This window comes from Candidatus Omnitrophota bacterium, assembly GCA_028699255.1.
In the GTDB taxonomy this organism is placed as follows: domain Bacteria; phylum Omnitrophota; class Gorgyraeia; order 2-01-FULL-45-10; family 2-01-FULL-45-10; genus FEN-1322.
Genome location: JAQVUX010000001.1, coordinates 224948 through 281540, shown reverse-complemented (window position 1 = coordinate 281540; position 56593 = coordinate 224948). Strand labels below are relative to the sequence as shown.

Annotated in this window: 67 protein-coding genes and 2 tRNA genes (1 of these 69 only partly in view); all 69 read left to right on the top strand. The window is 48.5% G+C overall.

The window, feature by feature from the left end; all coding sequences use genetic code 11:
• Positions 1-764 carry the 3' portion of a hypothetical protein gene (locus tag PHS46_01545; protein MDD3905198.1) on the top strand. Its footprint begins 181 nt before the window's first position, so the window shows 764 of its 945 coding nt (coding positions 182-945); the start codon falls outside the window, past its left edge; it ends in the stop codon at positions 762-764.
• The gene (locus PHS46_01540) at positions 751-1749 is read left to right on the top strand and encodes a VWA domain-containing protein (protein ID MDD3905197.1); all 999 of its coding nucleotides are present in this window, start codon (positions 751-753) and stop codon (positions 1747-1749) included. The genes PHS46_01545 and PHS46_01540 overlap by 14 nt, the downstream gene beginning before the upstream one ends.
• Before the next feature lie 3 nt (positions 1750-1752).
• On the top strand, positions 1753-2763 hold the full coding sequence (locus tag PHS46_01535) for a VWA domain-containing protein (GenBank protein ID MDD3905196.1): 1011 nt from the start codon (positions 1753-1755) through the stop codon (positions 2761-2763).
• On the top strand, positions 2760-4082 hold the full coding sequence (locus PHS46_01530) for a tetratricopeptide repeat protein (GenBank protein MDD3905195.1): 1323 nt from the start codon (positions 2760-2762) through the stop codon (positions 4080-4082). The genes PHS46_01535 and PHS46_01530 overlap by 4 nt, the downstream gene beginning before the upstream one ends.
• A complete protein-coding gene (locus tag PHS46_01525; protein MDD3905194.1) occupies positions 4076-5950 on the top strand; it encodes a BatD family protein in 1875 nt (624 codons plus the stop codon). Before PHS46_01530 ends, PHS46_01525 begins: the two co-directional genes overlap by 7 nt.
• Positions 5947-6717 carry a tetratricopeptide repeat protein gene (locus PHS46_01520; GenBank protein MDD3905193.1) on the top strand — a complete coding sequence of 257 codons (771 nt, stop codon included), beginning with the start codon at positions 5947-5949 and terminating at the stop codon, positions 6715-6717. Before PHS46_01525 ends, PHS46_01520 begins: the two co-directional genes overlap by 4 nt.
• Before the next feature lie 217 nt (positions 6718-6934).
• Positions 6935-7010, top strand: a tRNA-Thr gene (locus tag PHS46_01515).
• A gap of 30 nt (positions 7011-7040) precedes the next feature.
• Positions 7041-8237, top strand: coding sequence for an elongation factor Tu (gene tuf, locus PHS46_01510; GenBank protein MDD3905192.1), 1197 nt, complete (start codon positions 7041-7043; stop codon positions 8235-8237).
• A 5-nt stretch (positions 8238-8242) separates the two neighbouring features.
• A complete protein-coding gene (rpmG, locus tag PHS46_01505; protein MDD3905191.1) occupies positions 8243-8395 on the top strand; it encodes a 50S ribosomal protein L33 in 153 nt (50 codons plus the stop codon).
• Positions 8396-8456: 61 nt separating this feature from the next.
• Positions 8457-8533, top strand: a tRNA-Trp gene (locus PHS46_01500).
• A 67-nt stretch (positions 8534-8600) separates the two neighbouring features.
• Positions 8601-8792, top strand: a complete 192-nt coding sequence (gene secE / locus PHS46_01495; GenBank protein MDD3905190.1) for a preprotein translocase subunit SecE — start codon at positions 8601-8603, stop codon at positions 8790-8792.
• Between the two features lie 14 nt (positions 8793-8806).
• Entirely contained in the window at positions 8807-9337 is a 531-nt protein-coding gene (nusG, locus tag PHS46_01490) for a transcription termination/antitermination protein NusG (protein MDD3905189.1), read from the top strand.
• A 4-nt stretch (positions 9338-9341) separates the two neighbouring features.
• On the top strand, positions 9342-9767 hold the full coding sequence (gene rplK / locus PHS46_01485; GenBank protein MDD3905188.1) for a 50S ribosomal protein L11: 426 nt from the start codon (positions 9342-9344) through the stop codon (positions 9765-9767).
• Complete coding sequence (rplA, locus tag PHS46_01480) at positions 9767-10480, top strand: 50S ribosomal protein L1 (protein MDD3905187.1); 714 nt, start codon at positions 9767-9769, stop codon at positions 10478-10480. The genes rplK and rplA overlap by 1 nt, the downstream gene beginning before the upstream one ends.
• 7 nt (positions 10481-10487) lie before the next feature.
• Entirely contained in the window at positions 10488-11060 is a 573-nt protein-coding gene (gene rplJ / locus PHS46_01475) for a 50S ribosomal protein L10 (protein ID MDD3905186.1), read from the top strand.
• Between the two features lie 68 nt (positions 11061-11128).
• A complete protein-coding gene (rplL, locus tag PHS46_01470; GenBank protein MDD3905185.1) occupies positions 11129-11500 on the top strand; it encodes a 50S ribosomal protein L7/L12 in 372 nt (123 codons plus the stop codon).
• Between the two features lie 21 nt (positions 11501-11521).
• Entirely contained in the window at positions 11522-15235 is a 3714-nt protein-coding gene (rpoB, locus tag PHS46_01465) for a DNA-directed RNA polymerase subunit beta (GenBank protein ID MDD3905184.1), read from the top strand.
• Positions 15232-19269: a DNA-directed RNA polymerase subunit beta' gene (gene rpoC / locus PHS46_01460; GenBank protein MDD3905183.1), complete on the top strand. Its 4038-nt coding sequence runs from the start codon at positions 15232-15234 to the stop codon at positions 19267-19269. The genes rpoB and rpoC overlap by 4 nt, the downstream gene beginning before the upstream one ends.
• A 3-nt stretch (positions 19270-19272) precedes the next feature.
• Complete coding sequence (rpsL, locus tag PHS46_01455; GenBank protein ID MDD3905182.1) at positions 19273-19662, top strand: 30S ribosomal protein S12; 390 nt, start codon at positions 19273-19275, stop codon at positions 19660-19662.
• Positions 19659-20126 (top strand): 30S ribosomal protein S7, encoded by a 468-nt coding sequence (gene rpsG, locus PHS46_01450; GenBank protein ID MDD3905181.1) that lies wholly within the window; start codon positions 19659-19661, stop codon positions 20124-20126. The genes rpsL and rpsG overlap by 4 nt, the downstream gene beginning before the upstream one ends.
• 33 nt (positions 20127-20159) lie before the next feature.
• Complete coding sequence (gene fusA, locus PHS46_01445) at positions 20160-22259, top strand: elongation factor G (GenBank protein ID MDD3905180.1); 2100 nt, start codon at positions 20160-20162, stop codon at positions 22257-22259.
• A 19-nt stretch (positions 22260-22278) separates the two neighbouring features.
• Entirely contained in the window at positions 22279-23475 is a 1197-nt protein-coding gene (gene tuf / locus PHS46_01440) for an elongation factor Tu (protein ID MDD3905179.1), read from the top strand.
• Positions 23476-23480: 5 nt separating this feature from the next.
• The gene (gene rpsJ, locus PHS46_01435; protein ID MDD3905178.1) at positions 23481-23795 is read left to right on the top strand and encodes a 30S ribosomal protein S10; all 315 of its coding nucleotides are present in this window, start codon (positions 23481-23483) and stop codon (positions 23793-23795) included.
• Positions 23796-23825: 30 nt separating this feature from the next.
• Positions 23826-24524 (top strand): 50S ribosomal protein L3, encoded by a 699-nt coding sequence (gene rplC / locus PHS46_01430; protein ID MDD3905177.1) that lies wholly within the window; start codon positions 23826-23828, stop codon positions 24522-24524.
• A gap of 19 nt (positions 24525-24543) precedes the next feature.
• A complete protein-coding gene (rplD, locus tag PHS46_01425) occupies positions 24544-25272 on the top strand; it encodes a 50S ribosomal protein L4 (protein ID MDD3905176.1) in 729 nt (242 codons plus the stop codon).
• A gap of 1 nt (position 25273) precedes the next feature.
• Positions 25274-25552 (top strand): 50S ribosomal protein L23, encoded by a 279-nt coding sequence (gene rplW / locus PHS46_01420; GenBank protein MDD3905175.1) that lies wholly within the window; start codon positions 25274-25276, stop codon positions 25550-25552.
• Between the two features lie 12 nt (positions 25553-25564).
• Positions 25565-26383 carry a 50S ribosomal protein L2 gene (rplB, locus tag PHS46_01415; protein MDD3905174.1) on the top strand — a complete coding sequence of 273 codons (819 nt, stop codon included), beginning with the start codon at positions 25565-25567 and terminating at the stop codon, positions 26381-26383.
• A 3-nt stretch (positions 26384-26386) separates the two neighbouring features.
• The gene (gene rpsS / locus PHS46_01410; protein ID MDD3905173.1) at positions 26387-26671 is read left to right on the top strand and encodes a 30S ribosomal protein S19; all 285 of its coding nucleotides are present in this window, start codon (positions 26387-26389) and stop codon (positions 26669-26671) included.
• 19 nt (positions 26672-26690) lie between these two features.
• Entirely contained in the window at positions 26691-27158 is a 468-nt protein-coding gene (gene rplV, locus PHS46_01405) for a 50S ribosomal protein L22 (GenBank protein ID MDD3905172.1), read from the top strand.
• Position 27159: 1 nt separating this feature from the next.
• Entirely contained in the window at positions 27160-27825 is a 666-nt protein-coding gene (gene rpsC, locus PHS46_01400) for a 30S ribosomal protein S3 (protein ID MDD3905171.1), read from the top strand.
• A complete protein-coding gene (gene rplP / locus PHS46_01395; protein MDD3905170.1) occupies positions 27825-28241 on the top strand; it encodes a 50S ribosomal protein L16 in 417 nt (138 codons plus the stop codon). Before rpsC ends, rplP begins: the two co-directional genes overlap by 1 nt.
• A complete protein-coding gene (gene rpmC, locus PHS46_01390) occupies positions 28241-28438 on the top strand; it encodes a 50S ribosomal protein L29 (protein ID MDD3905169.1) in 198 nt (65 codons plus the stop codon). The genes rplP and rpmC overlap by 1 nt, the downstream gene beginning before the upstream one ends.
• Complete coding sequence (gene rpsQ / locus PHS46_01385) at positions 28428-28751, top strand: 30S ribosomal protein S17 (GenBank protein ID MDD3905168.1); 324 nt, start codon at positions 28428-28430, stop codon at positions 28749-28751. The genes rpmC and rpsQ overlap by 11 nt, the downstream gene beginning before the upstream one ends.
• A 15-nt stretch (positions 28752-28766) precedes the next feature.
• Complete coding sequence (gene rplN, locus PHS46_01380) at positions 28767-29135, top strand: 50S ribosomal protein L14 (GenBank protein ID MDD3905167.1); 369 nt, start codon at positions 28767-28769, stop codon at positions 29133-29135.
• A complete protein-coding gene (gene rplX, locus PHS46_01375; GenBank protein MDD3905166.1) occupies positions 29129-29443 on the top strand; it encodes a 50S ribosomal protein L24 in 315 nt (104 codons plus the stop codon). Before rplN ends, rplX begins: the two co-directional genes overlap by 7 nt.
• Positions 29444-29446: 3 nt before the next feature.
• Complete coding sequence (gene rplE, locus PHS46_01370; GenBank protein ID MDD3905165.1) at positions 29447-29995, top strand: 50S ribosomal protein L5; 549 nt, start codon at positions 29447-29449, stop codon at positions 29993-29995.
• A 19-nt stretch (positions 29996-30014) separates the two neighbouring features.
• Positions 30015-30200 (top strand): type Z 30S ribosomal protein S14, encoded by a 186-nt coding sequence (locus PHS46_01365; protein ID MDD3905164.1) that lies wholly within the window; start codon positions 30015-30017, stop codon positions 30198-30200.
• Between the two features lie 47 nt (positions 30201-30247).
• Positions 30248-30646, top strand: a complete 399-nt coding sequence (gene rpsH, locus PHS46_01360; GenBank protein ID MDD3905163.1) for a 30S ribosomal protein S8 — start codon at positions 30248-30250, stop codon at positions 30644-30646.
• An 18-nt stretch (positions 30647-30664) separates the two neighbouring features.
• Entirely contained in the window at positions 30665-31222 is a 558-nt protein-coding gene (gene rplF, locus PHS46_01355) for a 50S ribosomal protein L6 (GenBank protein MDD3905162.1), read from the top strand.
• Between the two features lie 3 nt (positions 31223-31225).
• Positions 31226-31597, top strand: a complete 372-nt coding sequence (gene rplR, locus PHS46_01350) for a 50S ribosomal protein L18 (protein ID MDD3905161.1) — start codon at positions 31226-31228, stop codon at positions 31595-31597.
• A 63-nt stretch (positions 31598-31660) separates the two neighbouring features.
• Entirely contained in the window at positions 31661-32299 is a 639-nt protein-coding gene (rpsE, locus tag PHS46_01345) for a 30S ribosomal protein S5 (GenBank protein ID MDD3905160.1), read from the top strand.
• A gap of 4 nt (positions 32300-32303) precedes the next feature.
• The gene (gene rplO / locus PHS46_01340) at positions 32304-32747 is read left to right on the top strand and encodes a 50S ribosomal protein L15 (protein ID MDD3905159.1); all 444 of its coding nucleotides are present in this window, start codon (positions 32304-32306) and stop codon (positions 32745-32747) included.
• A gap of 12 nt (positions 32748-32759) precedes the next feature.
• On the top strand, positions 32760-34109 hold the full coding sequence (secY, locus tag PHS46_01335; GenBank protein MDD3905158.1) for a preprotein translocase subunit SecY: 1350 nt from the start codon (positions 32760-32762) through the stop codon (positions 34107-34109).
• 18 nt (positions 34110-34127) lie between these two features.
• Positions 34128-34784, top strand: coding sequence for an adenylate kinase (locus PHS46_01330; protein ID MDD3905157.1), 657 nt, complete (start codon positions 34128-34130; stop codon positions 34782-34784).
• A complete protein-coding gene (gene map / locus PHS46_01325; GenBank protein ID MDD3905156.1) occupies positions 34781-35524 on the top strand; it encodes a type I methionyl aminopeptidase in 744 nt (247 codons plus the stop codon). The genes PHS46_01330 and map overlap by 4 nt, the downstream gene beginning before the upstream one ends.
• A 3-nt stretch (positions 35525-35527) precedes the next feature.
• Positions 35528-35749 (top strand): translation initiation factor IF-1, encoded by a 222-nt coding sequence (infA, locus tag PHS46_01320; protein MDD3905155.1) that lies wholly within the window; start codon positions 35528-35530, stop codon positions 35747-35749.
• A 2-nt stretch (positions 35750-35751) separates the two neighbouring features.
• Entirely contained in the window at positions 35752-35865 is a 114-nt protein-coding gene (gene rpmJ / locus PHS46_01315; protein MDD3905154.1) for a 50S ribosomal protein L36, read from the top strand.
• Positions 35866-35879: 14 nt separating this feature from the next.
• Positions 35880-36293, top strand: a complete 414-nt coding sequence (rpsM, locus tag PHS46_01310; protein MDD3905153.1) for a 30S ribosomal protein S13 — start codon at positions 35880-35882, stop codon at positions 36291-36293.
• Positions 36271-36669, top strand: coding sequence for a 30S ribosomal protein S11 (gene rpsK / locus PHS46_01305; protein MDD3905152.1), 399 nt, complete (start codon positions 36271-36273; stop codon positions 36667-36669). Before rpsM ends, rpsK begins: the two co-directional genes overlap by 23 nt.
• Positions 36669-37295, top strand: coding sequence for a 30S ribosomal protein S4 (gene rpsD / locus PHS46_01300; protein MDD3905151.1), 627 nt, complete (start codon positions 36669-36671; stop codon positions 37293-37295). The genes rpsK and rpsD overlap by 1 nt, the downstream gene beginning before the upstream one ends.
• A 35-nt stretch (positions 37296-37330) precedes the next feature.
• Positions 37331-38332 carry a DNA-directed RNA polymerase subunit alpha gene (locus tag PHS46_01295; protein ID MDD3905150.1) on the top strand — a complete coding sequence of 334 codons (1002 nt, stop codon included), beginning with the start codon at positions 37331-37333 and terminating at the stop codon, positions 38330-38332.
• A gap of 1 nt (position 38333) precedes the next feature.
• Positions 38334-38966 (top strand): 50S ribosomal protein L17, encoded by a 633-nt coding sequence (rplQ, locus tag PHS46_01290; GenBank protein MDD3905149.1) that lies wholly within the window; start codon positions 38334-38336, stop codon positions 38964-38966.
• 172 nt (positions 38967-39138) lie between these two features.
• Positions 39139-40305 carry a pyridoxal phosphate-dependent aminotransferase gene (locus PHS46_01285; protein MDD3905148.1) on the top strand — a complete coding sequence of 389 codons (1167 nt, stop codon included), beginning with the start codon at positions 39139-39141 and terminating at the stop codon, positions 40303-40305.
• Entirely contained in the window at positions 40298-41560 is a 1263-nt protein-coding gene (locus PHS46_01280; protein ID MDD3905147.1) for a 3-isopropylmalate dehydratase large subunit, read from the top strand. The genes PHS46_01285 and PHS46_01280 overlap by 8 nt, the downstream gene beginning before the upstream one ends.
• A gap of 84 nt (positions 41561-41644) precedes the next feature.
• The gene (locus tag PHS46_01275) at positions 41645-42151 is read left to right on the top strand and encodes a 3-isopropylmalate dehydratase small subunit (GenBank protein ID MDD3905146.1); all 507 of its coding nucleotides are present in this window, start codon (positions 41645-41647) and stop codon (positions 42149-42151) included.
• Positions 42138-43226 carry an isocitrate/isopropylmalate dehydrogenase family protein gene (locus PHS46_01270; protein MDD3905145.1) on the top strand — a complete coding sequence of 363 codons (1089 nt, stop codon included), beginning with the start codon at positions 42138-42140 and terminating at the stop codon, positions 43224-43226. Before PHS46_01275 ends, PHS46_01270 begins: the two co-directional genes overlap by 14 nt.
• Positions 43223-44152 (top strand): malate dehydrogenase, encoded by a 930-nt coding sequence (gene mdh / locus PHS46_01265; GenBank protein ID MDD3905144.1) that lies wholly within the window; start codon positions 43223-43225, stop codon positions 44150-44152. Before PHS46_01270 ends, mdh begins: the two co-directional genes overlap by 4 nt.
• Positions 44149-45516 (top strand): dihydrolipoyl dehydrogenase, encoded by a 1368-nt coding sequence (lpdA, locus tag PHS46_01260; GenBank protein MDD3905143.1) that lies wholly within the window; start codon positions 44149-44151, stop codon positions 45514-45516. The genes mdh and lpdA overlap by 4 nt, the downstream gene beginning before the upstream one ends.
• 9 nt (positions 45517-45525) lie before the next feature.
• A complete protein-coding gene (gene lipB, locus PHS46_01255; protein ID MDD3905142.1) occupies positions 45526-46170 on the top strand; it encodes a lipoyl(octanoyl) transferase LipB in 645 nt (214 codons plus the stop codon).
• Positions 46170-47036 (top strand): lipoyl synthase, encoded by an 867-nt coding sequence (lipA, locus tag PHS46_01250; protein ID MDD3905141.1) that lies wholly within the window; start codon positions 46170-46172, stop codon positions 47034-47036. Before lipB ends, lipA begins: the two co-directional genes overlap by 1 nt.
• Positions 47037-47050: 14 nt before the next feature.
• Positions 47051-47281: a lipoyl domain-containing protein gene (locus PHS46_01245; GenBank protein MDD3905140.1), complete on the top strand. Its 231-nt coding sequence runs from the start codon at positions 47051-47053 to the stop codon at positions 47279-47281.
• A 2-nt stretch (positions 47282-47283) separates the two neighbouring features.
• Positions 47284-48390, top strand: a complete 1107-nt coding sequence (locus tag PHS46_01240) for a glycosyltransferase (GenBank protein MDD3905139.1) — start codon at positions 47284-47286, stop codon at positions 48388-48390.
• A 1-nt stretch (position 48391) separates the two neighbouring features.
• Positions 48392-49258, top strand: a complete 867-nt coding sequence (locus PHS46_01235; GenBank protein MDD3905138.1) for a lysophospholipid acyltransferase family protein — start codon at positions 48392-48394, stop codon at positions 49256-49258.
• A complete protein-coding gene (locus PHS46_01230) occupies positions 49251-49910 on the top strand; it encodes a glycosyltransferase family 2 protein (protein ID MDD3905137.1) in 660 nt (219 codons plus the stop codon). Before PHS46_01235 ends, PHS46_01230 begins: the two co-directional genes overlap by 8 nt.
• Positions 49911-49931: 21 nt before the next feature.
• On the top strand, positions 49932-50534 hold the full coding sequence (locus tag PHS46_01225) for a DedA family protein (GenBank protein ID MDD3905136.1): 603 nt from the start codon (positions 49932-49934) through the stop codon (positions 50532-50534).
• 8 nt (positions 50535-50542) lie between these two features.
• Positions 50543-51058: a cob(I)yrinic acid a,c-diamide adenosyltransferase gene (locus PHS46_01220; GenBank protein ID MDD3905135.1), complete on the top strand. Its 516-nt coding sequence runs from the start codon at positions 50543-50545 to the stop codon at positions 51056-51058.
• A gap of 247 nt (positions 51059-51305) precedes the next feature.
• The gene (locus tag PHS46_01215; GenBank protein MDD3905134.1) at positions 51306-51980 is read left to right on the top strand and encodes a hypothetical protein; all 675 of its coding nucleotides are present in this window, start codon (positions 51306-51308) and stop codon (positions 51978-51980) included.
• An 88-nt stretch (positions 51981-52068) separates the two neighbouring features.
• Positions 52069-52845, top strand: coding sequence for a hypothetical protein (locus PHS46_01210; protein MDD3905133.1), 777 nt, complete (start codon positions 52069-52071; stop codon positions 52843-52845).
• A gap of 15 nt (positions 52846-52860) precedes the next feature.
• A partial coding sequence (locus PHS46_01205; GenBank protein ID MDD3905132.1) for an FG-GAP-like repeat-containing protein occupies positions 52861-56593 on the top strand: 3733 nt, incomplete at its 3' end.

Genomic DNA, 56593 nt, shown 5'->3' with positions numbered 1-56593 from the left:
GAATCGAGATAAGTTTTCCGGAGCTAAATGATGAAAAGGTCGGGGGCTTCGAGATAAAAGATTCCGGCCATGAAGTCAAAAAAGCGCCGCTTAGCGACGCGTTCATGATGAAACGGTGGTATTATCTTGCCTCCTTCTCGGTGGGAAAACGCCAGATTCCGCAGATAGAATTTAAGTATAAAAATACCAAGAGCGGCTCCGGAGAATGGAAGAGCGCTCATACGCGCGCCCTGAATATTACGGTTAAAAGTTCACTACCGGAAGGAAAACTGCCGGCGGATATAAAAGATGTGAAAAGGCCGCTTTCTTATTTTGAGATCAACTGGTTTATCGTCGGCGGACTGATTTTTATCATCATGGCTTTCGCCGGCGCGATTTTTTACAAACTCAGACCGAAACCGGCGCCGGCCAGACTGCCGCACGAATTGGCTCTCGAAGAGCTTGAGGCGATACGGCGGAGCTTTCTTAAGAGTTCGGACGTGAAAGAATACTACGCCGGGATATCCGATTGCATCAGGCGTTACATAGAGCGCTCCTTTAACTTAAGGGCGCCGGAGATGACTACGGAAGAGTTCCTGGTGTCTCTCGGCGGATCGCGCGCGCTATCGCCAGATCAGAAGGAACTGCTCAAAGGGTTTCTGAACGCCTGCGATCTGGTAAAGTTCGCGAAGTACGCGCCGCAGAAAGGTGAGATGGAATCTGTGTATCAGGCCGCGAAAAAGTTTATAGAAGAAACCAGGAGGGCGGCGGATGTTCATATTTAGGTACCCATCCGTACTATTCCTTATAATCCTGGTTCCCGTGCTCCTTGTATTTTTATTGCGAAGAAGGGGTGAGCCCGCATTCTCGTTCCCGGCGCGCGAACTGGTTGAGGGAATAAAACCGACATTGCGCGCGCGCATGAGCAAGTCTCCCGCATTCCTGCGCGCGGCGGCGCTTTTCTTTATCATCCTGGCGTTTGCCAGGCCGCAGTCGGTTCTCGAAGGCACGAAGACGGTGTCCGAGGGCGTGGACATTGTACTTGCGCTGGACACGTCGACGAGTATGCTGGCCGAGGATTTTACGCTTAAAGGCCGGCGCGTAAACCGGTTCGATGTGGTCAGGGACGTCGTCAAGGAATTCATACAGAAGCGCAAGGATGACCGTATCGGCATGGTGGCGTTCGCGGCGCGCGCGTACACGGTATGTCCGCTCACTACGGATTATGGTTGGCTCAACGAAAATCTCGACCGGGTCACAGTCGGCATGATCGAGGATGGTACTGCCGTTGGCTCCGCCCTGGCGAGCTCATGTAACCGCCTGCGTACATCCAAAACGAAGTCGAAAATAATAATACTTCTTACGGATGGCGTCAATAACGCAGGAACTATCTCGCCCGTGATGGCCGCGGAGGCGGCCAAGGCGCTCGGCATAAAGGTTTATACGATCTGTGTCGGCAGAAAAGGTTTGTCGCCGTATCCGTTCCACGATGCTTACGGCAGGAAGGTCTATCAGAATATACCGATCGAGATCGACGAGGAAGTCTTAAAACGCATCGCGGGCATCACCGGCGGCAAATACTATCTTGCCAGCGACGCGGAGACCCTTAGGAAGATATATGACGATATAAATAAACTTGAGAAATCCGTCATAGAACATTTTGGTTATAAGGAATATAGCGAGCTCTTTTATATCTTCCTGATACCTGCGGTTATTTTGCTTCTTCTGGAAGTATTGTTGGCGAACACGATATTTATGAGGGTGCCATAACCTATGCATTACGCAAATCCTAAATATATCACTATCCTCTTTGCGGCCGCTTTGGTTATGTCGCTTTTCTCTTTGTGGGCGGCCAGGCGCAGGAAGCGGCTTATGAACAGGTTTGTCGAAAAGGCCCTATCCGGTTCGATCGCGCCTACTGCCAGCGTAAAGCGCAAGATTATCAAGTCGGCCCTGCTTATCATAGCGGCGCTTTTAATGTTATTCGCGCTCGCGCGCCCGCAATGGGGTTTCGAGTGGAAAGAAGTCAAGATGAAGGGGCTTGATATACTGATAGCTGTCGATGTGTCGAAGAGTATGCTATCTCCCGACGTAAAGCCGAACAGGCTTGAGCGCACGAAATTCGCTATAAAGGACCTGGTGAAAAAGCTTAACGGCGACAGGGTGGGCCTCGTCGCGTTTGCGGGCACCGCATTTTTACAATGCCCGCTCACGATCGACTACAACGGATTTTTGCTGACGCTTGACGATCTGAGCGTTGTAACTATTCCGCGAGGCGGTACTTCGATATCCGGCGCTATACGCGAAGCGATAAATGTTTTTAAAGGTCAGGACAAGAAATACAAAACTCTCGTACTTATTACCGACGGAGATGATCTTGAGGGCGACCCCCTGAAGGCCGCCGCCGAAGCGTCCGGGCAGGGCATAAAAATATACTGTGTTGGCGTCGGGACATTTGAAGGTTCGCTCATCCCGGCGACCGGCGAGCGCGCTTCCGGCAGATGGGTCGCGGATAGCTCCGGCAATGTCGTAAGCTCAAAACTGAATGAGGAGCTTCTGAAGAAGATAGCGATCTCGACGGGCGGCAGTTACGTGCGGGCGACGCAGTCCGATTTTGGGCTTGTTCTGCTGTACGACAAAAGCATATCGCGGCTGGAGAAAAAGGATATTGAAGGCAAGGCGAGCAAACAGTACCAGGAACGATTTGGTTATTTCCTGGCCCTGGCGGTACTGCTCCTTATGATCGAACCGTTTATTCCTGAAAAGAAGAGGCAGTCCAGGTGAAGAAAATATCCCTGATAACCATTTTTTTATTGCTCGCATCGGTAAATAATTCTGCGGCCGCATCCATCAAGGATGATGTCAAAAAAGGAAATCTGTTATATAATAGCAATCGTTATGCCGAAGCGGCTAAGGTTTATGAAGCGGCCGCGGCCAAGGATCCCGCGGCGGGGATATCGTCGTATAATCTCGGGCTGGCGAAATACAGACTTAATAGTTACGGCGCGTCGGTCGAGAAGTTCAACAGCGCCATAGCGTCGGGGAAACGCGGGATAATTCCCGCCTCCGATTACAACATCGGCAATGTTTATTACCGGCAGGGCGCCGTCGCGGAAAAAGCGGATGATGTTAAAAAAGCGAAAGAGTCATACGAAACAGCGCTGAAGTTTTATCGGCGATCTATAGATCTCGATCCTGCTGATAAAGATGCGAAGTTCAATTATGAGTTTGTAGATAAGAAATTAAACGACCTGGCGGAGAAATACCAATTTAAGAAGAACGAAAAAAAGGATGAGAAGAAGGACGAAAATAAGGACAAGGATAAAAAGGACCAGAAGGATCAACAGCAAAAGAACCAGAAAGATAAACAGAATCAGCAGGGGCAAGGCCAGGGGCAGGATAAGGATAAACGAGAGAAGGATCAACAACAGAAAGATAAGCAGGACCAAAAGGACCAACAACAGAAAGATCAGCAAGACCAACAAGACCAGAAGCAGGATCAGCAACAGGATCGGCAACAAGCTAAGCAAGATGAAGAAAAGAAGCAGGGCGAGGATCAGCAACAACAATCCCAGCAACAGGGCAAATCTCAGGAGAAGAAGGACGGAGAACAGGGCGCGGCAGAGAAGAGTGAGGAAGGGAAAAAGGAAGATCGGAACAAGGGTAGCGAAGAGAAGGGCCAACAGCAGAAGGAAGAAGATAAGAAGCAGGGGGAGACCAAGCAAAAAGAAGGAAAGCAGGAAGAGACAAAGAAAGGCGAAGGTAAGGAAGAAGAGAAGCCGCAGGGTGGAGAAGAAAAGAAGGAGCAGGGGGAAGAGCCTAAAGAGGCTGATCAGAAAAAGAATGAAGAACCCCAGGGGGCCGACCAGAAGGAAGAGCGGCAACCTCAACCCGCAGACGGCGCAGAGGAAGACAAAGCAAAAGCCGAGCAGGCGGGTCTACAGGCTTACCAGGCTCCGCAATCCGAGGGTCAGGGCGTAGAGATGTCCGAGCAGGAAGCGAAGATGATGCTCGAGGGGTATAAAGGCGAAGAGGCTACAGGCATGGTCGTGCGGATGAGAAAAAAGAACGTCGATCTCCCCGAGCCCGCCAGGGATTGGTAAAAAACGAGTTTGAAAAAAATAATGAGATGAAGAATTTCAGGATTATTACACTGATTTTTATACTGACATTTGCGATTTGCGGGGCTGTGTCTGCCGGCGACGTGAAGTTCGAGGTGTCTCTCGACCGAGAGAGGGTGGCTCTCGGCGATACGGCTCAGCTCGGCCTCTCTTTCCGTGGGACGCAATCTATGCCGGCGCCGGATATCGGTAACATCGACGGGCTCGAGGTGCGATATATGGGCCCGTCTACCATGATGACGGTGATTAATGGCCAGGTTTCGAGTTCGGTGACGCATATGTATCTGGTACAGCCTCTACGTGTCGGAAAGTTTCCCCTCGGGCCATTCGCTTTTAAATACAAGAACGACAATTACACATCCAACAGTATAGTGCTTACCGTTACGGAGGACAGGCCGATACAGCGCAGTCGGCCACAACCTGCGGCGACGGAACCGATGCCTTCTGAAAAAGCAAACCTTGAGGACCGGATATATGTTACTCTGAATCTTGAAAAACCCACCGCCTATGTTAACGAACTGATACCTGTTATTGTGAAGCTATATGTGAACCGGCTGAACGTAAGCGATATACAACTGCCGGCTTTTTCGCAGGAGGGTTTTTCTAAAGTAGAATTCAAGGAGCCCAGGCAGTACAGGGAGAGCATCGGCGGTCTTACATTCGATGTCCTGGAGTTCAAGACCAATCTGTACGCTACGCGTCCCGGCGATTATAAAGTCGGTCCCGCGCGGATTAAATGCAATCTTGTTGTGCGCAAGAGGGGCACGGGCGCGTCTATGCGCGACGATATGTTTGGCGCGGATCCCGCGCTTAAAGATTCGTTCTTCGACGATTTTTTTGCCCAATATTCAAAAGAACCTATGGAATTAAAATCGGATGAGGTCCGCCTGATAATATCTGCTCTTCCGAAGGAAGGTATGCCCAAAGATTTTTCCGGCGCGGTCGGTGATTATCAATTCATATATGACGCGTCACCGTCCAAAGTGAAGACCGCCGATCCCGTTACCGTACGTATGGTGATAAACGGCACCGGCAATTTTAATACAGTTCTCCCGCCTAAGATCGAGAATACCGAAGGGTTCAAAGCGTACGAGCCGGAAGTGAGGACGCAGGAAAATTCAAAAACTTTTACGCAGGTGCTGATACCGGAGACGGAAAAGGTTACCCAGTTGTCAAAGGCATCATTCAGTTATTTTGACCCGATCGCTAAAGAATACAAAACGATAACGCACGGCCCGATACCTCTACAAGTCGAGAAAGCGAAAGAGGAGTTGCCGTCCAAGGTAGTTGGCCCCGCGCCTTCCCCCATGAAAGCGGAAGATTCGTTGCCGGCCGGCGATATCGTATATATTAAGGATACGCCCGGTAGATGGATACCGCGGCAGAGCCAGGTGTATCGCACTGCGGCCTTTCATTTAGGTTTTATAATCCCCGCGATAACGCTATTCGCTATATATATAGTAGTAGGCAGAATGAACCGGATAAAACATGATTCTGTTTATGCTTCGCGCCTGGCCGCTTTAAAGATCGCCAAGTTCGGGATGCGGCCGCTTAAGGCCAGGGCCAGGACGGGTGATTCCAGAGTATTTTATGAGGAGCTTTTTAAGACGATGCAGGGCTATCTCGGCAACCGTTTGCACATGCCGCCGGCAGGACTCACGGTCGATATGGTGAGCCATCGCCTCATCGCGCATGGCGTCGAGACGGCCGTGATTACCAAAGTGCGGAATCTGTTCACGGTATGCGATGAATCCAGGTTCGCTTTTCTGCGGTTTCCGAAGGAGAAGATGCAGGATGATTATAAGGAATTGGAAGACATCATAAAGTATCTGGAGCGGGTTCGATTATGAGAAAGATAATATTTGCGACGGTAGCAGTGTTTTTAATAATAGTTTCTGCGGTTTCCGCGGAAGAGAAAGCTCTGGATCCGAATAAACTATTCTATTCCGCGAACAGTCTTTATGAAAAACGCGACTATGAAAAATCCCTGGAAGAATATTCCCGGATCCTTGATATGGGTAAGACTAGCGGACCGCTGTATTACAATATGGGTAACTGCTATTTTAAGATGGGGAAATTAGGCTACGCTATACTCTTCTATGAAAAGGCGCGGCGCGTCATGCCTCAGGACGGCGATCTGAAGGCGAATCTCGATTACGCCGTATCGCTTATCGGCGGCTCGACGGTGGATACCCCGCGTAAAAATCCTGTCGTGAGTATTATAAAAGCGCCATTCAAAGATTTTAGCCTGAATGCTATTGCGGTATCCGTTGTGTTCCTGTACTTCGTATTCGCCATCCTTCTGGCTATCGGTATCGTAACGCCCGTAGCGGCGAAGAAGATCCGGGCCATGTACCCTGTCGCATTGAGCCTGCTGATAATCAGCATCGGCGCGTTCGCGATACGTTATTACGATGAAGAGATATTGCGCCGCGGCATAGTGGTGAACAAAGGCGTTGAGGCGAAGTACGAGCCGATAGACAAGTCGACCATTTTTTACAGACTGCAGGAAGGCGATGAGGTATCCGTCATAAAAACGCGAGACGGATGGAGGCAGATTAGGCGCATAGATGGCAGAGTAGGATGGGTACCTAAGACTACTATTGAGGAGATATAAAAAAATATTAAAAAAAATCTTGACATATTCCGCAATTCTGTTATAATCCCTTAACTAATTTATTTTCGATAAAACATATAGAACAAGATCATCGACGAGTTTTATATTAACGACAACTCTGATACGAGATTTTTTTGTCTTTTTAGTTTTTGTTTAACACGTCAATTGTGTAAAACAGCGTGTATGACAGCCGCTAACGCTAAAAACGGCTAAAGCGGCTGCAGTAGCTCAGTCGGTAGAGCACATCCTTGGTAAGGATGAGGTCATCGGTTCAATCCCGATCTGCAGCTCCATAAAGAATAGTATAAAAAGCGGAGGAAGTTATGGCAAAGGAAAATTTTGTAAGGAGCAAGCCGCACGTCAATATAGGCACCATCGGCCACATCGACCACGGCAAGACTACTCTTACGGCGGCTATACTTGCTACTCTCGCGAAGAAGGGCAAGGCCACGGTTAAAAGCTACGCCGATATCGCCAAAGGCGGTACCGTCCGTGACGAAACCAAGACCGTAACGATAGCGGTCGCGCACGTCGAATACGAAACAGAGAAGCGCCATTACGCGCACATCGACTGCCCGGGCCACGCCGACTACATTAAGAACATGATCACAGGCGCCGCCCAGATGGACGGAGCTATCCTCGTAGTATCCGCTGTAGACGGCCCGATGCCTCAGACAAGAGAGCACATCCTCTTGGCCCGTCAGGTCAACGTTCCTTCAATAGTGGTATTTCTCAATAAAGTAGACTTAGTAGAAGACAAAGAACTCGTAGACTTAGTCGAACTCGAAGTAAGAGAGCTTCTGACCAAGTATAACTTCCCCGGGGACAAGACCCCTGTAATAAGAGGAAGCGCCCTTAAGGCTATGACCCAGGCCGATAACGCGGATGCGGTAAAGCCTATCATGGATCTTATGGAAGCGTGCGATACATTCATCCCCGAACCTAAACGCGACATCGATAAGCCGTTCCTTATGCCCATAGAAGACGTATTCTCCATCACAGGCCGCGGCACAGTAGGAACAGGCAGGGTCGAACGCGGTATCATAAAGGTAGGCGAGGAGATAGAGATAGTAGGTATAAAGCCGACCAAGAAGAGCGTTGTAACAGGCGTCGAGATGTTCAGAAAGCTCCTCGATTCAGGACAGGCCGGCGACAACATAGGCGTTCTCTTAAGGGGCATTGAAAAGACCGATCTTGAGCGCGGCCAGGTACTCGCCAAGCCCGGTTCGATCACGCCTCACACGAAGTTCAAAGCAGAAGTGTATATATTAAGTAAAGAAGAAGGCGGCCGTCATACGCCGTTCTTTAATGGATACAGACCGCAGTTCTACTTCAGAACTACCGACGTTACCGGCGTAGTTACCCTCCCGAAAGATGTTGAGATGGTAATGCCCGGCGACAACGTCCAGTTCGAAGTAGTGCTCATAACCCCGATAGCCATGGAAAAGGAACTGCGCTTCGCCATACGCGAAGGCGGCCACACAGTAGGCGCCGGGGTTGTAACCGAAGTGATAGAGTAGAGAAAATGGCACAGGAGATAATTCTCTTAGAGTGTTCGCAGTGCAAGAACAGAGATTATTCATCTACGAAGAATAAGAAGAAGAATCCGGATAAACTCGAGTTGAAAAAGTTTTGCAGGACTTGCCGGAAGCACACGTTGCATAAGGAGATTAAGTAAGAGTAACGCCTCCCTTAATCCCGCAAGGCAAACGCCAGGAGATTGGTTTGGTTGAAAGCCGAGGCCAGTAGCTCCAATTGGTAGAGCGGCGGTCTCCAAAACCGCGTGTTGGGGGTTCGAGTCCCTCCTGGCCTGCCAATTTATTTCGCCCGTCAATTGTAAAAAATTGTGGTAGGGCCGGTAAATTTAAACGAATGGTAAAACTATGGCAAATAAAGTCGCATCGTTTTTTAACGACATAAAGCTTGAGATGCTGAAAGTTTCCTGGCCAAACAGGCAGGAACTTATAGGTTCGACGGTTATCGTTATCGTATCGCTGGCCATCTTGTCGTTGTTTATAGGTATATGCGATCTATTCCTGTCCAAGCTGGTCAATATAATAATGACAAGGATCTAACTACAAGACGCGATATGGCTAATCATTGGTACGTAATACATACTCAGACAGGATACGAAGACAGGGTCAGGACCATTTTGGAGGCGAAGGTTAAGGCCGGCCTTGCTAAAGAAAAAATAAGCCAGATACTGGTGCCGATCGAGCAGGTTTCGGAGATAAAGGCCGGCAAGAAGAGGATATCCCAGCGCAAGTTTTTCCCCGGATATATTCTCATCGAGATGGAGCTTACCGACGAAACATGGTACATGATCAAAAGCATCCCCGGCGTTACAGGGTTTGTAGGCGCGGGCGCGCGGCCGCTTCCTTTAAGGGAAGACGAGATTGACGCTATTTTAAAGCAGGCCAAAGAAGCAAAAGAAAAACCGACTCCGAAAGTTACTTTTGAAAAGGGTGAGGCAGTCAGGGTGAACGATGGCCCGTTTACGAATTTCAACGGCACGATAGAAGATACGAATGTGGCTAAAGGCAAAATCAAGGTGATGATATCGATATTCGGCAGAGCAACGCCGGTCGAATTGGAAACCTGGCAGGTAGAGAAGGTATAAAAATATGGCAAAGAAGGTAAAGGCGGTTATAAAGTTGTATTGTCCGGCCGGCGCGGCAAACCCCGCACCTCCGGTAGGGCCTGCGCTCGGTCAGCACGGTCTTAACATAATGGAGTTCTGCAAACAATTTAACGCAAAGAGCCAGGGGCAGGATGGCATGACGTTGCCGGTAGTTATCACGGCTTACGAGGACAGGACGTTTACTTTTATTATCAAAACACCACCGTGCTCCATTCTTTTAAAGAAGGCCGCCGGCGTAGCAAAAGCGAGCGGCGTTCCCAATAAAGAAAAGGTTGGTAAGGTAACAATAGATCAGGTAAAAGATATCGCCAAGATGAAACTTAAAGACTTGAACACTACCGATATCGATAAAGCAGTTAATATCGTAAAGGGTACCGCAAGGAGCATGGGTATCGAGGTGACGGAATAATGGCAACCGAAAAACTTACAAAGAGAGCAAAGGCAGTACAGCCGATGGTCGATAAGAACAAGACCTATGGACTTAAAGAGGCTATTGCTATTTTAAAAAAGGCGCCCAAACTGAAATTTGATGAAACAGTCGACATCGCGGTTAAATTGAATGTCGATCCGAAGCAGAGCCAGAGCGCGTCGATCCGCGGTACGGTAAGCTTGCCTCATGGTACCGGTAAGACGGTGAAAGTCGTGGTTTTTTGTAAGGGTGAGGAAGAGAAGAAAGCGAAGGCGGCCGACGCCGATTATGTCGGGGCTGAAGATCTTATTGCGAAGGTGCAGGGTGGGTGGGCCGATTTCGATGTAGCTATAGCAACGCCTGACATGATGAGAGACCTGGCAAAGCTTGGTAAGGTTTTGGGGCCAAGAGGACTCATGCCGAATCCGAAATCCGGCACGGTGACTAACGATACAGCCAGGGCAATCAAGGAAGTAAAAGCCGGGAAGATAGAATTTAAGATGGATAAGCAGGCGGGAATACATGCCCCGCTTGGCAAACTTTCGTTTACCGAAAGCGCATTATACGAAAATGCTGTGGCTTTGATAGACGCGATAATGACTACGACGCCTCAGGGCGGGAGTCCTACCGCAGGGCATGTCAAGACATTGTTTATCTCAACGACGATGGGCCCCGGGATAAAACTCGATATCGCGCAATTCAGGAAGGACTAATACTAATATGGTAACGCTCGAAAAATTCGGCAAGATGTGCAAAGAAAAGATGCTGGCGGAATTACTTCTGCGGTTCACCAACCATCCGAATTTTGTGATAACAAGTTTCATGGGAACTTCCACCGGCCAACTCGAGCAGTTGCGGCGCGGTTTAAAGAAGTCCAATGGAAATTATTTCGTCGTAAAGAATTCGATATTAAAAATTATTTTCAGCAAACTTAAACTTGAAGAGGATATCGCTAAGATAGAAGGCGGTATGGGCATATCATTGTGCGGAGAAGATGTAGTGGCCGCCTGCAATATGCTTGTAAACTTTTCCAAGACGAATGACAAGTTCAAGATAAAAGGAGCCGTTATTGACGGGAGGCGCCTGTCGTCCGAAGAGATAAAGACGTTAGCCGCCCTGCCGCCCAGGCCTGTTCTTATCGCGAAGGTTGTCGGAGGCATCAAGTCGCCGATAACGGGATTTGTAATCACGATGGGTGGTATTTTACGAAAATTTGTTTGTGTGGTGGACGCAATAAAAGTGAGTAAAGAAAATATGCAAGTCCCGGCATCGGCGCCTGAGACGAAGGCATAAAAATCAAAGTCAAAGAAGGAGAGGGAATAATGGAAACGAAAGAAGCGAAAGTAGAACTGACTGAAAAAATGAAAAGCGTGATGGATACCATCGAGAAGATGACCGTCATGGAGCTCGCGGACCTGGTAAAGGCTCTCGAGGATAAATTTGGCGTAGTTGCGGCCTCGGCCGTAGCGGCCCCGGCGGCGGGTGCGGCGGCAGGTGCGGCGGCGGCCCCAGCCGAAGAGAAGTCTGTATTCACGGTAGTTCTGGCAAGCGCAGGAGCCAACAAGATCCAGGTCATTAAAGAGTTGAGGACTATCACGAGCCTTGGCCTTAAAGAGGCAAAAGACTTAGTTGACGGCGCTCCAAAAACGGTCAAAGAAGGCGCGACGAAGGAAGAAGCCGACAAGATAAAGAAACAGCTTGAGGCGGCCGGCGCGAAGATAGAGCTGAAATAATCAACTAACCGCGAAAGAGATATGATAAAAAGAAAAAGCTACGCAAAGCTGGAAGAGTGCTATAAGCTTCCCAATATGCTCGAGATCCAACTCGATTCGTACTTTGATTTTTTGCAGATGGACGTTCCAAAGTCCAAACGTAAGAAGGAGGGGTTGGAGTCCGCGTTCAGAGAGGTATTCCCGATAGAGACTGCGGATGGCGAGTATAAGCTCGACTATCTGAGTTATACTATCGGTAAGCCGAAATATATCATACCTGAATGTAAGAAGCGTGGTATGAGTTTTGCGGGCGCGTTGCGGATAATGATGAGGCTGAAATCTAAAAAAGAGACCAAGGAGCAGGAAGTCTATTTAGGCGATATCCCGCTTATGACGGATACCGGCACGTTTATAGTTAATGGCGATGAGCGCGTAGTTGTAAGCCAGCTTCACCGATCCCCCGGCATATCTTTCGAATCCGAGCCACACCCGTCCGGTAAGAACATCTTCTCGGCGCGTATTATCCCTTACAGGGGCGCGTGGGTAGAATTCGAATTCGATATAAACGATATCCTTTACGTTTATGTAGACAGGAAGCGAAAATTCCTGGCCACGGTATTCTTAAGGGCATTCGGTTATTCCAGCGATGAAGATATATTGAAGGCGTTTGGCGGTATCGAGGTGAATGAAATTTCCAGGTCGGCTCAGTTAGAGAAGCTCATCGGTGAGACGCTCGCATGCGATCTTACGGAGAAAGAGACGAACGTCTTAATAGCGTCCAAGTTTGACGTTATAACGAAGGAATTGGCGGATAAGATATGGGCATCGACGATACGTAAGGTTACTACTATAAAGGTTGTCATCCCCGAGATCATAAATACTCTCAAAAAAGACCACACGCGAAATAAAGAAGATGCATACCTTGATATATATAGGAAACTGAGGCCGGGCGATCCCCCGACACCGGAATCCGCGCTTAATTTAGTTACCCGGCTTTTCTTTGATAATAAGAGGTATGATCTGGGCGACGTAGGGCGCTATATGCTGAACCGCAAGCTCGATATGAATGTTTCTCTGGAGGAGAGGCTGATCACCCCGCAGACGCTTGTAAAAGTAGTTTTGAAGCTGATCGATGTGAAGAGCGGGAAGGGCGCAACCGATGATATAGACCATTTAGGTAACAGGCGCGTGCGCTGTGTGGGTGAGTTGCTTTTGAATCAAATAAGAATAGGCCTTGCCAGGGTCGACCGTTCCTGCCGGGAGAGAATGAATATATATGACCTGTCGAATGTAATGCCCCATAACCTTGTGAACTCGAAGCTCATTTCGGGTGTGGTGCGCGATTTCTTTGGCAGAAGCCAACTTTCGCAGTTCATGGATCAGACGAACCCGCTTGCTGAATTAACCCACAAGCGGCGCATGAGCGCTTTAGGGCCTGGCGGTCTCAATAGAGAACGCGCCGGATTTGAAGTGCGTGACGTTCATTATTCCCACTACGGCCGTGTATGTCCGATCGAAACACCCGAAGGTCCGAACATAGGACTTATCGCGTCCCTTAGCACTTACGCCAAGATAAATAAATACGGTTTTATCGAAACGCCGTATCGCAAGGTCGAAAACGGCAGGGTTACCGATAAGATCGATTACCTATCGGCCGATATCGAAGACTTGTATATTATCGCGCAGGCCAACGCAAAGATAGACGATAAAGGCCATTATGTCGAGGATAAGGTTTTCTGCAGGTTCAAAGACGATTTTATACAAACCGAACCGAAAAATGTCCAGTACATGGATGTTTCTCCGAGACAGCTTGTAAGCGTCGCCGCATGTCTTATACCATTCCTCGAACACGACGACGCTAACCGCGCATTGATGGGCTCGAACATGCAACGCCAGGCCGTTCCATTACTCTATACCGAGTCTCCTCTTATCGGTACGGGTATCGAGTATCGCGCCGCTAAAGATTCCGGAGCTGTCATAGTGGCGAAGGATTCGGGCACTGTTACCGCGGTAGACGCGAGCGAGATAACCATAAGCGGAAAAAATTATAGACTGAGTAAATTCGAGAGATCGAACGCTAATACCTGCGTGAATCAGAGGCCGATCGTGGCGCTGGGTGACAAGGTAAAAGAGGGCGATGTCATAGCGGACGGCCCGGCAACCGATAACGGCGAGCTTGCTCTCGGCAAGAACGTTCTGGTCGCATTTATGCCGTGGAGAGGCTACAACTTCGAAGACGCTATACTGTTGAGCGAGAAATTAGTTGCCGAGGACAAATATACCTCGGTTCATATAGAGGAATTCGAAATCGAAGCGCGTGATACCCGGCTCGGAAATGAAGAGATCACCAGGGATATTCCGAACGTAGGCGATGAAGCGTTACGCAATCTTGATGAAAGCGGGATAATACGGATAGGCGCAGAGGTTGAGCCTGGAGATATCCTGGTGGGTAAGGTTACGCCAAAATCCGAAACCGAGCTTTCGCCTGAAGAGAAACTTTTGAGGGCGATATTCGGCGAGAAGGCCGGAGATGTCAGGGATTCATCCCTTATAGCGTCACCCGGCGTCGACGGTATCGTGGTCGATGTGCGGATATTCTCCAGAAGAGATGCCAGATCAAAGACAAAGGAAGAAAGAAACGTCGAGAATAAAGAAATTAAAGTGCTCGAAGAGACCTTCGGCGCTCAGATAGAAAAAGTTAAAGAAGAAAAATACAAAAAGCTACACAACCTGCTTACGGGGCAGAAGCTTGCGGCCGGCATACTCGACCAGGAGTCGGGCCGTGCGCTTATCTCACAGGGTAGGACCGTCAGAGTGAAAGATCTTAAGCGGATAGTCGAAAAGGGCGACCTTGAGACCATAAAGCTTAATAACCCCGACGCGGAACAGGAGATAGCCAGGGTTACGCGTCTTCTCGACAGCCAGATCGAGGAATTGACTTTCGAACTGGAGCGTGAAATAGACAGGGTAAAACGCGGCGATGAGCTACCGCCCGGCGTATTGAAAAAAGTAAAGGTTTATGTTGCCAGCAAGAAGAAGATATCCGTTGGTGATAAGATGGCCGGACGCCATGGTAACAAGGGAGTTGTGGCAAAAATACTTCCGGAAGAGGATATGCCGTTCCTGGCCGATGGCACCCCGGTGGAGATAGTTTTAAATCCGCTTGGCGTACCAAGCCGTATGAACGTAGGGCAGATACTTGAGACGCATCTGGGTTGGGCCGCGAAGATCCTGGGATTTAAAGTTTCAAGTCCGGTTTTTGACGGCGCAACTGAGGCGGAAATAAAGAGTGAGATGCAGAAGGCCCTGATACCCCCTGAAGGGAAAGTGACTGTTTACGACGGGTTTACAGGAAAGCCGTTTGATCAGAAGGTAACCGTTGGCTACATATATATGCTGAAACTCGCGCACTTAGTCGATGACAAGATACACGCTCGCTCGATCGGGCCGTATTCGTTAGTAACTCAGCAACCGCTCGGCGGCAAAGCGCAGTTCGGCGGACAGAGGTTCGGCGAAATGGAAGTGTGGGCCCTCGAAGCCTACGGCGCGGCATATACTCTGCAGGAGCTATTGACGGTAAAGTCTGATGACGTGGTTGGCAGGACGAAGATATATGAGGCTATAGTTAAAGGTGACAACAAGCTTCAGACAGGAACCCCGGAATCGTTCAACGTTTTGGTTAAGGAATTGCAATCTCTCGGTCTCGAGATAAAGCTGGAAAAAAAGCCCGTAGAGGATAAGGATAGCCAGATATGATAGAAGACAGCGTTTTATTTAACGCGATAACGATCAAAATAGCGTCGCCGCAGATCATAAGGTCATGGTCTAAAGGTGAAGTGAAGAAGCCGGAGACTATCAACTACCGGACACTTAAGCCCGAAAAAGACGGTCTTTTCTGCGAACGCATATTTGGGCCGACCAAGGATTATGAGTGCAATTGCGGTAAATACAAACGCATAAAGCACAAGGGTATCGTTTGTGACCGTTGCGGCGTCGAAGTTACGCGTTCCAGCGTAAGGCGCGAGCGCATGGGTCATATTGAACTTGCCTGTCCGGTATCGCACGTATGGTTTTTTAAGGTTATGCCTTCGAGGATAGGCATCCTCATTGGCCTTACTTCAAGAGAGCTTGAAAAAGTGCTTTACTACGAAGAGTACATCGTTGTCGATCCGGGCGATACGCCGCTTAAGAAGATGGAGCTTCTATCGGAAGAGAGATATAAGGAGTATAAAGATAAGTTCGGCCAGAAATTTACCGCGAAGATGGGCGGCGAAGCGATACGTGAACTTTTAAAAGAGATAGACCTCGATAAGCTTGCCGCTAAAACGAAACGCGAAATAAAAGATTCAAAGACGGATAACACACAGAAGCGGTCGGTCAAGATAATGCGCCTTATTGACGCTCTGAAGCTTTCGGGCAACAGGCCCGAGTGGATGATTCTCGATATACTACCGGTTATACCGCCAGATCTGCGTCCGCTCGTACCGCTCGATGGCGGCAGGTTCGCGACAAGCGATCTGAACGACCTCTACAGACGTGTAATTAACAGGAACAACCGTCTAAAGAAGCTTATAGAGTTGAAAGCGCCCGAGATCATTGTACGCAACGAGAAGAGAATGTTGCAAGAAGCCGTCGACGCGTTATTCGATAACGGCAGACACGGCAAGGCGGTTCTTGGCCCCGGCAACAGACCGCTTAAATCTTTGAGTGATATGTTAAAGGGCAAGCAGGGCCGTTTCAGACAGAACCTTCTCGGCAAGCGTGTCGATTATTCCGGCAGAAGTGTTATAGTAGTAGGGCCGGAGCTTAAATTAAACGAATGCGGATTACCCAAGAAAATGGCTCTGGAGCTTTTTGAGCCCTTTATAATAAAGAAGCTGAAAGAAAAAGGTTTTGTTCATACGATAAAGAGCGCAAAAAAGATGGTCGAGAAGGCGAAGCTCGAGGTGTGGGATATCCTTGATGATGTTATCAAAGACCATCCGGTAATGCTGAACAGAGCGCCGACACTCCACAGACTCGGCATCCAGGCGTTCCAGCCGATATTGATAGAAGGAAATGCTATACGAATACATCCGCTCGTATGTACCGCGTTCAACGCAGATTTCGACGGCGACCAGATGGCGGTTCACGTGCCTCTTTCGGTCGAGGCGCAGACAGAGTGCAAACTGCTGATGCTGTCCACGAATAACATATTCTCACCAGCCGACGGAAGGCCGATCACCAGTCCAACGCAAGATATCGTATTGGGTTGCTACTATATGACCAAAGAAAAGCCCGGCGCCAAGGGTGAGGGGAAATCTTTTAGTTCGCCCGAGGAAGTGCGTATAGCTTATGAAGACGGTGAAGTTGATTTGCATGCAAAAATAAAAGTTCTTATCGACTCCACTTTGATCGAGACGACTGTGGGCAGGGTTTTCTTCAATCAACTGCTTCCTGCCGGTATCGGATATGTCAACGAAACGATGAGTAAGTCGAAGCTTGGTAAGACTATATACAAATGTTACAAGATCAAGGGGCATTTGAGCGTTGTGAAGCTTCTCGATCAGTTGAAACGCGCGGGATTCGAAGAGGCGACGAAGGCGGGTCTTTCCATATCGATCGACGACCTTAAGATACCCATAGAGAAGAAAGAATATATACAGCGTACGACCGCGGACGTCAAACACGTCGAAGAGCAATACAAGCGTGGTTTAATAACCGACAGAGAGCGTTATAATAAGATAATTGACCTCTGGACACACACCACCGACGACGTTTCCGATCTGATATTCAAAGAATTAGATTCGTTCAATCCAATATTCATGATGGCCGATTCTGGCGCGCGCGGTTCCAAGTTGCAGATAAGACAGTTGGCGGGCATGAGAGGTCTTATGGCAAAACCTTCCGGCGAGATCATAGAGACGCCTATTACGGCGAATTTCCGCGAAGGGTTGACGGTGCTCGAATATTTCATCTCGACTCACGGAGCTCGTAAAGGATTGGCCGACACAGCGCTCAAGACAGCGGATTCCGGCTATCTGACCAGGAGGCTCGTTGATGTTGCGCAGGATGTTATCGTCAGTATAGATGATTGCAATACATTGAATGGCATTCTGATAAGCGCGATCATCGAGGGTGACGAAGTTGTGGTAAAGTTATCCGAGCGTATCGTAGGCAGGGTTGCGCTTGATAACGTAGTAGATATTATAACCGATACGGTCATAGTTGAAGCCGGCACCGAGATCACGGAAGAAAAAGCCAGACAGATAGAAGAGGCCGGCATCGAGAAGATAAGGATACGTAGCGTATTGACTTGCGAAGCTAAGCACGGATGTTGCGCCAAGTGCTACGGCCGTAATCTTGCTACCAACCGTATGGTCGAACTTGGTGAAGCGGTCGGCATAATCGCGGCTCAGTCGATAGGTGAGCCCGGAACACAGCTTACGATGAGAACGTTCCATATCGGTGGTACCGCGTCCAGGATCGTCGAGCAGTCCTATATTGAATCCAAAAATAAAGGCGCTGTTAAATATCATAATTTAAAAGTAGTCGCGACCAAAAAAGACGGTGAACTCGTAGTTCTTAACAGGAACGGGCAGTTGAGCATAAACGATCCGCAGGGTCGTGAGCTCGAGCGGCACACTATTCCCCAGGGCGCAATGATACGTGCGGATGAGGGCAAGATGGTGGATGTCGGGACGATCTTCGTAAAGTGGGATCCGTATACGGTGCCTATTCTTACCGACGTTTCGGGTAACGTTAAATTTGAAGATATCAAAGAAGGCGTTACCATGAAGGAAGAGATTGACCCCGCGACCAAGCTGAAGAACAGGGTTATCGTAGAGCATAAGGGCGATTACCATCCACAGATAATCATATTGGGTAAAGGCGGCGAGGTTGCCGCTATATATCCTATACCGGCTGGTGCGCACATAGTTGTGGCAGATGGCAAGGAAGTTTCGGCTGGCGATGTTCTTGCGAAGACGCCGCGCGTATTCACCAAAACGAAAGATATCACAGGCGGCTTGCCGCGTGTAGCTGAGCTTTTTGAGGCAAGGCGTCCGAAAGATCCCGCGATCATAAGCGAGATCGACGGTATTGTGGAGTTCGGCGAGTCGAAAAAAGGACAGAAACGGGTAATAGTTAAATCCTCGACCGGCATGAAGAAGGAGTATGTGATACCGCACGGTAAGCACCTCAATTTTTATAAAGGTGACAAAGTATTGGCCGGTCAGCAACTTGTTGATGGGCCGGTGGTTCTTCAAGACATACTCGCAGTATCAGGCGATAAAAAGCTTCAGGAATATCTTGTTAACGAAGTGCAGGAAGTATACAGGTTGCAGGGTGTTAACATAAACGATAAACATATCGAAGTAATAGTCCGACAGATGTTGCGTAAGATGAAGGTTGAGGATCCGGGCGATACGTCGTTTCTTCTCGGTCAGCAGGTCGACAAGACCATTTTCCTGGAGGAGAACAAGCGCGTAACGAAGAAGAAGGGTAAGGCGGCTAATGCGACGCCTATACTTCTCGGTATCACGAAAGCATCTCTTAACACGGAAAGTTTTATCTCGGCGGCAAGCTTCCAGGAGACGACGAGGGTTTTAACGGAAGCCGCGGCGAGCGGTAAGACTGACGGATTACGCGGGCTTAAGGAAAATATTATAATGGGCCACCTCATACCGGCGGGAACCGGATTTGGTGCGCACAGAAATATTTCAATAGTAAAGCATGTCTTTGATGATACTAAGAAAGAGACAGCAAAAGAAGAAGTAAAAGAAGAAACGAAAGAAAAGGAAGCCGTATAAATTATGCCGACAATCAGCCAGTTGATAAGATTGGGTAGAGAGAAATTCAGCAACAGGAGCAAGTCTCCTGCGCTGAAGAGTTGCCCGCAGAGAAGGGGCGTCTGCCTGCAGGTAAAGACGCAGACACCTAAGAAGCCAAACTCCGCCTTGAGAAAAGTCGCGAGGGTTCGTCTTACAAATGCCATTGAAGTTACGTCGTATATCCCGGGAGTCGGGCACAACCTGCAGGAGCACTCGATCGTACTTGTAAGGGGTGGCAGGGTAAAAGACCTTCCTGGGGTACGGTATCACATAGTAAGAGGAGTGCTTGATACGGCCGGTGTGGTTGACAGGAAAAAATCAAGATCCAAATATGGCGCTAAGAAGCCTAAGGGAAAAGCGGTGGCCAAATGAGAAGACGTAGAGCCCTAAAAAGAACTGTAGTACCTGATCCAAAGTATAAGAACGTTACCGTTTCCAGGTTTATCAACGTTGTTATGAAAGAAGGCAAGAAGGCGGTAGCTGAACGCATCGTATATAAGTGTTTTGATATTATGGCGGAGAAGACCGGCAAGCCGGCCATGGAAGTATTCCAGAAGGCCATGGATAATGCCAGGCCGCTTCTCGAGATCAAACCGAGAAGGATAGGCGGCGCGACGTACCAGGTGCCGATAGAGGTCAGGCCGGAGCGCGGAGTTTCCATAGCCATGAGATGGATCAGGAATTTTGCCAGGACTAAGAAGGGAAAGCCGATGGAAATAAAGCTGTCGGACGAATTACTGGACGCGTATAAAGGTGAAGGGTCGGCTGTAAAGAAACGTGACGATACTCATAAGATGGCAGAGGCCAATAAAGCGTTCGCACATTACAGATGGTAAAAAGTACGAGAGGAAAGTTTTAATATAATTATTATGGCTATAAATGAACGAATGGCAAAACTACGGAATATCGGTATCATTGCGCATATAGACGCCGGCAAGACGACGACGACCGAGCGCATACTTTTCTTCACGGGCAAGCTTTATAAAATTGGCACCGTTGACGAAGGTACCGCCGTTATGGATTGGATGGTCCAGGAGCAGGAGCGCGGCATTACAATTACGAGTGCGGCCACGGCCTGTAAGTGGAAAGACAAAGATATAAATATTATCGATACGCCCGGCCACGTTGACTTTACGGTAGAGGTAGAGCGCTCACTAAAAGTTCTAGATGGCGCCGTTATAGTATTGTGTGCGGTCGGCGGGGTTCAACCGCAGTCGGAGACCGTGTGGCGTCAGGCAGACAAGTACCATGTTCCGCGTATCGCGTTCATAAATAAGATGGACAGAACCGGCGCAAACTTTTTCAAAGTCCTCGACGATATGCGCGAAAGATTAGCCGCTAACCCTATTCCGGTACAGATACCGATAGGAGCAGAAGGTAATTATCAGGGGTTGGTAGACCTTATTGAAATGAAGGCTCTTATATATAAAGGAAGCGAGAAGGATTCAGGTTTTGAGATTACGGAAATACCCGAGGAGCTTAAAAAGCTCGCCAGCCAGTATCGGCACGATCTCATAGAGAAACTTGGCGAGGTGGATGAGGTTGTTATGGATAGGTATATACATGAAAAGGGTATATATCCTAATGAGATCCGCGATGCCGTGAGGCGGGCCACTATTGCCGGTTTGATTATACCGGTTCTGTGCGGGGCTTCAGCGAAGAACAAAGGCATACAACCGCTTCTCGACGCCATAACGGATTATCTGCCATCCCCGCTCGATATACCTCCGGTAGACGGTGTAAATCCTGATACCAATGAGGATATTGTACGCGAAGCGTCCGATACCGAGAAGTTTTGCGGATTAGTTTTCAAGATTAAGACGGATCCGTTCGTTGGGAAGTTGGCGTATATGAGGGTTTATTCCGGTCAGCTGAAAGCCGGCGACCATATTATGAATTCAAATAAAAATAAAGAAGAGCGCATAGGCAAGATATTGCGAATGCATGCAAATAAACAGGAGATAGTGGAAAAAGCACTGGCAGGAGATATCGTGGCGCTCGTAGGATTAAAAGATACCGTTACAGGCGATACGATTTGTGATGAGGCGGCGCCTATAGTTCTTGAGACGATGCATTTCCCCGAACCGGTTATATCCATGGCCATTGAGCCCAAAACAAAAGCGGATCAGGAGCGGCTTGGTAACGCGATGCATAAACTTGCCGAAGAAGATCCGACTTTCAAAATCAATTACAACAAAGAAACCGGACAGACTATTATAAGCGGTATGGGTGAGCTCCATCTCGAGATCATCGTAGACAGGATGTTCAGGGAATTCAATGTCGCGGCGAATGTTGACAAGCCGCAGGTTGCCTACAAAGAAACGATAACGCGCCAAACCAGGGCTGTCGGTAAATTTATTCAGCAGTCGGGCGGCAGGGGTCAGTACGGTCACGTTGTAATGGATGTTGCGCCGGCGGCTAAAGGATCGGGCGTGCTTTTTGAGTCGAAGATAATAGGCGGCTCGATTCCTCGAGAATATATACCATCCGTAAAAGAGGGTGTCATGGATTCTTCCCGGAATGGTTTTCTCGCAGGATATCCTGTGACCGACATTGACGTGAAGTTGATCGACGGTTCGTTCCATGAAGTTGACTCGTCGGATATAGCGTTCCAGATGGCGGCGTCGATCGCGTTGAACGATGCGCTTAAAAACGGCGGCTCGGTATTGCTCGAACCTATAATGAATCTCGAAGTAACGACGCCGGAGAATTACATGGGCGAGGTTATCGGCGATCTTAGTTCGCGCCGAGTGAAGATCGAAGCTATAAACGACAGGCCGGGGCTCAAAGTCATAAAAGGTTTTGCGCCTTTAAGCGAAATGTTCGGTTACGCCACTACATTGAGAAGCTTGACACAAGGCCGCGCTTCGTATACTATGGAGCCTTCCTTTTATCAGGAAGTCCCGAAAAATATATCGGAAAAAGTAGTTGAGTTGAGCGGTAGGCAAAGCATCAGAAAAACCAGATAGTATAAACGGAGGATTTATTATGGCAAAGGAAAATTTTGTAAGGAGCAAGCCGCACGTCAATATAGGCACCATCGGCCACATCGACCACGGCAAGACTACTCTTACGGCGGCTATACTTGCTACTCTCGCGAAGAAGGGCAAGGCCACGGTTAAAAGCTACGCCGATATCGCCAAAGGCGGTACCGTCCGTGACGAAACCAAGACCGTAACGATAGCGGTCGCGCACGTCGAATACGAAACAGAGAAGCGCCATTACGCGCACATCGACTGCCCGGGCCACGCCGACTACATTAAGAACATGATCACAGGCGCCGCCCAGATGGACGGAGCTATCCTCGTAGTATCCGCTGTAGACGGCCCGATGCCTCAGACAAGAGAGCACATCCTCTTGGCCCGTCAGGTCAACGTTCCTTCAATAGTGGTATTTCTCAATAAAGTAGACTTAGTAGAAGACAAAGAACTCGTAGACTTAGTCGAACTCGAAGTAAGAGAGCTTCTGACCAAGTATAACTTCCCCGGGGACAAGACCCCTGTAATAAGAGGAAGCGCCCTTAAGGCTATGACCCAGGCCGATAACGCGGATGCGGTAAAGCCTATCATGGATCTTATGGAAGCGTGCGATACATTCATCCCCGAACCTAAACGCGACATCGATAAGCCGTTCCTTATGCCCATAGAAGACGTATTCTCCATCACAGGCCGCGGCACAGTAGGAACAGGCAGGGTCGAACGCGGTATCATAAAGGTAGGCGAGGAGATAGAGATAGTAGGTATAAAGCCGACCAAGAAGAGCGTTGTAACAGGCGTCGAGATGTTCAGAAAGCTCCTCGATTCAGGACAGGCCGGCGACAACATAGGCGTTCTCTTAAGGGGCATTGAAAAGACCGATCTTGAGCGCGGCCAGGTACTCGCCAAGCCCGGTTCGATCACGCCTCACACGAAGTTCAAAGCAGAAGTGTATATATTAAGTAAAGAAGAAGGCGGCCGTCATACGCCGTTCTTTAATGGATACAGACCGCAGTTCTACTTCAGAACTACCGACGTTACCGGCGTAGTTACCCTCCCGAAAGATGTTGAGATGGTAATGCCCGGCGACAACGTCCAGTTCGAAGTAGTGCTCATAACCCCGATAGCCATGGAAAAGGAACTGCGCTTCGCCATACGCGAAGGCGGCCACACAGTAGGCGCCGGGGTTGTAACCGAAGTGATAGAGTAGAGAAAATGGCACAGCAAGCACCTCAAAAAATACGGATTAAATTGATCGCCTACGACCACAGGCTTCTGGACCTTTCGGCCCAGGAGATAGTCGAAACGGCAAAACGCACGGGAGCCAGTATTGCCGGCCCCGTACCTCTTCCGACAAAGCGCGAGATCTTTACGGTATTGAGATCGCCGCACGTCGATAAGAAGTCGCGCGAACAGTTCCAGATAAAGACGCATAAGCGCATTTTGGATATAGTTGGACCGACGTCGAAGACGATCGATGCGCTCAAGAAGCTGGATCTGCCCGCCGGTGTTTATGTTGAGATCAAATAAGCGTAAAAAACGCACAAACGAGAGATGGATATGCTAGGAATATTGGGTAAAAAGCTGGGAATGACGAACATATATAATGAGGCCGGGAAGATAGTGCCGGTAACGCTCATAGAGGCTGGCCCGTGCCATGTGGTACAGGTTAAGACTAAAGAGACCGATGGATACAGTGCTATACAGATAGGTTTTGGTACACGACGCGATAAGCTCGTGAATAGTCCTGAAAAGGGTACTTTTAAAAAAGCGGGCGTTACTCCTGCAAGGTTCGTGAAAGAGTTGAGAGTAGTCGACGCGACCATTTATAAGCCCGGACAGAAGATCGAAGCAGATCTTTTCGCCAAAGGCGATTATGTGGATGTAACCGGTACCTCGATAGGAAAAGGATTTCAGGGCGGTGTCAAGCGGTGGGGTTGGGCAGGTGGAGATGACGGTCACGGTTCTATGTTTCATCGTGCAGTTGGCTCTATCCAATCCGGCGCGCGTTTAGGGCGAGTAACAAAAGGACATCATCTTCCAGGCCATATGGGAGTAGACAGGATTACCATTCAGAACCTGGAAGTAATAGATGTCGATAAGGCAAACAATCTGATATTGGTCAGAGGAAGCGTTCCGGGACACAAGAATAGTTTCCTTATTGTTAAGGAAGCCAGGAAACGTCCAAAAGGTTTCGTAAAACGTAAAGCCGTGCAGGCCTCGACGAAGAAAAGCGTCAAGACTGCGATGAAGAAATAAGGCGAACTTTAAGGGAAATATGAAAACGAACAAAGAAAATCCAAGAAAAGCGAAAGCCAGGCAGATAAAGGCAACGATTGAAAAGGCGAAGACTGAAAAGCCCAAGAAAAATGCGGCTGATGGTTTTTCGATACCTATGTATGATCAGAATGGTAAAGAGATCGAACGCCTGAGTCTCGATAAAGAAGTTTTTGACGGCAGGGTCAATAAAGAGGTGCTCTATCAAGCCGTGATCATGTATAACGCGAACCAGCGCCAGGGTAATGCCTCCACTAAGACGCGCGGTGACGTATCCGGCGGCGGCAAGAAGCCGTTCCGGCAGAAGGGTACAGGCCGGGCGAGGGCAGGTTCTACGCGTTCGCCGTTATGGCGGCATGGTGGTACGATATTTGGGCCTCATACCCGGGATTTTCACCGCGAACTTCCCAAGAAGGTTAAAAGGCTGGCTTTTCTTTCAAGCATCAATTCAAAACTGAATGACGAGAAGGTTATGGGTATAAGCTCTGTGGACATAACCGAGGCTAAGACGAAAAAGTTCAAAGCCATTCTGGGTGCTCTTAAATTGAAAGGCAAAAGCCTCTTTGTCCTCGACAACATTGATAGTAAGGTAAGAACGGCTTCCGGGAACCTGCAGGAAGTCTCCGTAAAGAACTACAGGGATTTTAATACGATCGACGTTCTTAAGTGTGACAATATGGTGATATCGAAGGCGGCTTTGCAAAAATTACCGGAAAGGCTTAAGGTCTAAGATGAAAGACCCTCACGATATAGTAAAAGGAATGATCAGGACGGAAAAAGGGGCCAATCTTATGCCTCTAAATAAATATCTTTTCTGGGTCGATAAACATTCCAATAAAATAGAGATAAAAAAGGCTATAGCGGACATATATAAAGTAAAAGTGGACGGCGTTAACACCGTTATGATGCGAGGCAAATCAAAACGTGTTCGTTATACGATAGGCAAGACGCCGGATTGGAAAAAAGCGATAGTTACTCTTAAAGACGGCAACAAAATAGACGTAACTTAAGAAGAGGATGAAATGGGAATAAAAAAATTCAGGCCAACATCACCGGGTTTAAGGCACGCCGCGATATCGGACTTCGAGGAGTTGACGAAGTCGACCCCGGAGAAGAATCTCCTTATGGCGTTGAAAAAATCCGGCGGCAGGAATAATCGCGGGCGCATAACGTCGCGCCATCGCGGAGGCGGCCATAAAAGGATGTTAAGGATTATAGATTTTAAGCGCAACAAGCTCGATGTTCCGGGTAAGGTCATAGGAATAGAGTACGACCCGAACCGCTCGGCGAGATTGGCCCTTGTGGAATATACCGACGGTGAGAAGAGATATATAATCGCGCCGATAGGCTTAAGTGTGAATGATACGGTTATTTCGAGCGCAACCGCCGAAATAAAGACCGGCAATACTACCACACTTTTAAATATACCGGCCGGTATACCGATACACAATGTCGAAATGAAGAAGGGTGCCGGAGCTACGATATGCAGGTCTGCCGGCAACTCGTGCCTTATCATGGCGAAAGAAGGCGGTTACGCCCAGATAAAGCTACCCAGTGGTGAAATACGCATGATCGATCTTGCGTGTATGGCTACGATAGGGCAGGTCGGAAATATCGAGCATGAAACCATATCTATAGGTAAGGCGGGCCGGTCGAGATGGATGGGTTTGAGGCCATACTCCCGAGGTGTCGCGAAGAACCCGCACGACCACCCGATGGGTGGCGGCGAAGGTAAAGCGTCCGGCGGATTGCCACGATCACCGTGGGGGCAGTACGCAAAGGGATTAAAGACGCGCAAAGCGAAGCATTCGGATAAATACATACTCAAGAGGAGAAAATAACGGATGTCGAGGTCAACTAAAAAGGGGCCGTTTATCGACGAGAAGCTCCTTATGAAGGTGCAGAAGGCCGTAAAAGCGGGCGATAAAAAACCGATAAAGACATGGGCGCGTAGATCTACGATCACTCCGGAATTTGTCGGGCTCACGCTCTCCGTCTACAACGGAAGAAAGTTCCTGCCGGTATATGTTACGGAAAATATGGTAGGCCACAAGGTCGGCGAGTTCTCGCCCACCAGGACATTTAAGAAACACGGTGCGGCCACCGAAATATCAATGGACAAAACGTAGAATAGATAGAGGGGAAGAGATGGTTACGAGAGCAGTCTTAAGATATATAAGAATAACGCCGAGGAAGTTCCGGCTTATAATACCTCTTGTCAAAGGTAAAAGGGCGGAAGACGCCATCGCGATATTGACAGGTGTCAAAAAAGGTGCGTCGAAATATGCCATCGATCTTATAAATTCCGCTATCAGCAACGCAAAGCGGAAGCAGGGTGTCGATGTTTCACAGCTTTACATATCCAACCTTATTGCCAACGGTGGGCCGATGCTCAAGCGTTTTAGAGCGGCTTCGATGGGCAGGGCCGGTATGATAAAGAAGCGCACAAGTCACATTACCGTCGAGCTCGACCTTATGCCTAAGGCCGATAACGCGGAAACTGCTCATGCGCATAAGGCGGAAGTAAAACACTCGCATGGCACGGTAGAAAATAAAGCAAAAAGCAAAATCGAAAAAGTACATCCAAAAAGTAAAAAGGTAAAGGGTAAGGAATAATATGGGGCAAAAAGTTCATCCATACGGCTTCAGAGTCGGGTATATCTACGATTGGAAATCACGCTGGTTCGCCAAAAAGAACGAATTCCCAAAGATGTTGCTTGAGGATGTAAAGATCCGCAAGTTTATCAAGAAGGCGCTTGCCACTGCCGCGGTTTCCAAAATTGAGGTTGAGCGTTCTAGTGATAAGGTCAGAGTATTGATATTTTCGGCTCGTCCCGGTATAATCATAGGCCGTCGCGGGTCCGAGATCGAGAAGCTTAAAGAAGAGCTCCATTCTATCACCGGCAGAGAGGTGATCATAGACATTAAAGATATAAAGAACGCGAATGTCGACGCACAGCTTGTGGCGGAAAATATAGCGTTCCAGTTGGAAAAACGAATACCGCACAAGAGGGCCATGAAAAAGGCTGTTCAGAGCGCGCTGGATAATGGCGCCAAGGGTGTGAAGATAATATGTTCGGGCAGGCTCGGAGGCGCTGAAATAGCCAGACGGGAGAGTTATCGTGTAGGATCTATACCTGCGCAAACTCTGAGGGCGGATGTCGATTATGGTTTTGCAGAAGCGCAGACTACATACGGATTGATCGGTGTCAAGACATGGATATATAAAGGCGACAAGGTCCTCGATAAAGTTAAAGAGGAACCTGTGGAGGAGAAGAAGTAATGGGTTTGATGCCAAAGAGGGTTAAATTCAGAAAATCGCAACGCGGAAGACGGTTCGGCACTTCATACCGCGGCGCAAAAATAGCTTTCGGTGAATTTGGTCTGAAAGCGCTCGAAAACGCGTACTTTTCGGATAGGCAGATCGAGGCGGCCCGTGTCGGTATAATGAGAAGCTTAAAAGGCGGCGGTAAAGTTTGGATAAGGGTATTCCCGGATAAGCCGATCACTAAAAAGCCGGCCGAAACCAGGATGGGTAAAGGTAAAGGCATGCCGGATCACTGGGTTGCCGTAATAAAGAAGGGGAAGATATTATTCGAGATGGACGGCGTGCCGTTTGAAGTGGCTAGGGATTGCATGAGGATAGCGGCGCACAAGATACCGTTCAGGACGAAGTTCATTACGAGGGCGGCACACTAATGTTAAAGACGAACGAATTAAGAAATATGACAGCTAATGAGATAAAGCTCAAGATAGAGGGCCTGAAGAAGGAGCTTTTTAATCTTCGGACCGAGGCTAGGGCGGGCAGGATCGAGAAGCCGCACAAAATAAATGAGACCAGGAAAGATATCGCAAGGTGCGAGACTGTTATAAGGGAGAAGGCAAATGCAAAGTAACTCCAGGGCTAACCGTAAGGAGAGGATGGGTGTTGTGGTCAGCGATAAGATGGATAAGACCATAACAGTCCAGGTAGACAGAGTAATGCGCCATCCTGTTTATAATAAGAATGTAAAGAAGTCGACCAAGTTCAAAGCGCACGACGAGAAAAATGTTGCCAAGACGGGCGATATAGTAAGGATACAGGAGACGAGGCCGATCTCTAAAACTAAGAGATGGCGGCTCGTAGAGGTGGTTAAAAAGGCGTCGGGTGAAAAAGAGGCCGAGATAAAAACGGTAGCCGATAGTCAAGTCAACAATAACCAGGTTTAAACGGAAGAGTAGAACATGATACGAATGCGTTCGATTTTAGATGTTGCTGATAATACAGGAGCCAGGCGCGCTTCCATGATAGGCGTGCTGGGCAGACAGAACAGGCGGCATGCCGATATAGGTGATATCATAACCTGCAACATCAAAGAAGCGGCGCCGGATGGTATCGTAAAGGATCACGAGGTTGTTAAAGGCGTCATAGTCCGCACCGCGTTCTCGATAGCCAGACCTGACGGGACAAAACTTAGGTTCGACAGGAATGCGGTTGTTATAATCGATGACCAGATGAACCCGCGGGGAACCAGGATATTCGGTCCCGTAGCCAGAGAACTGCGTGATAAGAATTTCATGAAAATAATATCCCTGGCACCGGAGGTATTGTGAACAAGATAAAAAAGAACGACATGGTTTATGTGTTAAGAGGCAAGGATAAGGGCAAGACGGGTAAGGTCTTTCGCGTCAATGTCAATGATGGCAAGGCTTTTGTCGAAGGTATAAACTACGTCAAGAAGCATATGAGGAAGACGAAGCAGGATCAGCAGGGCGGGATCGTCCAGAAGGAGAGCCCGATACAGCTGTCCAATTTAGCGCTTATGTGCAAGACGTGTAATAAACCGGCCAATACGGGGGTGCATATCCTGGCCGATGGTACGAAGTCGCGGTACTGTAAAAGATGCAAAGAGGTTATTTAAAAGATGACAACGCCAAGATTGCAGGAGAAGTACAAAAAAGAGATTGCGCCCGAAATGATGAAGCTTTTCGGGTATAAGAACATGATGGAAGTTCCGCAGTTGTCCAAGATAGTGATAAATATCGGGCTCGGCGAAGCAGTACAGGATGTTAAGCTCCTGGAAGCGGCGCAGGACGAGATAGCTATGATCACGGGACAGAGGCCTGTTACTACAAGAGCCAAGAAGGCTATAGCCAGTTTTAAGATACGTAAAGGCTCCGCAGTAGGTTGTAAGGTAACGCTGAGGCGCTCCAGAATGTATGAATTTTTAGACAGGATGATCTCGGTTGCGATACCGAGGATAAGGGACTTCCGCGGGCTTTCAACCGATTCGTTTGACAGGGGCGGCAATTACGCTTTCGGGTTGAACGAACAGTTGATATTCCCTGAGGTCGATGTAGATAAAGTGACAAAAGTTCACGGTATGGACATTATTATATGTACCACGGCAAAAACCGCTAAAGAGGCGTTCGAGTTACTGCGTCTTATCGGTATGCCGTTCACGAAGAAATAACAAGCGAAAGAAAGAGATAATGGCGAAGACATCGTTAATAGTAAAAGCGTCGCGAAAGCCGAAATTTAAAGTACGGAAATACAACCGTTGCAAACTATGCGGTCGTCCGCGGGGTTTCCTGCGGAGGTTCCAGCTTTGCAGAATATGTTTCAGGGAACTTGCGTTAAGAGGCGAGATCCCCGGCGTTGTGAAAGCCAGCTGGTAGGTTAATTCATAGTTGGTCGTTACAGGAAAACTAAAAAGAGGGTAAAAATGTCAGTTACAGATCCGATAGCCGACGCGTTAACGATACTGAGGAACGCGAGCTTTGCAAAAAAAGAGACAGCCGAGATCAAAGGTTCCGGGCTTCTCGAAGAGATACTAAAGATACTGAAGAAAGAGCATTTTATTGACAATTATAAGCTCATAAAGGATACAAAACAGGGTATCCTGCGGGTATATTTGAAATATGGCAAAGAAGGATCTCCGGCGATGATCGGCATAAAGCGCATATCTAAGCCGGGGTTGCGGATATATAAACAAGCTGATGAATTGCCGAAGGTATATGGCGGGTTGGGCGTCGCTATAATATCTACCTCAAAAGGCCTGATGACGGATAATGAAGCGCGCGAGAGTAAATTGGGCGGCGAAGTTATCTGCTACACTTGGTAAGCGGAAGCGGAGAATAATATGTCACGTATTGGTAAAAAGCCGGTTGCTATACTTGGAGGCGTTAAGGTCGTTGTAAGCGCCAACACGATAAATATTGAAGGGCCGAAAGGGAAACTCAGTTATGTTTTTAATCCGGCATTCAAGGTTGAGGTTAAGGACAATACCGTTGTCGTAACAAGACCTTCGGATTCAAAGCAGAATAAGGCGACGCATGGACTTATTCGCAGTCTCGTCAATAATATGATCTTAGGTGTTGTTAATGGATACAAGAAGGATCTCGAGATAACGGGTGTTGGTTTCAAAGCGGCTGTCCAGGGCAAAATCCTGAACATCCAGCTCAGTTATTCGCATCCGATAAATTACAACATACCCGAAGGCATCACAATCGAGACACCGAAGCCGAATCTCATTACCGTGAAAGGTATCGATAAGGCGAAGGTCGGGGAAGCGGCGGCGGAGATAAGGGATTTCTACAGGCCGGAACCCTATAAGGGCAAAGGTATAAAATATGTCGGAGAACACGTCAGGCGGAAAGCCGGTAAAGCGGTTGCCGGTGCCGGCGCGGGCGGAGCGTAAAATATGATAAAAAAATGGATAAAACTCGAAGGTCGGGAAAAGAGGCACAAGATAATCCGGAAAAAGATTTCCGGAACGAAAGATAAGCCGCGGCTTAGCGTATACAGGAGCTTGGGGAATATGTACGTCCAGCTGATTGACGATATGAATGGTCATACACTCGCGTCACTTGCGACCAATTCGCCGATACTCAAGGATAAGATAAAGAAAGATGCGGGCAATCTTAAAGGTACTATACTTCTCGGTGAGGCACTCGCGGGAGTGTGCAAGACTAAAGGCATAGAAAAGATCGTGTTTGACAGGTCCGGTTATGCCTATCACGGTAAAGTTAAAGCTCTTGCTGAGAGCTTACGTAAAGGCGGATTGAAATTTTAATCGCAAAATAAATAGGAGTTCACGAAATTGCAAAACCCTACGAACGACAATAAAGAAAAAAATGTGACACCTCCACCTGCATCATTGCCGACAGCGGATGCGAAGAGCGGACAACCGGTAGCCGCGGTAGCACCAACGGCTCCAGGGGCTGTTCAGACGCGATCCAGAAGGCCGGGGGGGCAGGGACGCGGCGGACGGCCGCAAGGGCGCGGACAGGGGCGTGGTCAGCAGGGGCGTTCCAAGGACGAGGACGGTTTAATAGAGAAAGTTGTTACCATAAAAAGGGTTGCCAAGGTAGTGAAGGGCGGCCGGAGATTTTCCTTCAACGCGCTTGTAGTGGCGGGTGACGGTAAGGGTAATGTAGGCCTCGGTTTCGGTAAGGGCAATGAAGTCGCGGATGCGATCAGGAAAGGGCTGAACGACGCGAAGAAGAATTTTTTCAGAATACCACTCAAAGGCACTTCAATACCTCACGAAATTATAGGCCACTATAAGGCGGCGAGAGTTCTTCTGAAACCCGCAGTTGAAGGTACTGGGGTAATTGCCGGCGGCGCGGTTAGGGCGATTTGTGAAGCGGGGGGCATAAAAGACATTCTCACGAAAAGCCTTGGATCTGATTCCGCCATGAATGTGCTCAAGGCGGCTATCGAAGGATTAAAACAGCTACGTTTGGAACGGAAGATATATAAAGGCGAGGAATAATTCAGTGAAGATATCCGATATAACGATGCCGAAAGGCGCGAACAGGAAGATGAAACGGCGCGGTCGTGGTTGTGGTTCGGGCCATGGTAAGAATGCCTGCCGCGGCAGGAAGGGCGCACTGAAACGTTCCGGCAGGACGACGAGGCCGGGATTCGAAGGTGGGCAGATGCCCCTGATAAGGCGCATACCGAAACGCGGTTTTAACGCGCTATTTAAAAATGGATACCAGGTTATAAATATAGAATCGCTCAACAGGTTTGCCGATAAAGCCATCGTGGGGCCCGTAGAGTTTAAAAAGGCTGGCCTTATAGGCAGTCTGAATGAACAGATCAAGATACTTGGCACGGGGAAGGCCATGAAGGCGCTTACCGTTAAGGCGCATAAGTTTTCGAAGAGCGCGGTAAAGGCTCTTGAGGCGTCCGGCTCAAAGCTTGAATATATAAAATAACGGCTATAAAATATGTTGCAGGCATTTGCGAATATCGTAAAGATACCGGACCTGAGGAAGAAGATATTCTTCACTCTCGCCCTGATAGCTGTTTACAGGATAGGCACATATATACCTACTCCTGGCATCGACGGCGGTAAACTCGCGGCGTATTTTGCGCACCTGGCCCAGCAATCGGGCGGCGCACTCTTTGGCATAATGAATATGTTCTCCGGCGGCGCTATATCGCGAATGACGATATTTGCCCTCGGGATCATGCCGTATATATCAGCCTCCATTATTATACAACTGCTCACGGCGGTAATTCCTGCCCTTGAGAAGCTGGCAAAGGAAGGCGAGGCCGGGCACAAGAAGATAGTGCAGTATACCAGATACGGTACTATCGTACTATCGGTAATACAGTCGTATTTCATAGCTCTTTGGATCGAGAACCTGTCCCGCACGCAGATACCTGGTGTAGTTCCGATACCGGGATGGGGCTTCCAGATATTGACAGTTATCACTCTTACCAGCGGTACTGCATTCATCATGTGGCTGGGCGAGCAGATACAGGAGTACGGCATTGGTAACGGTATGTCGCTCATCATCACAGCCGGTATCATTTCCAGAATACCTACGGCGCTATACCAGTTGTGGGCCTTGTTTTCGCCGTTCGCTCCTGAGAAGGCACAGCTCGATCCATTTACGCTTATCCTGATGATTGTGATGCTCGTGGCGGTCGTAGTAGCGGTTATAGTCGTGACTCAGGGACAGCGGAAGATACCTGTCCAGTATGCAAAGCGAGTTGTGGGCAGAAAAGTTTACGGAGGGCAATCAACATTCCTGCCTCTTCGGGTAAACCAGGCAGGTGTTATCCCTATCATATTTGCGCAGAGTATAATTTTGTTCCCTGCGACAATAGCAGGTTTTATACCACACCAGGGATTTCAGAGTTTTGCGCAGGCGCTGACAAGAGGAGAATGGCTTTACAATTCGATATATGCTCTTTTGATAATGTTCTTCGCTTATTTTTACACGGCGATAACATTCAATCCGATAGATATATCGGACAATATGAAAAAATACGGCGGTTTTGTTCCCGGAATAAGGCCAGGGCGGCAGACCGCAGAATATCTAGATTTTATAATGACGCGTATCACGTTCCCGGGAGCGATATTCTTAGCGTTGATCGCAGTATTTCCGAGTATAATATCGGGATGGCTCAAGATACCGTATCTTGTGGCCAGTTTCTTCGGCGGTACGGGTCTTCTTATCATCGTAGGAGTCATGCTCGATACGATGAAGCAGATAGAGTCGCACCTTTTAATGCGTCATTACGAAGGGTTTATGAAGAAGGGGCGTTTGAAGGCAAGGGTATCATAAAGGTTTAAGGAGATATTTTTGAAGCTTATATTATTAGGGCCTCCGGGAGCGGGAAAAGGTACACAGAGCGTTGAGCTGGCAAAAAGCTACAGCGTGCCGCACATTTCCACCGGCGACATATTGAGGGAATCTGTAAAAGCGGGTTTGCCGCTGGGTTTGAAGGCTAAGTCTTTTATGGATAAGGGCGAACTTGTTCCTGACGAAGTAGTTATCGGTATAGTCGCTGAAAGACTGAAGAACCCGGACACGAAAAAAGGTTTTATTCTCGACGGATTTCCAAGAACGGTAAAGCAGGCTATAGGTCTCGACGAAGCGCTGAAGGCTATAAAGTCCGGTGTTGACATGGTCGTATATTTTCAAACATCGTCGGCCGTCGCGATAGAGCGCCTTACGGGGCGCAGGGTATGCAAGTCCTGCGGTTTTAATTATCACGTAAAGAATATGCCTCCAAAGGTAGCGAACGTATGCGATAAGTGCGGCGCCCAGCTTTATCAGAGGCCGGATGATAATGAGGCGACCGTTTTGAACAGACTGAAGGTTTACGAAGAGCAGACTAAGCCGCTCGTCGATTACTATACGAAGCAAGGCATACTGAAGAAGGTGTCGGGCGACCTGGGAGTGCGCGAGCTGTTTAAAGTTCTCGCGCAGATATTCGCCGAGGCCAAGCTTGCATGATCGTCTTAAGGTCTAAAGACGAGATTGCAGAGATAAAAAAAGCGGGCGCGATACTGGCAAAGACTTTAGAGAAGGTCGGCGCCGCGGCTAAAGCCGGTGTTAGCACCGAAGAACTCGATGCGATAGCGCGCGATGAGATATTGAAGCGTAACGGTTATCCGGTATTTAAGGGTTACAACGGGTTCCCGAACAATATTTGTGCTTCGATAAATGAAACCGTAGTACATGGTATACCGTCGGATAGGCAGTTGCGTATCGGCGATATAATTTCGATAGATATAGGCGTAAGATTCAGGGACTATTGTGCGGACGCCGCGATAACGGTTGGTGTCGGCAAGATAAGCGATACGGCCCGTAAGCTTATAGATGTAACAAAGAAAGCTCTTTATATAGGAATCGAGAAGGCCCGGGCAGGTGTTCATCTGACCGATATGTCCTGCGCAATACAGCAGTTTGTGGAGACGAATGGTTTCAGCGTAGTGCGCGCTCTTGTCGGGCACGGAATAGGGACGAACGTCCATGAAGATCCCGAGGTGCCGAATTTCGGCAAACCGGGGATGGGTCCGGTGCTTGAACCGGGGATGGTGTTGGCGATAGAGCCCATGGTCAATGCCGGTTCATTTGAGGTCGAATCGCTCGACGACGGATGGTCTATAGTAACAAAAGACAGGAAACTTTCGGCCCATTTTGAACATACGGTTGCGATAACGAAAGACGGCCCGCAGATCCTGACGGAATAGAATATGAGCCCAAAAGAAGAAGCGATAGTCGTTGAAGGAAAGGTGTTGGAGACGCTACCCAATGCGATGTTTAGGGTGGAACTCCCCAACGGTCATAAAGTGCTCGCTCACGTATCGGGCAAGATGAGAATGAATTTTATACGGATACTGCCCGGCGACACGGTAACATTGGAGTTGTCCCCCTATGACCTTTCCAGGGGAAGGATAACCCGGAGAGAGAAATAAATATGAAAGTACGTTCAAGTATACGAAAGATTTGCCCGAAGTGTAAGGTTGTGCGCCGCAAGGGCACGCTTATGATAATATGCGCCAATCCGAAACATAAACAGAGACAGGGATGACCAGGAGGTTTTAAGTGCCGAGATTAGTTGGTGTAGACATACCGAAGGAAAAGAGGGTGGAAATATCCCTGACTTATATATATGGGATAGGTCGGCCGCTTTCGAACAAGATACTCAAGATAGCGAATATCAATCCCGATAAGCGCGCGAAGGATCTTACAGAAGAAGAGATAGCGCGCCTTTCATCCGTCATACAGAAGGATTATAGGGTTGAGGGTGATCTGAGACGCGATATATCGGCGAATATAAAAAGGCTCATCGATGTCGGTAGTTATAGAGGTTTGAGGCACAGGCGCGGCTTGCCCGTTAGAGGGCAGAGAACCAAGACCAATGCCAGAACGAGAAAAGGCCCGAGGAAGACGGTGGGCGTAATAAGGCAAAAGGCAGAAAGGACCGTGAAAGATAGTGGAACAGCAGAAAAAAAGTAAACCTAAAAAGTCCAAAAAAGCGATACGCGTAGTTACCAGCGGCATAGCCCGCATACTTGCCACGTTCAATAATACTATTGTGACGATCACTGATAAAGAAGGCAATACGCTGACGTGGGCATCTACGGGAAGCGCAGGTTTTAAAGGTTCGAAAAAATCTACGCCGTTCGCGGCGGGTATAGCGGCAGAGAACGCCGCGCGTAAGGCCGCGGAACGCGGAGTTAAAGAGGTTGAAGTATACGTTAAAGGTCCGGGCGCCGGCAGAGAATCGGCGATCAGGTCCATACAGGCGGCGGGGCTGACCATAAGGTCTATCAGGGATGTTACCCCGATACCACATAACGGTTGCCGCCCAGAGAAGCGAAGGAGAGTGTAATGGCGAGGTATACAGGCCCATCATGCAGGCTTTGCAGACGGGAAGGCATAAAGCTCTTCCTGAAAGGTTCCAGGTGCAACGGCGAGAAGTGCGCTTTGTCGCGCAGGGACTTTGCTCCGGGCCAGCACGGCCAGGCGAGAAAGAAAGAGTCGAACTACGGCATTCAGCTGAGAGAAAAACAGAAAGTTAAAAGGATTTACGGTGTTCTCGAGCGGCAGTTCAAACATTATTTCAGAATAGCGGAACGCTCGAAAGGTGTAACAGGTATAACTCTCTTACAACTTTTGGAAAGAAGGCTCGACAACGTTATTTTTAGGATGAATTTAGCGAACTCAAGAGCCGAAGCGCGACAGATAGTCCAGCATGGACTGGCGCGTGTCAACGGCAAGCGAGTGGATATACCCGCGTATGTTGTCAAGGCGGGGCAGGAAGTTTCAGTAAAGATGAAAGAACCTGCCGCAAAGCGGTTGGCGGAGACGTTTGAGGCGCTGAAGGGGCGGACTATCCCCAAGTGGATAGAGATCGACCCTAAGAATTTTAAATGCAAGATAACGGCTATGCCTACCAAAGAAGATGTGGGTTTCCCGATACAGGAACAGCTTATTGTTGAGTTGTATTCGAAATAACGCGATAGCGTAAGCATATACTGGAGGAGCGCGATATGGGTATAAGTATGAAGAATTTCGAGATGCCTAAAAAATTAGTACTTGACGAATCGACATATACACCGACATACGGCAAATTCGTGGCCGAACCTTTTGAGCGCGGTTACGGTGTAACGATCGGCAACAGCCTTAGGAGGGTTTTGATATCTTCTATAGAAGGCACGGCTGTTACGAGCATAAAGATCGCGGGAGTACATCACGAGTTTTCCGCTATAAACGGTGTGGTAGAAGATGTTCCACAGATAATATTGAATATAAAGAAGCTTATCCTAAAGTCACATTTCAAAATACCAAAACCTATGATGATCGATGTGGACAAGAAGGGCGAGATAACAGCTAAAGACATCAAGGTCGATGAAACGGTTGAAATAGTCAACCCCGATCTTCACATCGCCACGTTGACGAAGAACGTTCCTTTTAAGATGGAGCTCGAAGTGGCCAGGGGCAGAGGTTATGTACCGGCCGAGAGGAATAAGAAAGAGGGACAGTCGATAGGGGTAATAGCGGTCGATTCAATATTTACGCCGGTCGTAAAAGTGAATTTCTTCGTCGAGAATACCAGGGTCGGCCAGATAACGGATTACGATAAGGTGATACTTGAGATAACGACAAACGGTTCGATCGAGCCGAAAGAGGCGTTGCTCTACGCGTCAAACATCCTGCAAAGACACCTTGATATATTCGTCGGGTTTGGCAAACTTCCTGAAGAGGAAGAGGCGCCGGTGGAGACGGAAGAACAGAAGCAATTTAACGATAAATTGAAGATACCGATATCGGAGCTTGAGCTCTCGGTCAGAAGTTCCAATTGCTTAAGAGAAGCCAGGATAAAGACGATCGGTGATCTCGTAAGGCGTTCGGAACTGGAGATGTTAAAGTACAGGAATTTCGGTAAGAAATCGCTTGCCGAGATCAATAAGATACTTGTTGGTATGGGGCTCGCCCTCGGCATGAAGTCCGACGAGAAAGGCTCCAAATCAAAGAAGGAAGAGTCGGAGTAATATGAGACACAGACAGAGCCGTTCAAAACTGAGCATGAAGACGAGCCACCGAAAGGCGGCCCTTAAGAGTATGGTAACAAGCTTGTTTAAGTACCAGAGGATAAATATGATAACTGCCAGGGCAAAAGAAGTAAGACGCCTGGCGGAGCATCTGATAACGCTGGCAAAGACCGATACCGTCGACGCCAGGCGTCGCGCATACGCGATCCTGCAGGACCGGGATCTCGTCGGTAAGCTTTTTAAAGAGATAGTGCCGCTTTGCAAAAGCCGCACAAGCGGGTACACGCGGATCATACCTTTAGGCTTTAGAAGAGGTGACGGCGCGAGCATGTGCTTCCTGGAACTCACGGATAAAAAGATCGTCGAGAAGCTTCCAAAGAAGAAAAAGGCAAAGACGGAAGAGACTGGTAAGCCAGTGGCAGAAACGAAGAAGGAAGACCTGTCGAAAGCGTCGGAAGCGCCTAAGGAAGAAAAGCACAAAGAGCCGAAGGCGAAGACGATACAGAAGACGAAGCCGACATTAGACGAAGAAAAACGCGCGGAAAAAGCGAGAAGCGAAGATAAGAAACTCGCCGACAATAAAGGTTTCATGAAAAATGTCCGCGGATTCTTTCGCAAGCGCGGCGACTTCTAATATAAATCAGATCTTGTGGAGAGTAACCAATTCGACCTCGGAGGTGCGACCTCGGAGGTCGAATTGGTTTATTCATCTTCGAGCTCAAACTCCTCCCGTGCCACCATTTTTCCTCTTGCGAAATGCCGATTTTATACTATAATATGACTACTATTAATTATGAGGAGATGTAATGAAGCTGGCTAAAAGAGTGTCTGATATAGCGGAGTCGGTGACTCTGCAGATAACTTCCAAAGCGAAAAAGATGGTCAAGGAAGGTATCGATGTGGTTAATTTTGCGGCCGGGGAGCCCGATTTTGACACCCCCGCGCATATAAAAGCCGCCGCCATGGAGGCGATAAAAACCGGTTTTACCAAGTACACGCCATCAAGCGGCATGCAGGAACTCCGTGAGGCGATATCGCGTAAATTCAAAAATGATAACGCTCTCGAATATGATCCCGGACAGATAGTCGTTTCAAACGGTGCGAAACATTCTCTCAACAATATTTTCCAGGTACTGTGCGAAGAAGGCGATGAAGTCCTGATACCGGCGCCTTACTGGTTGAGCTATCCGGCCATGGTAAAAATGGCCTCGGCCACCCCTGTAATAATAAACAGCTCGGCGAAGAACAATTTTAAAGCCACCGAAAAAGAAATTGCCGCGAAGATCACAAAGAAGACGAAATGTTTTGTCCTGAATAGCCCTTCCAATCCCACCGGGTCGGTATATTCGCCGGAGGAATTAAAGATTGTCGCGAAGCTGGCTGTGGCTAACGATTTTTATGTTATAAGCGATGAGATATATGAAAAGCTTATCTATGGCGGAGCTAAACATGTATCGATAGCCTCGCTCGGCAAAGACATATACGAGCGTACCATCACGGTCAACGGACTGTCGAAGAGTTACTCGATGACAGGCTGGCGCATCGGTTACGCGGCCGGTCCCGACCGGATAATGAAAGCGGTAGCCAATCTGCAGAGCCACGCCTCCTCCAATCCGTGTTCGATCAGCCAGAAGGCGGCGCTTACAGCGATCACCGGCGACCAGAGATGCGTCGAAGAGATGCGCGTTGAGTTCGGGAAGAGGCGCGACTATATGGTGTCGAGGATAGCGGGCATAGGGAAGCTGTCGTGCACGAGTCCGGAGGGCGCGTTCTATGTGCTCTGCGACGTGTCAAAGCTTAAGATGGGTTCGGTGACTGCGGCCAACCGTTTGCTCGACGAGGCGCAGGTTGCCGTAATACCGGGCGAGCCGTTCGGGGACGATTTGGTTGTGCGGTTCAGTTTCGCGACGAGCATGAACTCGATAAAGAAGGGTATGGATAAAATAGAGGAGTGGGTTAAAAAAAATGGGTAAGACTATTGCGGAAAAGATATTATCAAATCATGCCGGCAGGGATCTGAAGGCGGGCGACATAGCGATTTGCAACGTCGATTTCTGTTTCGGCCAGGATGGTACGAGTTCGATAATAATCGACAGTTTTAAAAAGCTCGGCGTTCAGAAGGCGTTCGACAAATCGAAATTTTACATGATAATAGACCACTCGGCGCCCAGTCCCAACATAGGCGTGTCCGAGATACATAAAAAGATGCGGGGCTTCGCCAAGTTGCTCGATGTTAAGATGTACGATATCGGTTGCGGTGTGTGCCATCAGCTTGTTCCTCAGAAAGGCCACGTAACCTGCGGCGACCTTGTGCTCGGGGCCGATTCACATACCTGTACCTACGGCGCGATAAACGTATTTTCTACCGGTGTTGGCTCGACCGACTTGGCTATAACTCTGGCGAGTGGCAGGAACTGGTTCCGTGTACCGGATACGATGAAGGTCATTGTAAATGGTAAGCTTCCCAAAGGTGTTTACTCGAAAGACGTTATATTGCACATCATAAAAGATATCGGCTCGAACGGCGCGACTTACCGCTCGGTTGAGTTTTACGGGGAGGCGATATCCTCGATGAGCGTCGACGCGCGCCTTACTATGTCGAATATGGTCGTCGAGATGGGCGCCAAAGTGGGCCTTATGGAAGCGGATGAAAAGACACTGAAATGGGTTAAGGAGAAGTCTTCCAAAACGCCCCGCCCTGTCTCAGCGGACGCGGACGCGAAATACATCGCGGTTAAAACGTATGACGTTTCGAAACTCGCTCCGCAAGTCGCGAAGCCGCACGCGGTCGATAACGTATCGGATGCGGCGGAACTTTCCGGTGTAAAGATAAATCAAGCGTTCGTAGGCACGTGCACCAATGGCAGGTTCGAGGACCTGGAAGTCGCCGCGAAGATATTAAAGGGCAAGAGTATTCATCCGGAGGTGAGGTTTATAGTCGCGCCGGCGTCGCGTGAGATATTTCTCGAGGCGGCGAAAAAGGGGCTTATAGATATATTTGTAAAATCCGGCTGTACGGTGGTCGCTCCGGGTTGCGGGCCGTGCGTCGGCACGCATAACGGCGTTCTTGCCGACGGCGAAGTAGCCATATCGACCGCCAACAGGAATTTTAAGGGAAGAATGGGAAACCCGAATTCATTTATTTATCTCGGTTCGCCGGCTACGGTAGCCGCATCGGCGTTGACGGGCCGGATAACTGATCCGAGGGAGTTTAGAAAGAAATTATAAAAACCAAACAACCTACGCGGTTGCATAAATGCAACCGCGTAGGTTGAAAGGTAAAAAGCAACCGTATATGCTGGAAGGTGTGAGATGAAAAATTTCGCGAGGCGTTTGAAGGTTCAGGACAACATAAATACAGATTATGTAATTTCCGGACGGTATAAGTTCAAAATACAGGATCCGAAAGAATTGGCGAAGTACATCTTCGCGGATATCGATCCTGAGTTTGCCGCCAGAGTTACCAAGGGTGATATTCTCGTAGCCGGTGAGAACTTCGGTTGTGGCTCGTCGCGCGAACAGGCGCCTCAGGCGCTCAAGCAGGCGGGATTCTATGCGGTTGCCGCGAAGAGTTTCGCGAGGATATTTTACCGTAACGCGTTTAATATAGGGCTCCTTCTCATCGAATGCGATACCGATTTTATAGACGACGGCGATGAATTGGAGCTCGATATCGAAAAAGGTAAGCTTAAAGACAAGGCTAAGGGGTTGACGTTTGATATAAAACCTGTGCCGGCCGTGATGAAGAAACTTTTAGAAGATGGCGGAGTAGTTGAACATTTTAAAAAATACGGGGGATTCAATTTTGAAAAAGTATAGGATTACGCTTATTCCCGGTGATGGCACAGGGCCCGAGCTTGCCGAATCGGTAAAGCGATGCGTCGCCGCTTTGGGGCTTGACATAACATGGGATGAGGTCGATGCGGGTTTGTCCGCTATCGAAAAATACAAAACGCCGTTACCGGAAAGCGTTATCGAATCGGTAAAGAAAAACAAGATCGCTTTGAAGGGGCCGATCACGACCCCTGTCGGTACGGGATTTCGCAGTGTCAACGTCGAGCTTCGCAAAAGGCTCGATCTATACGCGTGCCTTAGGCCGTGCAAATCGTACAAAGGTGTGCGTTCACGTTATTCGGACATAGACCTTGTGATAGTCCGCGAGAATACCGAAGACCTGTATGCAGGTATCGAGTTTCAAAAGGGCACTAAGGACGTTCATACGCTGATAGAGCTTATCGAAGCCTTAAGTAAAAAGAAGATTCGCGAAGACTCCGCGATAAGCATAAAGCCCATTTCCGTGGAAGGGTCGAGGAGGATAGTGAAGTTCGCGTTCGAGTACGCGCTTGCGAATAACCGCAAGAAGGTGACGGCTGTGCACAAGGCGAATATAATGAAGTTCACCGATGGGTTATTTCTCGAAGTTGCCAGGGAGGTCGCGAAATCCTACGAGGGGCGGATCGCGTTCGAGGACAGGATAGTTGATAATATGTGCATGCAATTAGTCCAGAAGCCGGAGGACTACGATGTGCTCGTCCTGCCGAATCTTTACGGCGATATTATCTCGGACCTGTGCGCCGGCCTTATAGGCGGGTTGGGTATCGCGCCGGGAGGCAACATCGGAACGGATATAGCGCTTTTTGAGCCGACTCACGGAAGTGCGCCGAAATACAAAGGCTTGAACAAAGTCAACCCGGTGGCCATCCTGCTCTCGTGCGTAATGATGCTTAAATATATGGGCGAGGAGAAAGCGTCCGCAAGATTGGAAAAGGCTGTGGCGCTGGTCATTGCGGAAGGCAAGTCGGTAACCTACGATCTTAAGATGGACAGAAACGATCCCACGGCTGTCGGTACGCGTCAGATGACAGACGCAATTATAGCAAAACTTGAAAAATGAAACAGTCCTTTCCGAAAGTATCCATAATAGGCGCCGGCTCTGTCGGCGCTACACTCGCTCAGCGTGTCCTTGAATCCGGCCTGGCCGATATTGTTTTGCTGGACATCGCGAAGAATCTGGCGATTGGCAAGGCATTTGACATGCTCGATGCTTCGCCTATCGTAGGCCACGAGTGCTCTATCGTAGGGACAGATGATTACAATCAGATTGCGGGATCCGCTATTGTAGTTATAACGGCAGGCCTGCCTCGAAAACCGGGGATGAGCCGCGAGGACTTGATTGCTAAGAATTCCGTTATAGTCAGAAATGTTTCGGAAAACGTCAGAAAATATTCACCGGAAGCTATAGTCGTTATAGTCGCGAATCCTCTCGACGCTATGACCTACCTTGCTTACAAAACCACAGGATTCAGGCGAGAACGTGTGATGGGCATGGCGGGTGAACTCGACGGCGCGAGATTCGCGTATCTTTTGGCAGACGAGCTTAAAGTGTCGCGATCTTCGATCAGCGCCTGCATGATGGGCAGTCATGGTGACACCATGGTTCCCGTATTGTCGGAGACTTTCGTCGGAGGAAAGCCTGTCTCCGACCTATTGTCGAGAGAGAAATTGGACGCGATAATTGCGCGCACCCGGAAGCGCGGCGGTGAGATAGTCGGACTTTTAGGATCCGGTAGTGCCTACTATTCGCCCAGCGCCGGCGTTTTCAAAATGATAAAGGCGATACTATCCGATTCCGGACAGACGGTCGTCGTTTCGGCATTTCTTGAAGGTGAATACGGGCTGAAAGGTATTGCCATCGGCGTTCCATGTAAAATGGGGAAGAGCGGCATAAAAGAGATAGTCGAGTTAAAAATGTCCAAAGAAGAGCGCGATGCTTTTAACGCTTCTGCGGAGACAGCGAGGGGGTCGATAAGCATTTTATGATCAAATATGACCTCGCCATAATAGGTTCAGGCCCGGGTGGTTACATAGCCGCCCTATATGCTTCCCGCCGTAAACTAAAGACTTGCCTTATAGAGAAGGATCTCGTTGGCGGTGTATGTCTCAACCGTGGGTGTGTACCGACAAAATCCTTCATCAGTTCGGCATCGTATCTGTCCTGTATAAAAGAGGCCGCCGGGCGCGGCATCGAGATCGCCGGTTACAAAGTCGATTTTAAAAAAATGTCCTTAAGAAAAAATGAGGCCATTCTTCGTCTCCGTGCCGGAGTCGAGACGCTTTTGCGGGCTAATAAAATAGACCTCATCCATGGTTCCGCGTGCATAGCGAAACCCAATAATATAAAAATTCAAGGCGGCGAAGAGCTTTTCGCGAAAAATATAATAATCGCGTCCGGCTCAAGCCCGGCGGAATTACCTGATATAAAAACCGATGAGGCCGATATACTTACTAGCGACGGGATCCTTAGCTTGAGCTCGATCCCTGCGCGGCTTGCGGTGGTCGGCGGCGGGGTGATAGGTTGCGAATTCGCGAGTCTTTTTAATACGCTCGGCTCAAAGGTTACGGTTATAGAATTTACCGAAAGACTTATCCCGACTCAGTCGCGTGAAGCATCCAGGAAACTCGAAATTAGCTTCAAAAGGCGCGGGATAGATGTCCTTACTTCCGCGGCCGCGGAATCTATCGCTAAAGACGGCAGTTTGAAAATATCTGTTTCAGGCGCCAGGATGATAGAGGCTGATAAGGCGCTCGTATCGGTCGGACGTAAACCTGTGACGGACGGCCTTGGAGATTTAAATGGGCTTGGCATAAAAACTGAAAAAGGCTATATCGTTGTCGATGAGCATCTTCGCACCGGAATGAAAAATATATACGCGATAGGCGATTGTACCCGCGGGCCTCTCTTGGCGCATAGGGCATCGTATGACGCCATAATCGCGGTTGATAATATTTTAGGATGCGCGCGGAAGAAAGACTATTCGAATGTGCCGAATTGTATCTGGACGGAACCTCAGATCGCGAGCGTAGGTATGTGCGAGGAGGAGGCTAAAGCAAAATGTCCTGCCGCCAGGGTCGCGAAGTTTCCGTATCTGGGCAGTGGTAAGGCATATCTTATGGGTAAGACCGATGGGTACGCAAAAGTTATAGGTGACGATAAGGGGAATATAATGGGCGTGGAAATATTTGGAGAAGGCGCCTGCGATCTCATCGCGGAGGCGGCCCTTGCTAAGACGGCGGGCGTTGACATCGAGGAGTGGGGCCGTGTCGTTCATTGCCATCCGACACTTTCCGAGATATGGCAGGAAACCGCGCACGTATTTTGCGGCACACCTATTCATGGTGTGTGATAAGGTATCATGATATTTGACCTCGGCCTTATAGATTATGAGGAATGTTATAAACTTCAGAAAGATCTGGTTGCCCGGCGACGTTCCGGCCAGATCGATGACAGTATCATACTCGCCGAACATAGTGAAGTTTTTACGATAGGGCGTACCGGAAATAAGGAAAATGTGCTTGTTGCGGCCGATGAGCTTTCGGCCATAGGCGTAAAAGTCATTAGGGTGGATCGGGGTGGGGATGTTACGTATCATGGCCCCGGCCAGCTCATAATATACCCTATCATCGATCTGAAGAAACTTGGTTTGGATTTGCATGAATACATGCGCTGTCTTGAGAGCATTGCGATAGATTTTTTGGATGATTACGATGTTTACGGCGGAAGAGTGGCCGGTAAAACGGGCGTGTGGGTCAAGGGCGCAAAGATAGCATCGATCGGAATCGGCGCGGCAGGATGGGTCACTTTCCACGGGATGAGTATTAATTTAAATTGCGACCTGAGCCGTTTTAAGATGATAAATCCATGCGGTATGTCAGGGCTGGAAGTTACCTCGCTTGAGCGGATCGCGGGCCATAGGATCGATATGATTGAGGCAAAGCGTCGGATGCAAAAGCATTTTAAGGATGAGATTACCGGGCATCGCGTCAGGATCGCGCAATAATGAACGTAACTACGGCGCGGCCACCATGGCTTACGAAAAAGCTCGTTGTAAACAACCGATTGGCTGACACCATAAAGATATTATCCGAAGAACGGATTGCTACGGTATGCGAATCCGGATTATGTCCAAATCGCAATGAATGTTTTTCGCGTTCTCAGGCGACATTTCTTTTGCTCGGCCGTGTTTGCACGAGAAATTGCGGGTTTTGCTCGGTGGAAAAAGGCGTTCCCGATATTCCTCGATCGGATGAGCCTGAAGAAATAGCCGATGCGACCCGTAGGTTGAATCTGCGTTTCGTAGTGCTTACTTCCGTTACCAGGGATGATCTTACCGACGGCGGAGCGGGACAATTCGCGGATACCATAAATGCGATACGTTGTAACACGCCGGACGTGAAGGTTGAAGTTCTGGTGCCGGATTTTAAAGGCGAAAAAACTTCCGTAAAAATAGTGGCGGATGCCTGGCCGGACGTCTTCAGTCATAATATTGAAACGGTTGAAAATTTATACGGGACGGCCAGGCCGATGGCCGGCTACAGTCGCTCGCTGGAGATATTGCGTTACGCGAAAGACGCGGGTTTGCAGTACACGAAATCATCCATAATGGTCGGCTTAGGCGAAGAGCCGGACGAGCTTTTGAAAACGATGAAAGACCTGAGGGGCGCCGGTTGTGATATTCTTACGCTTGGGCAGTACCTAAGGCCGCGCAAGGCGAATCTACCGGTCGCGAAATACATAACACCGGAGGAGTTTCAGGAATACAAAAAGATGGCTTACGGTCTTGGATTTAAATATGTAGCGTCTGGCCCGTTTGTCAGAAGTTCGTATATGGCCGAAGAAGGGTATCTGGCTGTAAAAGGTAACTAACCGGAGGTATCACCATGACCGATGTGAATTTGCCGTCTATAGCGGAAGGTGTGGATAAAGCGAGCGTTTCTTACTGGCACCGTTCGGTAGGCGATGCGATTAAGGAAGGGGAAGACCTGGTGGAGCTTGTTACCGATAAGGCGAGCTTCAATCTGCCGTCTCCGGTTTCCGGGACAATAAACGAGATACTTGTTAATGAAGGTGATGAAGTAAAAGTGGGCCAGCTTTTGGCGAGGATCTCATAGCCATGAAGAGAGTTCTCCTCCTATTCATTTCGGAACATTCAGGCCATCATTGCGCCAGCATTGCCATAGAGAAAGCCCTGTGCGAACTGGATCCTTCCACTCAAACGCTCAACATAAATTCGTTTAATTACACCAACCCTATACTCGAAAAGATTATAAATAAGGCGTATATGGGTGTCGTAAAGAGGACGCCCGAGATATGGGATTATCTTTATGATAATCCGAAAGTTCTTAAAAAGACGCAGTCCTTAAGAGATATGATCCACAGATTCAATACAGGCAAGTTGAAAGTCCTCCTCGACGATTTCAAACCGGACGCTATCGTTTGCACCCAGGCATTCCCTTGCGGCATGATCGCGGATTACAAGAAGTCGTTTGCCCTCGATACGCCTCTTATCGCGGTGCTTACGGATTATGCGCCGCACTCATACTGGGTATATAATAACGTCGATCAATACATTGTACCTTCGAAGGAGACAGGGAATAAGCTGATAGCAAACGGGATAGACCCGGCCAGGATAAAGGATTACGGTATCCCTATTGAGGCCAAGTTCAGAAAATCGTTCGATAAGGCCGTGTTGCGGGAAAAGTTGGGAATGGACAAGGACACCCCTTGTCTTTTGATTATGGGCGGCACGCAGGGTCTCGGGCCTATAAAAGAGTTGGTGCGGATAATCGACCGATCTAAAAGGAGATTGCAGTTGGTGATAGCGTGCGGCACCAATAAAAAGCTGTATAACTCGCTAAAAAACCGGAAATTTCAAAACAAAGTTACGGTCCATCCTTACGCCGATAATATAGACGAGTTGATGGAAGCGTCGGACGTAATACTAACGAAGCCGGGCGGTATAACGACGGCCGAGGCGCTGGCTAAGGGGTTGCCCATGCTTATTATCAGTCCTCTTCCGGGCCAGGAAGCGATGAATACCAAGATTTTATTAAAAGAAGAGGTTGCTGTGAAAGCCGAGAGCCCGGAAGATGTGGCTATACTTTTGGACGAACTGCTTGAGAGCAAAAATAAATTGAAGGCCATGAGCGACAGAGCGCGTGCTCTCGCCAAGCCGGACAGCGCTATACGCATAGCGAAACTTATTCTGGAGATAGCATAGCGTGGCTTTATATATTCTTTACAGGATAGCGCATTTTTTGGTGAATGTTTTACCTCTTAAGGCATCATACGGCCTGGCATCTTTTTTGGCGTATATTTACTATCTTGCCAGCCGTCGCGACAGGATGTCGATTATAAGGAATATGGAGATCATATCGGGCGGAATAACCGATCCTGAAAAATTGAAACGCATGGCACGGGAGTTGTATCTGAATTTCGCGAAGTACCTGGTAGATTTTTTCCGCTCGTCAAAAATAGACGCGGAATATGTAAAGAGATTTGCGAAATTCGAAGGCATACATAATCTGGATAACGCTCTCAAGCGCGGCAAAGGAGTCATCCTTCTCTCGGCTCACATAGGTAATTGGGAGCTCGGAGGATTTGTAATATCCATGTCCGGGTATCCCGTAAGCGCTGTTGCCTTGACGCACCCAAATAAAAAAATAGACGATTTTTTTAAAAGACAGCGTTTAGCCGGAAGCCTTACCCCGATCGAGATAGGTATGGGGCTTAAATCGTGTTACAAGGTATTGAGGTCGAATAATGTCCTGGGGCTTCTGGGCGACAGGGATTTTACGAAGAATGGCCTGATGCTGGATTTTTTTGGAAAAAAAACGCTCTTCCCTAAAGGCCCATCGGTTTTTAGCTATCGCCTCGGCTCAGCCGTAGTCCCGACTTTTATAACGCGTGAACCGGACGACAGTTTTCGGGTAGTTTTTGAAACGCCCATGCTTACGGATCAAAATAAATCGGAAGAAGACGCGGTTCTGGAGCTGGGCAAAAAGTGCGCATCGATAATCGAATCGTATGTAAGGCTATATCCGACCCAATGGTATATCTTTAAGGATATGTGGAGCAAAGATGAATAGCGTATGTGTTCTTATACCGGCATATAACGAAGCGAAGACGGTTGGCGCTGTTATAGCTGAGGTCTTGTCGCAGGAGTTACGGGTTTATGTGGTGGATGATGGCTCACTGGATGATACAGCGGTTGTGGCTAAAAACGCGGGTGCCGTCGTGATACGTAATCCGCAGAATATGGGGAAGGGCGCGTCTTTAAGGGAAGGGTTCCGCCGCGCGTTAAGCGATAAGTGTGACGCAGTCATTATCATGGATGCCGATGGACAGCATGAGGCGCGCAGTATACCTGATTTTGTCAGAGAAATGGCCTCTTCCGGTGCCGACATAGTGATAGGAAACAGGATGTCCGATCCCGGGCCGATGCCTTACGTCAGGCGGCTGACGAATAGATTTATGTCGTGGCTTATATCGCGGATGTGCGGCCAGAAAATATCCGACACCCAATGTGGCTATAAAATGATAAAGAGACGCGTGCTTGAGGAGGTCAAGACAGATTCTTCGAATTTTGAAATCGAATCGGAGTTTGTAATAAAAGCCAGCCGGCTGGGTTTTAAGATAACATCCGTTCCTATTAAGGCAATTTACGGAGATGAGAAGAGCAAGATAAACCCGATAATCGACACCCTGCGTTTTATAGCATTCATGATAAAAATGCGTTAACATAGAGAAGGGGATACTCCGATGACCGAAAGCGTATTGCAAAGTAATGTGATGGCGATAGTCTCCAAATTCGGCGACCTTGGAGTATTCGTGGGCATGTTCCTCGAATCGAGCATCATGCCGATACCTTCGGAAGTTGTAATAGTCGGCGCCGGCGCCATCGGGGTTCCGGTGTTGTCGATCTTAATATTTGGTTCGGTAGGCGCGACACTTGGAAGCATGGTGGGTTATGCGCTTGGCCGGTACGCGGCGATGCCGGTAATATTGAAATACGGAAGGTTTATACTTATAAAGCCGCACCACATCGCTAAGGCGGAAGCATTCGCAAAGAAATACGGCGGGTACAGCGTATTACTCGGACGGGTTCTTCCGATAGTGCCGTTCAAGGTGTTTTCCATCGCGGCGGGTATTACAAAAATACCGTTCTGGACATTTATTATATGCACCCTCATTGGAGTTGTCCCGAGAATTTTTCTGCTGTCGATATTTGGCTCAGCTTTAGTGAAATACACCAAGCCGTCGCTTCTGATAGTGGCCGGTATTATAACGATCGCTGTGGCTGTAAAGCTGGCGCATGAGTTTTATAAAAACGGCCGCAAGAATCACGAACGGAAAAAAGTTTGAGGGCTGGCATGAAGACGGGTTATGTTCATGTGTATACCGGTAATGGTAAAGGGAAGACGACCGCTTCCCTCGGCCTTGCTTTACGGGCGGCCGGATCCGGCTTAAAAGTAGCGATACATCAGTTCGCGAAGAATGCCGATTGCGGCGCCATAAAAATGCTTCGGAAAATAGGGGGTATTCGGATAAGCCAGTGCGGTAATGGCCCCTTTATAATAGGAAAGCCGCATGGGGGCGATATCGCCTGCGCCGAACGAGGGTTTGAAGCCGCCAAAAAAGACATCTATTCAAAAAAGTACGACATCGTCATACTTGACGAAATAAATATCGCGATGAAGCTCGGATTGGTCGATACAAATGAAGTTAGGCGTCTGATCGTGGATAAGCCCGGTGGCGTTGAGCTTGTACTGACCGGAAGGCATTGCCCGGTTGCGATTAAAAACGTAGCCGACCTTATTACCGATATGAGAGAGGTTCGTCATCCTTACCGTCGAGGAATCGGCGCACGCAAAGGTATTGAAGTATGACAAAATGATTATTTTAATTGTCAAATAGTTAAAAGTTATTTATGTTTTTGATAAAAATGCAACCTGATATATTAAGATATAAAAAAGCCGGATTTTGTCTATTGACTTTCCTTCCCGAAATGGTATATTAAGTTATAACTAATAGAAAAGTTAATTTAACGAGAGGAGGATTGGAATGAGCTTTATTAAAGCATTAAGAATGTCATGTACAAGTTTACAGAAATCAAATAAGAAGGAGGTGACAAATATGAAGAAAGTGATTATAGCGATGTTTGCGTTTGCCGTTATCTTTTCGGCCGCTAATGCATTTGCCGCTGACCAGACGGCCAGTGTTACAGCAACCGCAAAAATTACAGCCGCAACATCATTGAGCGTAGCTCCATCGGCGATTACGTTTGCTACTACGTCCGCAGATTCGTTCGCGAGCAGTCCTATCACGGTGACTTATTCGAGTAACTACAATCCGTGGAAGCTGGCGATCTACACGGACAATACACAGGTTCCGGATTATGGCAGTACAAATGGAAGGTACGCCAAGAACGGCTTAGCGACAACCGATGGGTTGAACGTCATTCCGTTGAAATGGGTTGCTCAGGCACCTGCTACTGCGGCGCCGAGTATCGCCAATATCGCGGCTTACAACTATGTTAAGGATAAGCGCGATGAGGATGATCCTTCAACAACTGCAACTGCGACAGCGTCCAATGACGAGTCGTGGGCTGGTTCTTTCGCGGCCGGTTATTGCAACATAGCATACGGTAGCGCTGCAAGCGGCACCTGCGTAGATCCAACAGCAGTTAATTATTCCGGTAATCCCGTAACTGGAACTATCACGGTTTATGTAGCCGGATTGTTCAAGACATGGGCGGGTGGAGCAGGCGATTACGCGACTAGCGTAGGGTTTGACCTGTATCACGAATAACGAAACATAGCAGTATAATTGTAGTTATGTGATTTGCCCCGGTAGAAAAATACATTTCTATCGGGGTACGATCACAAAGATGAGGAATATGAAATTATCGAAGTGCCTGATATTTTTAGGAGTTTTATTTTTCGCGAGCTTAGCTTACGCCGGTATCGTAGTTCAGCCGGATAGTACCGAGGTAATGGTTAAAGCTGACGAAGCCGCGACAGGCATATTGCAGGTTGTCAACAGCGGGCAGGAAGCCGTTCATGTTAAGGTTCAGCCCGAAGACTGGTTAAAGCAGAGAACAGGGGCTTCTTCGGTTCCAGTCGAGGCATGGCTTACGGTGGAGCCGATAGAATTTGACATGAATCCCGGCGAAACAAAAAGTGTCGATTATACTATAAATGTTCCTCGGGATGCGTCTGCGGAAGTTGTGGCGATGGTATATTTTGCCACTACCGCCCTGCAGGGAACATTAAATATCACGAATCGATATGGTGTTTCGATATACGCGGCAGTTTCCGACAAGATCAATATCGATTGCGAATTAAAAGGTCTGGATATAGACAGCACCAATGATAAGGGAATTATTTTTATACTTAATCTTGTAAATAAAGGGAACGCGCATCTTCGTCCGACCGGTAACATCCTTATAACTTCCGCGGATGGGACAAAGAGCGATTTAAGGATAGGGCGCGACTTTCCTATATATAGCGGCCTGGGTTTGGAGCAGAGGGTGTTCTGGAAGAATGGCGGCGCGGTTCCCGGCAAATATGAGGCCGAGATCATGCTGGATTACGGGAACCTTTACAAGCTGGATAAGAAATTGACGAAGAAAATTTCTTTTACTATTGATAGCCAGGGCGACGTCTCTTTTTAAAAAAGGATAAGCTGGATGCGAAAAGTCAAAGTTTGGGTACTATCGGCAATAGCGATAATTGCGCTTGTCTCGATACGAGATAAGGAGATAGTCCTTAATGTGCCCAGCGGACAGGCGCTTACTGCGGAAGCGTATCATTCGGCCCAGGCGGCTACATCGTCGACTTCGCTTACGACGGCCGCTTCAACCACGACTTTAACCACAAACCAATCCACAGCGATTTCAGCACCCACCGGTACGAGCAGTTCATCCGGGTCGACAGGCGGAAACGCTGTTACTGAAGATACTTCAGATTCTGGGACAACATCTACATCACAATCTAATGGCTCTACGTCTTCTCAGTCATCCGCTACTCAGCCTGAGTCTTCTTCGACTACAACCGCCGCCAGCGCGGGTACTTCCGCGGCAAGCGCCTCTACCGATTCAGTGGTATATTACGGCTTGACTAGTACCTCGGAGACCAATGACGAAGAAGAAGAGGATGAAGCTGGCGCAACAAACGCGACAAACAACGCTCCGGTAGTATCTTCTTACGTTCCCAGCGCCTCGAGCGCTTCGGTAACTGCCGGTTCGTCGGTGTCATTCAGCATTAATGCAACTGACGCTGATGGCGATACGCTTAGCTACACATGGCTATTTGATGGGGCCAGTTTGACAAATACAGCCAATGCATGGGCTTATTCGCCCCTTGCCGCCGATGTCGGTTCTCACACGGTCGGAGTGGTTGTATCGGATGGAAGCTTGACAACGGGGATGACATGGACAGTAACCGTTAGCGCGGAGTCGGCGGCGACCGGAGCTATTCATATAAATAGCTTACTGCCGGACAGCGCGACAAAAGGCGTAAATGTTGTAATTCAGGGCGGCGGTTTCAGCGAAACGGCATCCGAGAACATAGTTAAGTTTGGGTCTGTCCAGGCAAGCTCGGTGGGCGTTGTATCGTCAAATCAGATCCGGGCTACTGTCCCGGACGGGATATCCGCCGGATTTAAAGATCTTACCGTTTCTGTGGGAAGCGATACGAGTAATTCTGCGATGTTTAATTATCTCGCCGACAGTTCCAGCGCGGTTTTTATAAACCAAACCTCTTCTTTAATCCCGGCAGGTATGACTTTAAACGATTCGTCGATCATCAGATTGGCCGATATTGACGGAGATAATGATATTGACCTCCTTGTCGTAGATACGACTTCCGGTAAATTATACATTTTAACGAATAATGCCAGCGGCGTGTTTACTAATGAAACTTCCGCGCGCATTCCTTCATTGGTATATTCAAATGCAACACACATTACCGATGTTAAATTTGGTGACATAAATAACGATGGCTATCCTGAAATCGTTATAGCCTATTCCGCATCCGAAGGACAATCTGCCAGGCTCCTGATAAACTCCGGAACAGGCACATTTACCGATATGACGAGCGCCGATCTTCCTATGCTGACAGGCGATGTCTCCGCCTTAGATATCGGCGACGCGAATGGTGATGGATACGCTGATATCGTAGTAGCGAGCAGGGATTCGTCCGATGCCCTATTGATAAATAACGGTTCCGGTGTATTTACCCGGGATACAGCTTTTGCTTTGCCGGTCGTGATAGACGGCAGTTCCGATATAAGATTCTGCGATGTAAATAATGACGGAGCGCTCGATATCATTACTACAAATAACGAGATCGTCTCTGTCAGCGAATTGCGAAATCGCATATACGTTAATAATGGTTCCGGGATTTTCACTGATGCTACCGAGACGCTTTTGCCGGCAGACAGCGATTATAGCGAGGTACTGGACGTCGGCGATATAAATAATGACGGAAATATAGATCTCGTTGTGGCTGATTATACGCAGAACCTGATTTTTATGAACACAGGCAGTGGGTTTGAAGATAAGACATCTACGCTTATAGGCGCCAATTATTTCCATTCGAATTGTATAAAACTGGGCGATATGAATGGGGATGGCTATCAGGATATAGTAGTTATCGGCGATGACGGCTCCTCGCTTTTATTGAACGATAAAACAGGTTCGTTTGCCGCTAACGACGGATCGATTAAATTGCCAAATTATTCCGGCATTCCTGCGGCTGTAGGGGGAAACAGCGTTCAGCTCGCCGATGTCAATGGAGACGGCACGCTTGATATAATAGTGGGCGGCGCTTCCTTATATATATTAACGAGCAGTGTAACGGATAAAGCGCCGGTTCTTGATGCGATAGGGGATAAATCGGTAGAAGCCGGGAAGACGCTCAGCTTTAGCGTAAACGCGTCCGATCCTAACGGCGATGCGATAACATATACCGCGGCAAATCTGCCCAACGGCGCAACTTTTAATACAACGTCAAAATCATTCAGCTGGACGCCCGACACTGCCGCTGTAGGGGACTATGCGAATATAGTATTCACCGCTACGGAAAACACGACTGACGCGTTGGCGGACAGCGAGAATATCAAAATAAGCGTTATCTCCGGCTTGCCGGTAATCGATTATTACATACCCGACACTACGGATATCTCAGCTACCATCGGAAATGTGGTGCAATTCGGTATTTCAGCGCACGATCCTAAGGGCGGAGCGATAACCTACACGTGGTATTTTAACGGCGAAGTGATTCCAAATATAACAGATTCTTCGGCATCCAATATATTTATATTCCCCAGGTTGGGCGATAATACGATTTCGATCAAGGTCGCTAATAGCACGGGAAGCGTCTCCGTTTCCTGGGATCTTACGGTAACCGATACTGATAATGAAGTTCCTGAGATAACCGCATATAGTCCGGCCTCGTCCAGTATAAGCGTAAACCTGTCGAACGAAAGTTTGCCGGATTTCTCGGTTACGGCCACTGACGCGGAGGGCGACCCTCTCACATATTGCTGGAGGATAGACGGCCAGACGGTATCGAGTACCGCCACGCTTACGTCCGCCCAATATTCGACGCTTGCGACGGTTGGCAGTCACATCGTGATGGCGTATGTTTCGGATGGAGTGAATACCGCTGTAGCCAAAGCCTGGACGCTCGGCGTGACGCAGGTGGTGAATTCAGCGCCTGTCATATCGAGTTATTCGCCGATAGAAGCTGAAAAGACCATAGATCTTACTGTTGGAGGTTTCATTAATTTCGCGATCTCCGCTTCGGATCCTGAAGGTGTTGCGCTTGTGTATACCTGGGAATTCGACAACAACATAGTATCTACAACTTCATCATTGGTTGCGAGCGCGTATTCGGCTTCCGCGACTGTAGGGGATCATCTGGTCAAAGTATCGATATCGGATGGTTATAATACGCCTGTAAGTCGCCAGTGGGTTATACATATAGTCAAGACGAACCAGGCCCCGGTCATAGCTTCGTACAGCCCGTCTTCGTCATCGGTCAATGTAGATCTTGCGACCGAAACTTTGCCCGACTTCTCAATTACGGTTACCGATCGCGAGAATGATACTCTCGCGTATTCATGGACGATCGATGGCACGGCAGTATCAAGCGCTTCGAGTTTATTGAAAGCCGCTTATGCGTCAACAGCAACAGTGGGAACGCATGCGATCGTAGCCTCAGTCTCGGATGGTACCAATACGGCTGTAACTAAAGCCTGGACGATACACGTGATCAAGACGAACCAGGCGCCGGTCATAGCTTCGTACAGCCCGTCTTCGTTATCGGTCAATGTAGATCTTGCGACCGAAACTTTGCCCGACTTCTCAATTACGGTTACCGATCGCGAGAATGATACTCTCGCGTATTCATGGACGA

What these genes read in the sequence shown, in the direction of transcription:
- mdh (MDD3905144.1), top strand. Translation starts at nt 43,223, where the DNA reads ATGAAACAGTCCTTTCCGAAAGTATCCATAATAGGCGCCGGCTCTGTC.
- rpsG (MDD3905181.1), top strand. Translation starts at nt 19,659, where the DNA reads ATGAGAAGACGTAGAGCCCTAAAAAGAACTGTAGTACCTGATCCAAAG.
- rplQ (MDD3905149.1), top strand. Translation starts at nt 38,334, where the DNA reads ATGAGACACAGACAGAGCCGTTCAAAACTGAGCATGAAGACGAGCCAC.
- PHS46_01240 (MDD3905139.1), top strand. Translation starts at nt 47,284, where the DNA reads ATGAAGAGAGTTCTCCTCCTATTCATTTCGGAACATTCAGGCCATCAT.
- rplD (MDD3905176.1), top strand. Translation starts at nt 24,544, where the DNA reads ATGAAAACGAACAAAGAAAATCCAAGAAAAGCGAAAGCCAGGCAGATA.
- fusA (MDD3905180.1), top strand. Translation starts at nt 20,160, where the DNA reads ATGGCTATAAATGAACGAATGGCAAAACTACGGAATATCGGTATCATT.
- rplF (MDD3905162.1), top strand. Translation starts at nt 30,665, where the DNA reads ATGTCACGTATTGGTAAAAAGCCGGTTGCTATACTTGGAGGCGTTAAG.
- rplL (MDD3905185.1), top strand. Translation starts at nt 11,129, where the DNA reads ATGAAAAGCGTGATGGATACCATCGAGAAGATGACCGTCATGGAGCTC.
- rpsC (MDD3905171.1), top strand. Translation starts at nt 27,160, where the DNA reads ATGGGGCAAAAAGTTCATCCATACGGCTTCAGAGTCGGGTATATCTAC.
- PHS46_01535 (MDD3905196.1), top strand. Translation starts at nt 1,753, where the DNA reads ATGCATTACGCAAATCCTAAATATATCACTATCCTCTTTGCGGCCGCT.
- lipB (MDD3905142.1), top strand. Translation starts at nt 45,526, where the DNA reads ATGATATTTGACCTCGGCCTTATAGATTATGAGGAATGTTATAAACTT.
- rplE (MDD3905165.1), top strand. Translation starts at nt 29,447, where the DNA reads ATGACAACGCCAAGATTGCAGGAGAAGTACAAAAAAGAGATTGCGCCC.
- PHS46_01285 (MDD3905148.1), top strand. Translation starts at nt 39,139, where the DNA reads ATGAAGCTGGCTAAAAGAGTGTCTGATATAGCGGAGTCGGTGACTCTG.
- rpoB (MDD3905184.1), top strand. Translation starts at nt 11,522, where the DNA reads ATGATAAAAAGAAAAAGCTACGCAAAGCTGGAAGAGTGCTATAAGCTT.
- nusG (MDD3905189.1), top strand. Translation starts at nt 8,807, where the DNA reads ATGGCTAATCATTGGTACGTAATACATACTCAGACAGGATACGAAGAC.
- tuf (MDD3905179.1), top strand. Translation starts at nt 22,279, where the DNA reads ATGGCAAAGGAAAATTTTGTAAGGAGCAAGCCGCACGTCAATATAGGC.
- PHS46_01275 (MDD3905146.1), top strand. Translation starts at nt 41,645, where the DNA reads ATGAAAAATTTCGCGAGGCGTTTGAAGGTTCAGGACAACATAAATACA.
- infA (MDD3905155.1), top strand. Translation starts at nt 35,528, where the DNA reads ATGAGCCCAAAAGAAGAAGCGATAGTCGTTGAAGGAAAGGTGTTGGAG.
- rpmC (MDD3905169.1), top strand. Translation starts at nt 28,241, where the DNA reads ATGTTAAAGACGAACGAATTAAGAAATATGACAGCTAATGAGATAAAG.
- PHS46_01280 (MDD3905147.1), top strand. Translation starts at nt 40,298, where the DNA reads ATGGGTAAGACTATTGCGGAAAAGATATTATCAAATCATGCCGGCAGG.
- rplW (MDD3905175.1), top strand. Translation starts at nt 25,274, where the DNA reads ATGAAAGACCCTCACGATATAGTAAAAGGAATGATCAGGACGGAAAAA.
- rpsL (MDD3905182.1), top strand. Translation starts at nt 19,273, where the DNA reads ATGCCGACAATCAGCCAGTTGATAAGATTGGGTAGAGAGAAATTCAGC.
- PHS46_01220 (MDD3905135.1), top strand. Translation starts at nt 50,543, where the DNA reads ATGAAGACGGGTTATGTTCATGTGTATACCGGTAATGGTAAAGGGAAG.
- lpdA (MDD3905143.1), top strand. Translation starts at nt 44,149, where the DNA reads ATGATCAAATATGACCTCGCCATAATAGGTTCAGGCCCGGGTGGTTAC.
- secE (MDD3905190.1), top strand. Translation starts at nt 8,601, where the DNA reads ATGGCAAATAAAGTCGCATCGTTTTTTAACGACATAAAGCTTGAGATG.
- rpoC (MDD3905183.1), top strand. Translation starts at nt 15,232, where the DNA reads ATGATAGAAGACAGCGTTTTATTTAACGCGATAACGATCAAAATAGCG.
- rpsS (MDD3905173.1), top strand. Translation starts at nt 26,387, where the DNA reads ATGTCGAGGTCAACTAAAAAGGGGCCGTTTATCGACGAGAAGCTCCTT.
- PHS46_01540 (MDD3905197.1), top strand. Translation starts at nt 751, where the DNA reads ATGTTCATATTTAGGTACCCATCCGTACTATTCCTTATAATCCTGGTT.
- secY (MDD3905158.1), top strand. Translation starts at nt 32,760, where the DNA reads ATGTTGCAGGCATTTGCGAATATCGTAAAGATACCGGACCTGAGGAAG.
- PHS46_01365 (MDD3905164.1), top strand. Translation starts at nt 30,015, where the DNA reads ATGGCGAAGACATCGTTAATAGTAAAAGCGTCGCGAAAGCCGAAATTT.
- rplR (MDD3905161.1), top strand. Translation starts at nt 31,226, where the DNA reads ATGATAAAAAAATGGATAAAACTCGAAGGTCGGGAAAAGAGGCACAAG.
- rplA (MDD3905187.1), top strand. Translation starts at nt 9,767, where the DNA reads ATGGCAACCGAAAAACTTACAAAGAGAGCAAAGGCAGTACAGCCGATG.
- PHS46_01245 (MDD3905140.1), top strand. Translation starts at nt 47,051, where the DNA reads ATGACCGATGTGAATTTGCCGTCTATAGCGGAAGGTGTGGATAAAGCG.
- rpsD (MDD3905151.1), top strand. Translation starts at nt 36,669, where the DNA reads ATGGCGAGGTATACAGGCCCATCATGCAGGCTTTGCAGACGGGAAGGC.
- rplV (MDD3905172.1), top strand. Translation starts at nt 26,691, where the DNA reads ATGGTTACGAGAGCAGTCTTAAGATATATAAGAATAACGCCGAGGAAG.
- rpsH (MDD3905163.1), top strand. Translation starts at nt 30,248, where the DNA reads ATGTCAGTTACAGATCCGATAGCCGACGCGTTAACGATACTGAGGAAC.
- rplB (MDD3905174.1), top strand. Translation starts at nt 25,565, where the DNA reads ATGGGAATAAAAAAATTCAGGCCAACATCACCGGGTTTAAGGCACGCC.
- rpmG (MDD3905191.1), top strand. Translation starts at nt 8,243, where the DNA reads ATGGCACAGGAGATAATTCTCTTAGAGTGTTCGCAGTGCAAGAACAGA.
- PHS46_01520 (MDD3905193.1), top strand. Translation starts at nt 5,947, where the DNA reads ATGAGAAAGATAATATTTGCGACGGTAGCAGTGTTTTTAATAATAGTT.
- lipA (MDD3905141.1), top strand. Translation starts at nt 46,170, where the DNA reads ATGAACGTAACTACGGCGCGGCCACCATGGCTTACGAAAAAGCTCGTT.
- rplK (MDD3905188.1), top strand. Translation starts at nt 9,342, where the DNA reads ATGGCAAAGAAGGTAAAGGCGGTTATAAAGTTGTATTGTCCGGCCGGC.
- rplJ (MDD3905186.1), top strand. Translation starts at nt 10,488, where the DNA reads ATGGTAACGCTCGAAAAATTCGGCAAGATGTGCAAAGAAAAGATGCTG.
- tuf (MDD3905192.1), top strand. Translation starts at nt 7,041, where the DNA reads ATGGCAAAGGAAAATTTTGTAAGGAGCAAGCCGCACGTCAATATAGGC.
- PHS46_01230 (MDD3905137.1), top strand. Translation starts at nt 49,251, where the DNA reads ATGAATAGCGTATGTGTTCTTATACCGGCATATAACGAAGCGAAGACG.
- rplN (MDD3905167.1), top strand. Translation starts at nt 28,767, where the DNA reads ATGATACGAATGCGTTCGATTTTAGATGTTGCTGATAATACAGGAGCC.
- PHS46_01225 (MDD3905136.1), top strand. Translation starts at nt 49,932, where the DNA reads ATGACCGAAAGCGTATTGCAAAGTAATGTGATGGCGATAGTCTCCAAA.
- PHS46_01210 (MDD3905133.1), top strand. Translation starts at nt 52,069, where the DNA reads ATGAAATTATCGAAGTGCCTGATATTTTTAGGAGTTTTATTTTTCGCG.
- rplC (MDD3905177.1), top strand. Translation starts at nt 23,826, where the DNA reads ATGCTAGGAATATTGGGTAAAAAGCTGGGAATGACGAACATATATAAT.
- rpsJ (MDD3905178.1), top strand. Translation starts at nt 23,481, where the DNA reads ATGGCACAGCAAGCACCTCAAAAAATACGGATTAAATTGATCGCCTAC.
- rpsQ (MDD3905168.1), top strand. Translation starts at nt 28,428, where the DNA reads ATGCAAAGTAACTCCAGGGCTAACCGTAAGGAGAGGATGGGTGTTGTG.
- PHS46_01295 (MDD3905150.1), top strand. Translation starts at nt 37,331, where the DNA reads ATGGGTATAAGTATGAAGAATTTCGAGATGCCTAAAAAATTAGTACTT.
- rpmJ (MDD3905154.1), top strand. Translation starts at nt 35,752, where the DNA reads ATGAAAGTACGTTCAAGTATACGAAAGATTTGCCCGAAGTGTAAGGTT.
- PHS46_01215 (MDD3905134.1), top strand. Translation starts at nt 51,306, where the DNA reads ATGAAGAAAGTGATTATAGCGATGTTTGCGTTTGCCGTTATCTTTTCG.
- map (MDD3905156.1), top strand. Translation starts at nt 34,781, where the DNA reads ATGATCGTCTTAAGGTCTAAAGACGAGATTGCAGAGATAAAAAAAGCG.
- rplP (MDD3905170.1), top strand. Translation starts at nt 27,825, where the DNA reads ATGGGTTTGATGCCAAAGAGGGTTAAATTCAGAAAATCGCAACGCGGA.